Genomic DNA, 55952 nt, shown 5'->3' with positions numbered 1-55952 from the left:
CACCGCACAACTCATCAACGGAACCGTCGTCTGGGACACCAGCTCAACAGACCCACCAGACCAACCCCTACCGCCCCACCGCGCCAACCACCTCATCCACCGCCTCGTCCAGCAATGGCTCGTCCCGCGACGCGATGAGCAGCTGTAGGTCACGTGGCGGGCGAGGGTCCGTCGACGTTGATGGTGACCGGGCCGGTGCCCGAGCGGGTGACGATCTCCTCAGACGTGGTCGACCCGGTGTTGCCCTCGCGGTGCACGACGTGCCGGGGGATGTGCAGGAAGTCGCCGGGACCGGCATCGACGGATCGGCCGCCGTCCGGGCCGAACTCGACGCGCACGTTGCCCGCAATGACGTACACGGACGTGTCGTGGTCGCCGTGGTGGTGCCAGCCGGACGTCTCACCCGCCTGGGTGCGCACCAGCCCCGACCAGAGCCCGTCGACCGCGATCGCCTGCTCGCGCAGCTTGCCCGGTGTGGGGTCGGCCACGACGCGGTCGGCCGGGTGAACGCACGTCACGTCGTGGTCGCTCATGGTCTGCCTCTCTGCGCACCCTCACTGCCCCACCCTCGCCCCGCTGTGTCGAGGCTAGGACGCCGCCCCCGCCGGCGGAAGGGCATAGACCTCGAGCAGGGTCGCGGCCACGCTGTGCCACTGCCTGGCGGTGGCACTCGCGCGGGCTGCGGCGCCGAGGCGCTGCCGCAGCGGCAGATCGCCCAGCAGCTCGGCGAGCACCTCGGCCAGCCGGTCGACGTCGCCAGGCTCGATGACGCGCCCGGTGACGCCGTCCTCCACCAGGCCGGCGAGCCCACCGGTGCGTGCGACGACGACGGGTGCGCCGGCAGCCTGAGCCTCCAACGCCGCCAGGCCGAAGGGTTCGTAGCGGCTCGGCACCACGACGGCGTCAGCTGCCGCGAACAGCGCGGCGAGGTCGCTGGAGCCCAGCCGGCCGGGGCGCACCAACCGGTCGGCGACTGCGAGCTCCCTCGCCAGATCGACGAGCACCGGCTCGTACGAGCCGCGGCCGGCCAGCACCACCCGCGTCCCGGGTCGGGCGGCGAGCAGGGTGGGCAGCGCGCGGAGCAGCGTCGAGAACCCCTTCTCCCACTCCAGCCGGCCGGCGCCGACGACGAGGTGGGGTGCACCGGCCGCCCAGCGTCGCCGTGCCGTCGCGGCCGTTGTCGGGTCGACCTGCCAGCGGTTGACGTCGACGCCACCGGGGACGACGTGGACGGCGCTCGGCCGGGCCCCGTGCGCCATCGCCTCCTCGCGCATCGCGGTCGAGCAGACGACGACGCGGTCGGCGCAGCCGACGGCCGCGCGCTCGGCGGCGTGGACCGCGCGGTGCAGCGGATCGTCGAGCCGACCGGACCGGCGTCCGAGCTCGGTGGCGTGCAGCGTGAGCACGAAGGGCACGCGGCGCGCCGACGCGATCGCCCTCGCCGCCTCGGCCGTCATCCAGTCGTGCGCGTGGACGACGTCGACGTCGGGCAGCGTCTTGGCGACCTGCGCCATGCGTTGCTGGGTGCCGGTCACGGCCGCGACGAGGTCACCACCCCGCGTCGTCGTTGCGGCCCGGACCCGGCACACGGCCACGCCGTGGCACCGTTCCTGCGTGGGCGCCGCCGGCCGCGCGCCGTCGACGACGTCGTCCGCGGGCGCGATCACGTGCACCTCGTGGCCGATGGCGACCTGCGCTCGGGTGAGCTCGTCGACGTGCCGGCCCAGACCGCCGTGCAGCACCGGCGGGTACTCGGACGTGACGTGCAGGACCCGCACTACAGCCTCCGCCCGACCAGGCCGCCCCCGACGAGGGCGCGCGCGTCGAGCGAGCCGAACGGTGCGTCGACGGCGCGCTGCCGGGCCGTCTCGGCCGCGACCGCCGGGTCCTCGCGCTCGATCAGCTCGGCCAGCCGGTGGAAGGCCAACCGGTGCTCGTCGGCGCGACGCCAGGCGTACTCGGCGGCCTGGTCGCGCGTCACCATGAAGGCCCAGTCGCTGGAGAGGGCCAGCAGCGCCTGCCGCACGAGCTGGTCGAGGTCTGCGCGACGCGTGCCGAACCCGCCCCGATCGCGTTCACGGGCGAGCAGGTCGAGCAGCCGCCGCTGCACCCAGAAGCCCTCGTCCACCAGCGGTCGCACGGCCTCACCGGCCCACACGCGAAAGTCCTTGCCGGCGCCCCACGACCCGGCCGGCAGGTCGACGCGGCCGCGCACCGCCCCGCGTTCGAGGGCCCCGCGCAGCGTGGTCACCTCGACGCCGGCCTGGGGCAGCAGCCGCAGCACCCGGGCCAGGAAGGCGGGCCCCTCGTGCCACCAGTGCCCGAACAGCTCGGTGTCGTAGGCGGCGACGACGAGCCCTCGCTGCCCGTCCCGGGCGGCGAGCTCGATCAGCCGGTCGCGCACGCGTCGCACGAAGTCCTGGGCGTCCCGCTCCACCGCCGCAGCCGCGCGCGCCGGGTCGTACGGCTGCTTGTCCGCGCCCCCGACGCCCGGCCCGGTCACCCGGAAGGGACGCGTGCCCGACGGGTGGTCCAGGGCGTGGAAGTCCCGGTAGTCGGCGCCGCTGGGGTAGCCGGTGCGCGAGCTCCAGATCCGATCGGTGACCGACAGGTCGCGAGCGAACACCGCCACGTCGCTGTCACCCACGAGCCACGCCCCCGCCGTCGGGACGCCGGCGGCGCAGAGGGTCTCCTCGTCGACCACGAAGTGCGTGACGCCGGCAGCGGCGAACGTCTGCTCCAGGCCGGGGGAGTACCCGCACTCCGGAGCCCACACACCGGCCGGGCGCTGGCCGCGGCGCCCGCGTGCGTCGTCCAGGCCGACGTGCAGGGCGGTGCGGGTGACCTCCGGCTCGAGGAGGGGGAGGAACGGGTGCGTCGCCGGCCCACCCATCAGCTCGACGACGCCGGAGTCGGCAAGGGATCGCAGCACGGGCGCGGAGCCGTTGCGCCACAGGGTGTCCAGCTCACCGACCGCTGTGGTGGCCGCCCGGAACTCCACGCTCGAGAGGTCGCGAAGATGGCGCTCGGGTCGGCTCGCGAGCTCCTCGGCGCGCAGCTGCCACAGGCCCAACCACGACCGAAAACCGTTGAGGCAGTAGGCGTCGTCGAGCTGCGCGGCGAGCACAGGGGTGACGCCGAGAGTCAGCACGTCGCGCCGGCCCTCGGCGGCCAGCTCCGTCAGCACCCGGGTGAGCGGCAGGTAGGACCCCGCCCACGCCTGGTACAGCCACTCCTCGCCGACCGGCCAGACGCCGTGGTGCGCCACCCAGGGCAGGTGCGTGTGCAGCACGAGCGCGAAGCTGCCGACCGGACGGTGCGTGCTCACCGAGGCACCGCCAGCACGAGCAGGTCGAGTGCGCCGTCCGCGTCGGCGGGCCGCACCTCGAAGTCGTCGGGCGTCACCGACACGACGGCCTGGGCGAGGCCAGGCGCCCACGACTGCGGCTCCTTCGCCAGCTGTGCGCTCACGAACCCACCGAACCGCTCGTCGAGCTCTCGCAGTCGCGGCCCCGCGTGCACACCCCCGAGGCTCACGACGTCCAGGTGCCTGCCGACGAGGGCGCCGAGCTCCTCGGCGTCGTACTCGCGCACGTGGAACGGGTTCGTCGGTGGTTCCCCGCGTGCCAGTCCTGGGGAGAACGTCTCGCGGTTCGGGGTCGTGAGCGCGAGCAGGCCACCGGGTCGCAGCACGCGCACCGTCTCGGCCAGCAGCTGGTCGGGCGACCAGATGTGCTCGATGACCTGCAGGCTGAGGACGACGTCCACGGCGGCGTCCGCCACTGGCAGCGCCACCAGGTTGGTGCGGAGGAAGGTCGCCCCGCGATGGCGACGCCGGGCGCGGTCCAGGGCCGGCGCGTCGTAGTCGGCGCCCAGCACCGCGGCCGCGACCTCACCCACGGCCGCGCAGCCGTAGCCCTCACCGCAGCCGGCGTCGAGCACCACGCGGTCACGACAGCGAGGGGCCAGCGCCCCGTAGGCCACCTCGTGGCGGGCGAACCAGTAGGTCTCGTGCCAGATGCCGGGCGCCGTGCGCTCACCGGTGAGGACGGGGGCCGCAGGGTCGGCCGTGTCGCTGATCGCTCGTTCACCCTCTCCACGCACCGCGGCTGTGCCGGCGTGAATCTACCGGCCCGGCCAGTGTGACCGGCCTCACCGGCGCCTGGCTTGCCCTGACGTTACCCGCCGGTAACATCGACGGCGAGATCGGGCGCCGCCAGTCCGGTGGTGCTGCTGTCCGCGCCGCCTGGCAGGCTGGGTCCGGGTTGCCGTCTAGTCCAGGAGGTCTCAGCCGACCATGAACGTCGTCGTGTGTGTGAAGTACGTGCCGGACGCCCAGGCCGACCGGACCTTCGAAGAGGGCGACCACACCACCGACCGCGTGGGGGTCGACGGCCGGCTGTCCGAGCTCGACGAGTACGCCGTCGAGGAGGCGCTGAAGATCGTCGAGGCCGGCGAGGGTGAGGTGACGGTGCTCACCGTGGGTCCGGAGCAGGCGGCCGAGGCGATCAAGAAGTCCCTGCAGATGGGCGCGCACGCCGGCGTGCACGTGCAGGACGACGCGATCGCCGGCTCGGACGCCGTGGGCACCTCGCTGGTGCTGGCCAAGGCGGTCGAGAAGCTGCGTGAGGCCGGTCAGGTCGACCTCGTGCTCACCGGTATGGCCTCGACCGACGGCACGATGAGCGTCGTGCCCGCGATGCTCGCCGAGCGCCTCGGCCTGCCGCAGGTCACCTACGCCAGCGAGCTCACCGTCGAGGGTGACGGCGTGACCATCCGCCGCGACGGCGACGCCTCGACCCAGACCATCTCGGCCTCGCTGCCTGCGGTCGTGAGCGTCACCGACCAGATCAACGAGCCGCGGTACCCGTCGTTCAAGGGCATCATGGCGGCCAAGAAGAAGCCGGTGCAGACCTGGTCGCTGGCCGACCTCGGCGTGGACGCCGGTGACGTCGGCCTCGCCGCGGCCTGGACCACCGTCGAGGCCGTTGCCGCGCGGCCGCCGCGTGAGAAGGGCCAGGTCGTCACCGACGAGGGCGACGGCGGTAGCCAGCTCGCCGAGTTCCTGGTCTCCCGCAAGTTCGTCTGAGCCCGCCGACCACCCGCCGATCAGGCAAGGAGCACATCCATGAGCGACGTCCTCGTGCTCGTCGACCACGTCGACGGTGCCGTTCGCAAGACCACCACCGAGCTGCTCACCATCGCCCGCCAGCTCGGCGAGCCGGCTGCCGTGTTCGTGGGCAGCGGCTTCGACGCCGCGCGCGAGACCCTCGCGCAGTACGGCGCCGCGAAGGTCTACCGCATCGAGTCGTCCGACGTCACCGACTACCTGGTGGCGCCGACGGCCGAGGCGCTGGCCCAGCTCGTCGAGCGCACCAGCCCCGCTGCGGTGCTCATCGCCGCGAGCGCCGAGGGCAAGGAGATCGCGGCTCGCCTGGCCATCAAGACCGGGTCGGGCCTGATCACCGACGCCGTGGGAGTCGATGCCGACCTCACCACTACCCAGTCGGTGTTCGCCGGCTCCTACACCGTCAAGGCCAAGGTCACCACGGGCACGCCGATCATCACGGTCAAGCCGAACTCGGCCACGCCCGAGGCCGCTCCGGCGGCCGCGGCCGACGAGGTGTTCGAGCCGACCGTGTCGGACGCCGCGAAGGCAGCGCGGATCACCGAGACCAAGCCGCGGGAGAAGTCCGGTCGCCCCGAGCTCACCGAGGCCGCCATCGTCGTGTCCGGTGGCCGCGGCACCAACGGCGACTTCGGCCCGGTCGAGGCCTTCGCCGACGCCCTGGGCGCGGCCGTCGGAGCCTCACGCGCTGCGGTCGACGCCGGCTGGTACCCGCACGCCAACCAGGTCGGTCAGACCGGCAAGACCGTGTCGCCGCAGCTCTACGTCGCCAACGGCATCTCCGGTGCGATCCAGCACCGCGCGGGCATGCAGACGTCCAAGACGATCGTCGCGGTCAACAAGGACGAGGAGGCGCCGATCTTCGAGCTCGTCGACTTCGGCGTCGTCGGCGACCTGTTCGCCGTGCTTCCCCAGGCCACCGAGGCGATCGAGAAGGCCAAGGGCTGACCCGGCTTAGACTTCCTGGGTGACGAGCCAGCCCCCGAGCGACCCTACGCGTCCGGCGGACGTCTACCTCGACCACGCGGCGACCACGCCGATGCTCCCCGAGGCCATCGAGGCGATGGTCGAGGAGCTCGGCGTGGTCGGCAACCCGTCGTCACTGCACACGGCCGGCCGCCGGGCGCGGCGCGTCGTGGAGGAGTCCCGCGAGCAGCTGGCGGCCGCGCTCGGCGCCGGGCCGAGCGAGGTCGTGTTCACCAGCGGCGGCACGGAGGCTGACAACCTCGCGGTGATCGGTGCCTACCGCGCGCGACGCGCTGACGACCCTCGCCGCCGTCGGGTGCTGGTGAGCGCCGTCGAGCACCACGCCGTGCTCGACAGCGCGCAGTGGATCGCCGACCACGAGGACGCCGAGCTCGAGCTGCTGCCGGTCGACGGGCTCGGGCGCCTCGACCTCGACGCCGCCCGCGCGTGCATCGAGCGCGACCCCGGCCGGGTGGCCGTGCTCAGCGTGATGTGGGCCAACAACGAGGTGGGCACCGTCCAGCCCGTGCGCGAGGTCGCCGAGCTCGCCCACGAGCACGGCATCCCCGTGCACACCGACGCCGTGCAGGCCGTGGGTCAGGTGCCGCTCGACTTCGCCGCCAGTGGCGTCGACCTCATGACCGTCACCGGCCACAAGCTGGGCGGCCCCGTCGGGGTGGGCGCGCTGCTCGCCGTCCGGGCTGCGCCACTGACCCCGCTGCTGCACGGCGGTGGCCAGGAACGGCAGGTGCGCAGTGGCACCCTCGACGAGCCGGCGATCCGGGCCTTCGCCGTCGCGGCCGCCGTCGCCGTCCAGCGGCTCCCGCGCACCGTGGCCCGGCTCACCGCGCTGCGCTCGGCGCTGGTGTCCGGTGTGCGCGCAGCCGTGCCCGACGTCGTCGTCAACGGCGATCCCGACCCGGCGGGACGGCTGCCCGGCCTGGCCCACCTGTCGTTCGCCGGCTGCGACGGCGACTCCCTGCTCTACCTGCTGGACGCCGCGGGAGTGCAGTGCTCGACCGGCTCCGCGTGCTCCGCCGGCGTGCCGCAGCCGAGCCACGTGCTGGTGGCCATGGGCCTCGACGAGCCGCTGGTGCGCGGCGCGCTGCGCCTCTCGCTGGGCCACACCAGCACCGAGCGGGACGTCGAGGCTGCGGTGGGCGCGCTGCCCGCCGCCGTCGCGCGGGCTCGTGGAGCGGCCCTGCCGGTGCCGACCGGTGAGGGCGTGGCCTGATGCGGGTGCTGGCCGCGATGAGTGGTGGGGTCGACTCGGCCGTCGCCGCAGCCCGCGCCGTCGACGCCGGTCACGAGGTCGTGGGCGTCCACCTCGCGCTCTCCCGCCAGCGGGCGACGCTGCGCACCGGTGCGCGCGGCTGCTGCACGGTCGAGGACGCGCACGACGCCCGCCGCGCGGCCGACGTGCTGGGCATCCCGTTCTACGTGTGGGACCTGTCGGAGCAGTTCACCGAGGCCGTCGTCGACGACTTCGTCGCCGAGTACGCGGCGGGCCGCACCCCCAACCCGTGCCTGCGCTGCAACGAGAAGATCAAGTTCTCGGCGCTGCTCGACAAGGCCGTGGGTCTGGGTTTCGACGCGCTGTGCACCGGGCACTACGCGCGGGTCGAGCGGGCCGACGACGGCACGCCGTCGCTGCACCGCGCAGCCGACCCCGACAAGGACCAGTCGTACGTGCTCGGCGTGCTCACCGCCGAGCAGCTGACCCGGGCGGTGTTTCCGCTCGGTGACTCGCTGAAGTCCGCGGTGCGCGGCGAGGCGTCGCGCCGGGGGCTGGCCGTGGCCGACAAGCCCGACAGCCACGACATCTGCTTCATCGCCGACGGCGACACCCGCGGCTGGCTCGAGCAGCGGCTGGGAGCGCAGCCGGGACGCATCGAGGACGAGGACGGCGTCGAGATCGGCACCCACGACGGCGCGTACGGGTTCACGATCGGCCAGCGCAAGGGCCTGCGGATCGGGCGACCGGCTCCCGATGGCCGGCCACGCTACGTGCTCGACATTCGGCCGAAAGAGGGAACGGTCGTGGTCGGGCCGGCCGAGAGCCTGGACGTCACGCGGCTGGTCGGTGCGCGGCCCCGCTGGTGCGGACCCGCGCCGGTAGGGTCCGTCGAGGTCTCGGCGCAGGTCCGCGCCCACGGTGAGGCCGTGCCTGCGGTCGCCGTGCTGGGTGACGGCGACGCGCTCGAGGTGACGCTGCGCGTGCCCTTGCGGGGTGTCGCGCCCGGGCAGGCCGTCGTGCTCTACTCCGGCACCCGCGTGATGGGCTCGGCCACCATCACGAACGCTTCACGCTGAGTCACAGGGACTTCACAGGTACGCCAAATGGTGGTTGGCTGCCGACCACGTGAAGGCGACGTGCCCCGCTTGCGACAAGCCGTGGGGCAAGGGGGCACGTCCTGACCAGACAGGACGTCTACATGTCCCGAAGGATTGGCTCACGCTCGACCTGGGCAGCAGCCGCAGGCTTGAGTGCCCTGGCCCTGGCCCTGAGCGGCGTCACCGCCGTCAGCGCCTCGGCCGCCAGCTCGGTACCCGCCGCAACCAAGGCCGGCACCGCGAACGGCAAGAAGGGCGACATCCGCGAACCGTCGGCGGAGATGCTCAAGCGAACGCCGACGAAGAAGGAGATCGCCGCCCTGAAGGCGGCCATGCCGAAGGCTTCCCGGCGGGCGGCCATGCGCACGTTCGCGGCCGCCGCCAGCAAGACGCCGCCGGTCGGCACCCAGCGCGTGTACTACGTGCTGGACGACTACAACGGCCGGTACATCGCGCAGACGTTCACTCTGCGCGCGGTCGGGCAGCACATCGAGGCCTGGGTGCAGGACAACCTGGACTACCCGGCCGGCGACTGCCGTAACGACGGCAACGTCAACGTCGTCACCGACGCGCAGGTGCAGTCACTGGTCGACGAGTTCGACACCAACATGCTGCCCAAGGAGTCGCAGTTCTTCTCCGTCGCGCCCGACCGCGATGGCAGCAACTCACCCTTGAACACCGCAGACGACCCCGACACTGCGGAGAACGAGGCCTCCCAGCCGTTCGTCGGCGACGGTGACAAGACGCTCGCGCTGATCTCCAACGTCCGCGACGCCAACTACTACGCGCCGAGCACCCCGGACGGCGCGACGTACATCGCGGGCTTCTTCTCGCCCACGTTCAACTACTTCTACGACCGCAACACCATGACGATCGACAGCTACGACTGGGCGCAGCGCACCGGCGCGAACCCCCAGCCGGGCACCGACGGTTGCGGCAACGCCCTCACCCCGCGCCCGCGGCTGTACGAGGGCACGTTCGCCCACGAGTACCAGCACCTGCTGGAGTCCTACGCGTCGCCGGGTGAGACCTCGTGGATGAACGAGGGCCTGTCGGACTACGCGCAGACGATCGTCGGGTACGTCGACACGACGATTCCCTACGGCCAGACCGGCGCCGACAGCCACCTCAACTGCTTCTACGGCTTCTCGGGCACCAGCTCCTTCCCGTACTGCGGTGCGGAGAACTCGCTGACGGAGTGGGGTGACCAGGGCAGTCCCTCGATCCTCAGCGACTACGGCGCTGCCTACTCGATGATCACCTACATCGAGAACCGCTTCGGCCGTGACGCCATCACGTTCTTGCACAACGACGCTGACCGCAACGGCCTCGACTCGCTGCAGGCGCTGCTCGACAGCAAGAAGACGCACCTGTCGGTGAGCCAGTTCATCAACCAGTGGGCGGCCATGCTCGCCGTCGACGCCTTCCAGGACGACGGCGCGCGCCTGGTCCTGAACGGCCACTACGCGAACCACGGGTGGTACGGCAACGACGACGACGACCGTGGCAAGAGCAAGGGCCACGACGAGGGCCACGAGAAGGGCCACGGCGAGCACCACTCGACGACGAACGCCTACCAGGCGAGCCAGCTCTACGCCGGCATCGACTGGGCCTGGCCGGGCTCGTACGACTCGCCGGGCGCTCCGCCCAACGGCTCGGACTACGTGCAGCCGACCCGCGGCACCAAGGTGCTGAGCGCTCGCGACCTGCGCAGCCTGTACTTCAAGGGTGACGCCACCTACGCCCCCGACCCGCTCGGCTGGACGGTGGACGCCAACGCCCGCGAGGGCAACGCGGCCCTCTACTCCGGGAGCGGCAACGAGCTCGACCGGGCCGCGGTGACCAGCGTGACCGTACCGGCCGACAACCCGACGCTGACCTTCTCGACGAAGTTCAACATCGAGCAGAGCTGGGACTTCGCGACGGTGCAGGTCTCCACCGACGGTGGCAAGACCTACACCTCGCTCGCCAACGCTGACACCACGAGCGACCACGACCCCGATGCGGCGAGCAACATCGTCGCCCAGCTCCCGGGCTTCACCGGTCTGCAGACCGAGTGGAAGTCGGAGTCGTTCGACCTGTCGAAGTACGCGGGTCAGACGATCCTGCTGTCGTTCCGCTACCTGACCGATGCGGCGTCAGAAGGCAACAACGGCGACCCGGCCGGCTGGTGGGTCGACGACGTCACGGTCGGCGGCACCACGGTCTCCGACGGCTCGTCGGTGGCTGACTTCAAGTCCGCGACGCAGGTCTACCCGACCCCCGTCAGCGGCTGGAGCCTGCAGCTCGTCGGCTGGGACGACCACAAGAAGGTCTACCTCGGCCAGGTCAAGCTGCGGCACGGTGCGGCGTACCTCTGGTCGCACCAGCTGCGCAAGCTGCTCGGCAACGCCAAGCAGGTGGGCGTCATCGTGACGGTTGACGACCCGAGCGAGTCCGCCACCAAGAACGCGCTGTACACCCTCAAGGTGAACGGCGTGACCCAGCCCGGCGGTCGCTGAACCGCTCGCTGACGCGGCAGGGCCCGAGACCTTCGCGGTCTCGGGCCCTGCCCGCGTGCGGGGTGAGGCACCCGACCGGCGGAGCGCCCCCGTAGGGTCAGGGCCATGCCAGCTCCCGCCGCCATCGCGACCGGCATCGGCTCGTGGCCCGGTACGGACGTCGGTGAGGCGCTCGCCGTCATCCGCGGCGAGCTCGAGCAGCTGCCGCACCTACCGGAGCTGCCGGCTCGAGGCCAGGGCGCCGACCTCATCGGCCGCGCGGCCGCTCGGCTGGTCGGGCTGGCGGTCGACCTGCAGCCGTCGGGCTGGCGACTCGTCGACCGCCCGGGCCGCGACCTCGCGCGGGCTCAGGCCTTCTGGCGTGAGGATCTCGAGCGCCTCGCCGAGGCGTTCGACGGCTACGCCGGCCGGCTGAAGGTGCAGCTGGCTGGCCCGTGGACCCTGGCCGCCTCACTGCAGTTGCCGCGCGGGGAGCGCGCGCTCACGGACGCCGGAGCGGTGCGTGACCTCGTCCAGTCCAGCCGCGAATCGGGAGCGGCCCTCGTGGCCGAGGTGGCCCGGCTCGTGCCGGGAGCCGATGTCGTGCTGCAGCTCGACGAGCCGTCGCTGCCTGCGGTGCTCGACGGTCGGCTCCCGACCGTGTCGGGCTACGGCCGGGTGCCCGCGATCGGCGCCCCGGAGGTCCGCGAGGGTCTGGCCGCGGTGCTGGAGGCCGCCCGCGACGCTGGTGCGTCGACCGTCGTGCACTGCTGTGCCGAGGACGTGCCGATCGCGCTGCTGCGCGACAGCGGGGCGGGCGCGGTGTCGCTGGACGTCACCCTGCTCGACGCGTCCGGCTGGGAGTCCGTCGCTGCGGCCGTCGAGGCAGGAGTGGGGCTCTGGGCGGGTGCTCTACCGACGGTGGGCGACGTGCCGGCGACTCGCCAGGTGGCCGACGTCCTGACCGCACGCTGGCGTGACGTCGGCCTGCCGGTGCGAGACCTGGCCGCCGTGGTGGTCACCCCCACGTGCGGGCTCGCCGGTGCCTCGCCGGCCGGTGCTCGCGCCGCCGTGCGACGGTGCACCGAGGTGGCCGCGGAGCTCACCGAGCGCGCCCTCGCCTGACGGGTGGCTGTCGGTGCCACCCGGCACAATGACGTGCGTGAGCGAGACCACCGCGCGGCACCCGACGAAGCAGACCACGGCCGCGAGCAGCGACGAGCACCTCCCGGACGACGTCCGGCACCGCTGGGCCGAGCTGGCCGAGCAGATCGAGGGGCACCGCTTCGCCTACTACGTCCGCGAGGCGCCGACGGTCAGCGACGGCGAGTTCGACGCCCTGCTGCGCGAGCTCGAGCAGCTCGAGGACGCCCATCCCGGCCTGCGCACGCCCGACAGCCCCACCCAGGTGGTCGGTGGGACCTTCTCGACTGAGTTCACCGCGGTCGACCACCTCGAGCGGATGCTGAGCCTCGACAACGTCTTCAGCATCGAGGAGCTCCGCGCGTGGTGCGACCGCGTCGTGCGCGACGCCGGCAGCTCGGCAGGCAGGGCCATCGCGTGGCTGTGCGAGCTGAAGATCGACGGCCTGGCCATCGACCTGGTCTACGAGCGTGGCCGCCTGGTGCGCGCCGCCACCCGCGGCGACGGGCGTACCGGCGAGGACGTCACCTTGAACGTGCGCACGCTGCGCGGCGTCCCGAGCCAGCTCGAGGGCGACGACGTGCCCGAGCTCGTCGAGGTGCGCGGCGAGGTGTACTTCCCGACCGCCGACTTCGCTGAGCTCAACGCGGCGCTGGTCGAGGCCGGCCGGGCGCCGTTCGCCAACCCGCGCAACGCGGCGTCGGGCTCGCTGCGACAGAAGGACCCCAAGGTCACGGCGTCGCGCCCGCTGCGCCTGATCGTGCACGGCATCGGTGCTCGTCGCGGGTTCGAGCAGCACGGCATCGAGCTGTCCACGCAGTCCCAGGCGTACGAGCTGCTCGCGCGGTGGGGCCTGCCGGTCAGCCCGCGCACGCGCGTGGTATCGGAGGTCGAGGAGGTGCTCGCCTACGTCGCGCACCACGGCGAGCACCGGCACGACGTCGAGCACGAGATCGACGGCGTCGTCGTGAAGGTCGACGCGCTCTCGGTGCAACGCCGGCTCGGCTCGACCAGCCGCGCGCCCCGGTGGGCCATCGCGTACAAGTACCCCCCCGAAGAGGTCAACACCACGCTGCTCGACATCCGGGTCAACGTGGGGCGCACCGGCCGCGTCACGCCGTACGCGGTGATGGAGCCGGTGCTCGTCTCCGGATCCACGGTCGAGATGGCGACGCTGCACAACGCCGACGAGGTACGCCGCAAGGGCGTGCTGATCGGCGACACCGTCGTGCTGCGCAAGGCCGGCGACGTCATCCCCGAGGTGCTCGGTCCGGTCGTGGCGCTGCGGCCGGATGACGCCCGCGAGTTCGTCATGCCGACGCACTGCCCGAGCTGCGGCACCGAGCTGCGCCCGCAGCGCGAGGGCGACGTCGACATCCGCTGCCCCAACTCCAGGTCGTGCCCGGCCCAGCTGCGCGAGCGGCTGTTCCACGTCGCCTCCCGCGGTGCCTTCGACATCGAGGCCATGGGCTGGGAGGCCGCGCAGGCACTGCTCGACGCCGGCGTGGTGCACGACGAGGGCGACGTGTTCGGGCTCACCGCCGACGACCTGCGCCAGGTGCCGCTCTACACCCGCAAGGACGGCGAGCTCACGGCGAACGGCGCCAAGCTGCTCGCGAACCTCGAGCAGGCGAGGTCCCAGCCGCTGTGGCGCGTGCTCGTGGCGCTGTCCATCCGCCACGTCGGCCCCACGGCCGCCCGAGCCCTCGCGACCGAGCTGGGCAGCATCGAGGCGATCCGCTCCGCCACGCAGGAGCAGCTCGCCGCCGTCGAGGGCGTCGGCCCCGTCATCGCCGAGGCGGTCCGCGAGTGGTTCGAGGTCGACTGGCACCGCGACGTGGTCGAGAAGTGGGCGCGGGCCGGCGTGCGCATGGCCGACGAGCGCGACGCGTCCGTGCCGCGCACGCTCGAGGGCCTCACCATCGTCGTGACCGGTTCGCTCGAGGGCTTCAGCCGTGACGAGGCCAAGGAGGCGATCCTGGCTCGCGGCGGCAAGGCCTCAGGGAGCGTGTCGAAGAAGACGTCGTTCGTCGTCGTGGGGGAGAGCCCGGGCAGCAAGCACGACAAGGCCGTGCAGCTCGGCGTGCCCGTGCTCGACGAGGCCGGCTTCCGACAGCTGCTCGAGCAGGGGCCACCGCCGAGCGTCGACTGATCGGGCGACGCACCGCTCGAACTGCTCAGGTGAGCCCAGGCCGTGCCGACCTGCACGGTGACGCCTGGTCGACGGCGTGCGGAGGCGGCATCGAGCCCGCATCGAGACCGCATCCAGACGGCCTCGAGACGGCATCGAGACGGCATCGAGACGGCATCCAGACGGCATCGGGGAGACGGCGTGGGCGCAGGCGGCGACGCGCGCAACAGCGTGCGCTCGGCCGACCGGCCGCACCAGCTGGCGGCCTACGTGGCGACCGTGGTCGTCGCCGGGCTGGCGGTGCTCGTCGGCGCAGCGGCCGGCCTGCGCCCGGGCGACCTGTGGGCCATGCCGCACGGCCAGCAGCTCGCCCTGGCCACCTGCTTCGTCCTGGTGGTGCTGGGCGAGCTGCGGCCGGTGATCGGCTCGCACGTGCACGACCCCATGGGGGTCGCGCTCTCGGCCACGTTCGTGTTCCCCGTGCTGCTGCACTTCGGGCTGCTGCCGGCCGCCGTGCTGCACGCCGTGGCCACCGTGGTCGCCGGAACGGTCGAGCGCAGGGCCTGGTGGCGCACCCTCTTCAACGTCGGCCAGTACACCCTGAGCGTCACCGCGGGCTGGGCGGTGCTCGCGGCCCTCGGCATCCATCCCTCGCTCGCCACCCCGTGGACGCCGACGACGCTGCTGGACCTCCTGCTCGTCGGGGTGGTGGCGTTGTCGTGCTTCGCGGTCAACGACGCGCTCGTCGCCGTCGCGGTCAGCCTGGTCTCGGGCCAGTCGCCGTGGACGGCCCTGCTGTCGGACCTGCGCTTCCAGTCGATGGTGTCGTCGGCGCAGTTCGGCCTCGGGCCGCTCGTCGTGGTCCTGATGGAGCACGCCCCGGCCTACGTCGTCCTGACCATCGTGCCGATGTACGCGATCTACCGCAGCGCCGCCGCCAGCCGGCGCAGCGAGCACCAGGCCCTGCACGACGACCTCACCGGGCTCGCCAACCGCGCGATGCTGGTGCTGCAGGCCGAGAAGGCCATCGAGGAGGCCCTGCGCACCGGTGAGCCGTGCGCGCTCTACCTGCTCGACCTCGACCGGTTCAAGGAGGTCAACGACGTCCTCGGGCACCCGGTCGGAGACCAGGTGCTGCGCAGCGTCGCCACCCGGCTCGAGGGCGCCCTGCGGCCCGACGACCTGGTGGCGCGCCTCGGCGGTGACGAGTTCGCCGTCCTGGCCCGACGGGTGCCCGACGCCGCCAGCGCCGTGGTCATCGGCGAGCGGCTGCGCACGGCCCTGGACGCCGAGCTCGTGATCGACGGCCAGCTGATCGACCTCGAAGGCAGCATCGGCGTCGCGATGGTGCCCGACCACGCCAGCGAGTACGAGGTGCTGTTCTCGCGCGCCGACGTCGCGATGTACCTCGCGAAGGCCGACCGCGCCGGCGTCCAGGTGTACGACCCGCGCCGCGACGCGAACTCGGCGTCGCGCATCGGCCTGATCAGCGGCCTGCGGCACGCCATCGAGCACGGTGAGATCGAGCTGCACTACCAGCCCAAGGCGCGCCTCGGTGACCAGTCGGTGTGCGGCGTCGAGGCGCTGGTGCGGTGGAACCACCCGGTGCGCGGCGTGGTGCCACCGGACGACTTCATCCCCGTGGCCGAGCAGTCCGGCCTCATGCACCGCCTCACCGAGGTCGTGCTCGACCTCGCGCTGGCCCAGGTGCGGATGTGGCAGGACGCCGGCATGGACGTCCCCGTCGCCGTCAACGTGTCGTTCCGCGACCTGCTCGACATGACCCTGGCGGCGCGCCTGGCTGACCTGCTGACCCGGCACGGCGTCGCGCCGTCGCTGCTCACGCTCGAGATCACCGAGCGCGTGCTCACGGCCGACATGGAGCGGGCCCGCCTCACCCTGCAGTCGCTGCGCGACCTCGGCGTGCGGCTCTCGCTCGACGACTTCGGCACCGGCTGGTCGTCGCTGCGGCTGCTGCGCGAGCTGCCCCTGGCCGAGATCAAGATCGACCGCAGCTTCGTCAGCCGGGCGGCCGTCGTCGAGGAGGACGCCGTGGTGGTGCAAGCCACCACGCGCCTCGCCCACGGCCTCGGCCTGCACGTGGTCGCCGAGGGGATCGAGACGGCCGTCACGTGGAACGCCATCGCCGACATGGCGTGCGACAGCGCCCAGGGCTGGCACATCGCCCGGCCGATGCCGGCGCGCACGGCGACGACCTGGCTCGCCGAGCGACTGCTCGACGGACGGCTCGCGGACGAGGCGCCGGCGGCCCACCCCTAGACTTGCCGGCATGTCCGAACCCTCCAGCCATGCCTCCGCAAGCCCCGGCAGCGACGGCCTGAGCCGCGCGGACGTCGCGCACCTGGCCGGTCTGGCCCGCATCGAGGCCACCGACGCCGAGCTCGACCGCCTCGCCGGCCAGCTCGGCGTGATCCTGGAGTCGGTGGCCCGCGTCGGCGAGGTCGCGGCGGACGACGTGCCGCCGATGTCGCACCCGCTGCCGCTCACCAACGTCACGCGGCCAGACGTTCCGGTGCCCGGGCTGACGCCCGAGCAGGCCCTGAGCGGTGCCCCTGAGTCCGAGCAGCAGCGCTTCCGCGTCCCGCGCATCCTGGAGGAGGACTGATGGCCGCCCCGATCGCCGAGCCCAGCGACCTGACCCGCCGATCGGCGGCCGAGCTGGCGCAGGCGCTGCAGTCGGGCGAGGTGTCGGCCGTGGAGGTGACGCAGGCCCACCTCGACCGCATCCGCGCGGTCGACGGCGCGGTGCACGCGTTCCTGCACGTCGCCGACGAGCAGGCGCTCGCGGCGGCTCGCGCCGTCGATGAGCGGCGGGCGGCCGGTGAGCCGGTGCACGCGCTCGCCGGCGTGCCGGTCGCGGTGAAGGACGTCGTCGCCACGAAGGGCCTGCCGACCACCGCGGGGTCGCGCCTGCTCGAGGGCTGGGTGCCGCCGTACGACGCCACGCTCGTCGAGCGACTCAAGGGCGCCGGCATGGTGGTGCTCGGCAAGACGAACATGGACGAGTTCGCGATGGGCAGCTCCACCGAGCACTCGGCCTTCGGCCCCACCCACAACCCGTGGGACCTCGAGCGCATCCCCGGCGGGTCGGGTGGGGGCTCGGCTGCCGCGGTCGCGGCGTTCGAGGCGCCCCTGGCGATCGGCACCGACACGGGCGGTTCGATCCGTCAGCCGGCGGCCGTCACGGGCACGGTGGGTGTGAAACCCACCTACGGCGGCGTGTCGCGTTACGGCCTCATCGCGTTGGCCAGCAGCCTCGACCAGGCCGGCCCGTGCACCCGCACTGTGCTGGACGCCGCGCTGCTGCACGAGGTCATCGGCGGCCACGACCCGCGCGACTCCACCAGCATCGACGGCCCGGTGCCCGCGGTCGTCGAGGCGGCGCGGCGCGCCGACGTGCGCGGCCTGAGGATCGGCGTCGTCCGCGAGCTCGGTGGCGAGGGCTACCAGGCGGGGGTGCGAACGCGCTTCGACGAGGCGGTCGAGCTGCTCACCGGCGCCGGCGCCGAGGTGGTCGAGGTGACGTGCCCGCACTTCGAGTACGCCCTGGCGGCGTACTACCTCATCCTGCCGAGCGAGGCGAGCAGCAACCTCGCCAAGTTCGACGCCATGCGCTACGGCTTGCGGGTGCTGCCCGAGGGCGTCGACGCGCCGACCGCCGAGCAGGTCATGGCGGCCACGCGCGACGCGGGCTTCGGCGACGAGGCCAAGCGCCGCATCATCCTCGGCACCTACGCGCTGTCGAGCGGCTACTACGACGCCTACTACGGCCAGGCGCAGAAGGTGCGCACGCTCATCGCCCGCGACTTCGAGGCGGCGTTCGCTCAGGCCGACGTCCTGATCTCGCCGACGGCGCCGACGACGGCGTTCCGCCTGGGCGAGAAGCTCGACGACCCGCTCGCCATGTACCTCAACGACATCGCGACGATCCCGGCGAACCTCGCGGGCGTGCCGGGGATGTCGTTGCCGGCCGGCCTGGCCGACGAGGACGGCCTGCCCGTGGGCGTGCAGCTGCTCGCGCCCGCGACGCACGACCACCGGCTGTACGCGGTCGGTGCCGCGCTCGAGCAGATGCTGCTCGAGCGATGGGGCGGCCCGCTGCTGTCGAAGGCCCCTGAGCTGGAGGTGCTCGCGTGACCACCACGTCCGCCACGAGCTCGTCGTCCGACGAGCTGTTGCTGCCCTACGACGAGGCGGTGCAGCGCTTCGACCCGGTGCTCGGGCTCGAGGTGCACGTCGAGCTGTCGACGGCCACCAAGATGTTCTGCGGCTGCGGCACGGCGTTCGGCGCCGAGCCGAACACCCAGGTGTGCCCGGTGTGCCTCGGCCTGCCCGGCGCCCTGCCGGTGGTCAACGAGGCCGCTGTCGAGTCGGCGATCCGGATCGGCCTGGCCCTGCACTGCGACATCACCCCGTGGGGGCGGTTCGCGCGCAAGAACTACTTCTACCCGGACATGCCGAAGAACTTCCAGACCTCGCAGTACGACGAGCCGATCGCCACCAACGGCTACCTCGACGTCGAGCTGGACGACGGTACGACCTACCGCGTCGCCATCGAGCGCGCCCACATGGAGGAGGACACCGGCAAGTCCCTGCACGTCGGCGGCTCCACCGGACGCATCCACGGCGCGGAGTACTCGCTGGTCGACTACAACCGCGCGGGCATCCCGCTCATCGAGATCGTCACCAAGCCGCTGACCGGTGCGGGGGAGCGGGCGCCGGAGGTGGCGCGCGCGTACGTCGCGACGCTGCGCGACCTGCTGCGCGCGCTCGGCGTCTCCGACGTCCGCATGGAGCAGGGGTCGCTGCGCTGCGACGCGAACGTGTCGCTGCGCGAGCGGCGCGACGACGACCAGGACGCCGTGCCGCTCGGCACCCGCACCGAGACCAAGAACGTCAACTCCCTGCGCAGCGTCGAGCGGGCGGTGCGGTACGAGATCTGCCGCCAGGGCGCCCGGCTGGTGGCTGGCGACGTGATCGTGCAAGAGACTCGGCACTGGCACGAGGACTCCGGCCTCACGACGTCCGGACGCGTGAAGTCCGACGCCGAGGACTACCGGTACTTCCCCGAGCCCGACCTGGTGCCCGTGGCTCCGGACGCCGCCTGGGTGGAGCACCTGCGCACCACGCTGCCGGAGCCGCCGGCGCAGCGCCGCCGCCGGCTGCAGCAGGACTGGGGCTTCACCGACCTGGAGATGCGCGACCTGGTGAACGCCGGCGCCACCGAGCTGGTCGAGGACACCGTCGCCGCCGGCGCCTCACCGGCCGCCGCGCGCAAGTGGTGGTCGGGAGAGCTGGCCCGCCGGGCCAACGCGGAGGGCCAGGAGCTGGCCTCGCTGCCGGTCACGGCCGAGCAGGTCGCCCAGCTGGCGGGGCTGGTGGAGTCCGGCCGGATCAACGACACCATCGCGCGCCAGGTGCTCGACGGCGTGCTCGCCGGCGAGGGCTCGCCGGAGGAGGTCGTCACGGCCCGCGGTCTCGAGGTGGTCTCCGACGACGGTGCCCTCGGTGCCGCCATCGACCGCGCGATCGAGGCCAACCCCGACGTCGCCGAGAAGATCCGTGGCGGCAAGGTCGCCGCGGCCGGGGCGCTGATCGGTGCGGTGATGAAGGAGATGCGCGGTCAGGCCGACGCCGGGCGGGTGCGTGAGCTGGTGCTCGAGCGCCTCACCTGATGCGCTGGTCGGGTCAGACCCGCAGCCGGCTCGCCTTCTGCCCGTACATGCGCTCGTCCGCGAGGTGCATGAGCGGGCCGAAGGCGTCGGCGTCGGTGGGGTAGACGCTCCAGCCGATCGACGCCGACACCGACACCAGGCGACCGGCCAGCTCGACCGGCTCGGCGACGGCGTCCCGCAGCGACGCGGCCACCTGCTCGGCCTGGGCTGCCGCGTCGTGCGCGTCCAGTCCGGGTAGCGCGACGAGGAACTCGTCACCACCCAGGCGGGCCAGCAGGTCGCCGCGGCGAAGGCTGGCGCGCAAGCGCTCGGCGACGCGCACGAGCAGCTCGTCACCGGCGGCGTGGCCGAGCTCGTCGTTCACCGGCTTGAAGCCGTTGAGGTCGAGGAACAGCAGCGCGAGCCCGCGTTCGGTGAGCTGAGCGTCCCAGAGCGCCGCCTCGACCTCGCTCTCCAGTCGACGGCGGTTCATCAAGCCGGTGAGCGGATCGGTGTACGCCAGCTGCTCGATGCGGGTCAGGTAGCTGCGGGCTCGGTCGCGCTCGTGCACCAACGCGCGCTGCGCCTCGACCTGGGCGGTGACGTCGTTCTGCACGCCGATGTACTGCACGACCCGACCTTCGGCGTCCACGACCGGTGCCAGGTAGATCTCGTTCCACCACGGGATGCGCTGCTCGCCGCGGTAGTTCAGGAGGGTCTCGCGGCACTCCTCGCCGCGCGAAACGGCGGCCCGGATGCGAGCCACGGCGTCGCGGTCGGTGTCGGGACCCTGCAGGAACCGGCAGTTGCGGCCGACCAGCCGCTCCAGGGGCAGGCCGGCGAGCTCGGCGAACGCCGTGTTGGCGTACACGAGCGGCTGGTCGGGCCGGCGGACGTCGGCGATGGTGATGCCGCTGTTGGTGGCCGCGAGCGCCCGGTGCAGCACCGCCTCGCCCTCGACGGCCAGGGTGAGGGCCGCACCGGCCGTCGCCGGCTCCCCGGCCGCCGTGCACTCGTCCGCGCACTCGTCCGCGCACTCGTCCGCGGGCCGGGACTCGGTGCCGTGCGGACGCGGCGGCGTCACCTCGGGCGCCACCCGCGACAGCAGCCGCTGCGCCGCCTCGACCACGGTCGCGCGGTCGTAGGTGAGCGCGTACTCGAACTCGCGCTGCAGGTCCGGCCCGGTGGAGCCGAGGTCGGTAGCCAGCAGGGCGGCGCAGAAGTGCGGGCTGACGACCACGAGGTCCCACTCGCCGCGCACCGGGTCGTCGGGGGCGAGGGCCGCGCCGCGCAGGCCGGGCAGCGGCTCGACGGCGAGCCCCTCGCCGAGGGCGCAGACGAACCCCGTGCGGTCGACCAGGTCGCGATAGCGCTGGGCCGTGGCTGCCGTGAAGTTCACGGCCTCCTGGAACGTCGCAGCGACCACGCAGGTCTCTCCGACGCGCATCGCCTCGCGCTCCAAGTGCTTGCTCAGCTCGACGAGCAGTGCCTTCGGGGCCCGCCGGCGCGGCACCCCGGGCGGCAGGGCCGCGAACGGCGAACCGTCGGTGGCTGTGCCGCGGCGCACGACCGTCAGGTCGAGGCTGCCGGTCGCGTGATCCGTCGCCGGGCCGGGCGCCGGGCGGCCGAAGTGCCAGCCCTGGCCCAGCGTCGCGCCCAGGGCCAGAGCGACCCGCAGGTGACGCTCGTCCTCGATGCCTTCCGCGAGGATGCGCGCACCGGTGCGCTCGGCGTGGGCGTTCACCGCGTTCATGATCTCGGCGACGTCCGGGCCGGGCCGGTCCTGCACGAGGCGCAGGTCGAGCTTGACCACGTCGGGGCGCAGCAGCGGCATGAAGGCCAGGGACGCCGACTCCGCACCGACGTCGTCGAGGGCCACCCCCCAGCCGAGGTCGCGCACCCGCTGCACTGTGCGCAGCAGCTCGGCCGGGCGCTTGGCCAGCGCGCGCTCGGTGATCTCCAGCACCACGCGCAACCGTCCGGGTGCGGCGTCGGCGATCGCGAGCAGGTCGTCGAGCGGCGCGGCGTCGAGCACCTCCGGCTCGACGTTCACGAACAGCGTGAGCGGTTCGAGCAGGCCGTGCTCGATGGCCCCGCGGAAGGCGGCGGCTCGGCACGCCTCGTCCAGCTCGGGCAGGCACCCCTCGGCGCGCGCGGCGTCGAACAGCGCCACCGGGCTCTCGAGGGGCCCGTGCGGGCCGCGCGCGAGCGCCTCGTAGGCGACGACTCGGCCGGACTCCAGCTCGATGATGGGTTGGAACACGCTGCGGACGGCGGCATCCGCCAGGACGTCGTGGATCGTCAGAGGCACGGGTGCTCTATCGGCAGGTCTGCGGGCGCAGTCAAGGGCGAACCGCAGGGGTGATCCGCACGGGCCAGCTGCCACGGCCACCGGCGGCGAGTGCGGCGCACCGGCCGCTCAGGGCGGGCGTCCGGGCTGCCGATAGAGCAGCCGTGAGAGCAGGGGAGACGGTCTCACCGCGGCTGCGCGGCCCGGTGATGATGACGTCCGGCGTGCTGGCGGCGACTGCCGTGTCGGTGCTGGCGCGCGTGCATCCCGCCACGGCGGTGGCCGTGGCCGCGTTGTTCTCGGGACTGCTCGCGGTGGTCACCGGCCTGGTGGTGCTCGTCACGTCCTGGCGCCGCGGTGACGCGATGCGGCTGTCGGCGCGCTTCCTCGCGATGGCCATGGTGACGTGGGGCGTGGGTCAGCTCGTCATCGGTGGTGAGGCCTCCCTGGGTGACCCGGTGTTCCCGACCCTCGGTGACGTGCTCGGCACGGTGTCGGCACCGCTCGGCGTCACGGGCCTGCTGCTCGCGCTGCGCCCGCGCTCGGTGCGCACCCACTGGGCGCGGATGACGCTCGACTCGCTCCTGCTCGGCTGCGCGACGCTGCTGATGCTCTGGCGCGTCGCCTACCGCCCGGCGCTGCTCTCCGGCGGTCTGTCGGCCGGGGACGCACTGGCCCTGCTGATCGCGCTGATCGAGACCAGCATCCTCGCGCTGCTGGTGCTGGGCTGGCTGCGCGAGTTCGACCGCGGGCTGCTGCTGACGATGCTCGGTTTCGCGGTCTACGCCGCGGCCGACGGCTACACGCTGCGGTCGGTGGCCCAGGGCCACCTGTGGCCGTGGGCGGCCGCGGCGTTGTGGTGCATCGCCTGGCCGGCCATCGGTGAAGGGGTGCTGCGGCTGCAACCCGCGCGGCACGCGGACGACGGCCGGGCCTCGGAGGCGCGCGTCGCGCTCACCACCACCGTCGTGACCTTCATCGTGCTGGTCGTCGCCGTTGCCGCGTTCGCGGGCGACCCGGTGACTGACAGCGTCACGATCGCCGTCGCCGTCGCCATGATCGCGGTCTTCTCCGCGCGCGAGGCCTGGACCGGCGTCCAGCGCGGCCGCCTGATGCGCTCGCTGACCCGGCAGGCGATGCAGGACCCCCTGACCGGGCTGGGTAACCGGCGAGCGCTGGGCTGGCGGCTCGAGGAGTTGGCGGACACACCCGAGGGTGCCGTGCTGACCCTCGACCTGGACGGCTTCAAGGAGGTCAACGACGTCCTCGGGCACTCCCGCGGTGACGACCTGCTCGTGGCCGTGGCCGACTGCGTGCACGCCGCCCTGGAGCCGGACTGCCGTGCCTTCCGGGTGGGCGGTGACGAGTTCGTCGTCGTCGTGCCGGGCGGTGGTGGTCGTGACCGTGCGCTGGCCCACACCCTGCTGGAGGCCGTGCGCGCGGCGGCCCTCGCCCTTCCCGGGGCGGCAGCGGTGCGGGTGTCGACGAGCATCGGTGTCGCGCGCTGGTCGGGGGGCGCTACGGCCGCGGCGGTCGTGGAGAGCGGTGTCGCGTTGCACGCGGCCAAGCAGTCCGGGCGCGATCGGGTCGAGCGCTACGACGGCCCCGTCGCGGCGCAGCACCGCCGCTCCCTCGACGTCGAACGCCGGCTGCGGGTGGCGGTGCGCACTGGCGACGTGGACGTGCACTACCAACCGGTGCTGCGGCTGGAGTCCGAGGCATCCGAGGCATCCGAGGCATCCGAGGCAGTGGTCGGCTTCGAGGCCCTGGCCCGGTGGGTCGACCCGCTGCTGGGCCGGGTCACGCCCGACGAGTTCATCCCGGCCGCCGAGCGCTGCGGTCTCATCGCCGAGCTCGGAACCCACGTGCTGCGCCGCTCGCTCGCCGACCTCGCAGCGCTCGACGCGAGTGTGGCCGGGGCGCGCGTCGCAGTGAACGTCTCGCCGGTGCAGCTGCGCTCGCCGACCTTCGCGGCCGACGTGGCCGACCTGCTGGCCGAGGCGGGGGTGCCGGCGACCCGGCTCGTCATCGAGGTCACCGAGTCCGCCTTCGTGGGTGAGGACGCCGGTGAGCTGGGCCAGCTGCAGCAGCTGCGCGCGCTCGGCGTCTGGGTCGCGATCGACGACTTCGGCAGCGGCTACTCGGCCCTGGCCTACCTCAGCCGACTGCCCGCCTCGACGCTCAAGCTCGACCAGGGGCTCACCGCGAACCTGACGACTGACCCCCGGGCGCTCGCGGTCATGCGCTCGATCATCGACCTCGGTCGCGCCCTGCCGCTCGACGTCGTCGTGGAGGGCATCGAGACCACCGAGGTGCGCGACGTGGTCCGTGAGCTCGGTGCCCGCTACGCGCAGGGCTGGCTGTACGCCGCCGCCGTCCCGCTCGACCAGGTCGCCGGCGTGGTGGCCGACCTCGAGCGCCGACGTCTCCCGGTGATCCGCGGCTAGCTCGCTCGTGCGTCAGCGCAGGCGCAGCCGCAGCATGCGGTCGTCGTCGCGGGTCGGGGTGCCGCGGGAGCGGTTGCTCGTGATGACGACCAGGGCGCCGTCGGGCTCGAAGGTCGCTGCGCGCAGCCGGCCGTAGCGGCCCTGCAGCAGCGCCTCGGGCCGCCCGGCCGACCCGTCGGCGCGTAACGGCACCCGCCACAGCCGCTCGCCGCGCAGCGCCGCCAGCCAGACGGCGCCGCGCCCGACGGCGATCCCGCTCGGGGAGGCGTCGTCAGTGGGCCACACCACCAAGGGGCGGGTGAAGCCGCGGGCGACGTCGGCGTCGGTGCCCAGGCCCTCCACCACCGGCCAGCCGTAGTTGCGGCCCGGTTCGATCCGGTTGAGCTCGTCCCAGGTGTTCTGGCCGAACTCGCTGGCGTACATCCGGCCGGCCGAGTCCCAGCCGATGCCCTGGACGTTGCGGTGGCCGAACGACCACACCGGCGAGCCCGAGAACGGGTTGCCCGGCGCCGGGTGGCCGTCGCGGGTGATCCGCAGGATCTTGCCGCCGAGCGAACGGCGGTCCTGAGCGTTCGGGCGCTCCCCGGCATCGCCGGTGGTGACGTAGAGCATGCCGTCCGGCCCGAAGGCGAGCCGGCCGCCGTTGTGGTTGCCCGCCCTCGGGATGCCGGTGAGCAGGGGAGTGAGCGGGCCGAGCCGGCCGTCGCGGTACGGCATCGACACGACCCGGTTGTCGGTGTCGGACGTCAGGTACGCGTACAGCGTGTGCTGGTCGCCGGGGGCGAAGGCGAGTCCGAGCAGACCGCCCTCACCCTCGGGGCGCACGCCCGCGACCCGGCCGTCCTGGCCGGTGGCCGGCACGGGGAGGGTCCGGCCGTCCGGTGTCACGCGTACGACGCGAGCCTCGTCGCGCAGTGACACGAGGTACGAGCCGTCGTCGAGCCGGGCCAGACCCCAGGGGACGGCGAGCCCACGGGCGACGACGGTCACGGCGGCGACCTGGCTGGCCGGGCGCTGCGTCGCGACGGCCCCGTTCGCGCTGGTGCTCGAGGTGGTGCTCGAGGTGGTGCTCGACGTGGTGCTCGACGTGGTGCTCGACGCGGGGGAGCCGCCAGGGGCGCCGTGGCCCGAGCAGGCAGCCAGCGCCACGAGCGCCAGCCCGACCGCGGCCGTCTGGCCACACACCCCGAGTCGGCGCATGCTCCAGTCTCACCCCGACCAACGCGCGGCGCACCCCTTCGAGCCGCGTCCGACCCGGTCAGTGCCCTGGCCTACGGTGAGCCCATGGCTGAGCCCTGGGTCGTCACGCTGCCCGAGCAGGACCTCGTCGACGCGGTGGGCCGCCCGCCGGATGGCGTCCGGCTGCGCCTGTGGGACCTCACCGCGCCGCTCGAGGACCCCGACGACGTCACGGTGGTCGTGCCGCCGTACATGGGTGTCGGCGACTGGGGTGCGCAGCTGGCCGGACTGCCCCGACTGCAGCTCGTGCAGACCCTCACCGCCGGCTACGAGACGCTGCTGCCGCTGCTGCCCGAGGGCGTGGCGCTCGCGAACGCGGTGGGCGTGCACGACACGTCGACGGCCGAGCTCGCCGTGGGTCTGGCGATCGCGGCGCTGCGCGGACTGCCGGACTTCGTGCGCGCTGCGGACGACGGCCGGTGGGCGCCGCAACGCAGGCGGGCGCTCGCCGACCGTCACGTCCTCGTGCTCGGCGCCGGAGGCGTCGGCCGCGCGGTGGTCGAGCGGCTGCTGCCCTTCGAGACGCACGTCACCGTCGTCGCTCGCTCGGCCCGGCCGAGCGGGCCGGCCGGACTGCCGGTGCACGGCATCGACGAGCTCGTCCGCCTGCTCCCCGAGCACGATGTCGTCGTGCTCACCGTGCCGCTCGACGACTCCACGCAGGGCCTGGTCGGCGCCGACTTCCTGGCGGCCCTGCCCGACGGCGCGCTCGTCGTGAACGTCGCCCGCGGTGGCGTGGTCGACACCGACGCCCTGCTCGCCGAGCTGCGGTCGGGGCGGCTGCTCGCCGCGCTCGACGTCACGGACCCCGAGCCGCTGCCGCCGGGCCACCCGCTCTGGACGGCGCCGGGTGTGCTCATCAGCCCGCACGTCGGGGGAGCGACGTCCGCCTTTCACCCCCGGGCGGTCGAGATGCTCACCGATCTGCTGGAAAGGCTCTCGACGGGCCGCCCCCCACGCGGCATCGTGGTGCCCGGCCGGGAGCCGTTCACCGGCGACCGATGAGTTCTCCTGGGACGGACAGTCATGACAGGTATGGACACCACCACCACGTCGGTCATCGTCGCCATCGGCACCCGCAAGGGACTCTGGCTCGCCCGCAGTGACGACCGGCGCACCTGGACGCTCGACGGCCCGCACCTGCTCATGACAGAGGTGCCCTCCGTCGCCATCGACACGCGGGGCGGCACGCTGCACCTGCTGGCCGGCGCCCGCTCGGAGCACTGGGGCCCCACGGTGCAGCACAGCGACGACCTCGGCCGCACGTGGACCGAGGCGGACGGCGGCGCGATCGTCTTCCCCGAGGGTGCCGACACCGCGCTCGAGCGGGTCTGGCAGCTGCACCCCGACACCGCTGAGCGGCCCGGCGTGGTCTGGGCCGGCTGCGAGCCGACGTCCCTGTGGCGCAGCGACGACGGCGGGTGCACCTTCTCGCTGGTGCAGGGCCTGTGGGACCACCCCCACCGTCCGCAGTGGTATCCCGGCTTCGGGGGTGCCGCGGTGCACACCGTGGTGCCGCACCCCACCGACGACCAGCGCGTCACCGTGGCCATGAGCACCGGCGGCGTCTACTGCACCGAGGACGGCGGCTCGACGTGGAACCCGCGCAACCGGGGCATCCACGTGAAGTTCATGCCCGATCCCTACCCGGAGTTCGGCCAGTGCGTGCACAAGGTGGCCGCGGCCGGGCCGGACGGCGCCCGGTGGTACGCCCAGAACCACCACGGCGTCTACCGCAGCGACGACGCCGGAGCGAGCTGGCAGTCCATCGCTGACGGGCTGCCCGCCGACTTCGGGTTCGTCGCCCTCGGTCATCCGCGTAACGCCGACACCGCCTGGGTCGTGCCGCTCACCGCCGACGCGCAGCGCGTGCCACCGGACGGCCGGCTGCGCGTCCACCGCACCACCGACGGTGGCGCCACGTGGACCCCGAACGCGTCCGGCCTGCCCGACGACTGCTGGGTCACGCCGCTGCGCGACGCGGCGTGCGTAGACGCCCTCGACCCCGTGGGCGTCTACGTCGGCACGCGCGCCGGCGCGGTCTACGCCAGCGCCGACGAGGGCCGCACGTTCACGACCATCGCCGAGAACCTGCCCGACGTGCTCTGCGTGCGCGCCGCCGTCGTCCCGGCGTGAGGAGCGACACCGTGGTCGTCGACGTCCAGCTGCCCGGCGTGCTGCGCGAGCACGCCGGGGGGCAGGACGTCGTGCGCCTCGAGCTCGCCGACGACGCCACCGTGGCCGGTGCGCTCGCGGCCCTGGCGCGGCAGTGGCCGGCGCTGGGCCGCCGCTTGCGCGATGACACCGGGGCCGTGCGCCGACACGTCAACCTGTTCGTCGACGGTGACGACGTGCGCTCGCTCGATCGCGCCGGCACGGCGTTGCACGACGGCGCGGTGCTCCACGTGCTGCCGTCGGTGGCTGGTGGGTGAGCACCGTCACCGCTCAGGTGATGGGATGCCCGTCCACCTGGCGGGACGCCGGTCCTAGACTCCCGTCATGAGCACCCCGGACATCAAGCCGCGCAGCCGCGACGTCACCGACGGTCTGGAGAAGGCTGCCGCCCGCGGCATGCTGCGGGCGGTCGGCCTGGGCGACGAGGACTTCGCCAAGCCGCAGATCGGCGTCGCGAGCAGCTGGAACGAGATCACGCCGTGCAACCTGCCGCTCGACCGGTTGGCCAAGGCCGTCAAGGACGGCGTGCACAGCGCGGGCGGGTACCCGCTCGAGTTCGGCACGATCTCGGTGTCGGACGGCATCTCCATGGGCCACGAGGGCATGCACTACTCGCTGGTCTCGCGGGAGGTCATCGCCGACAGCGTCGAGACCGTGATGCAGGCCGAGCGCCTCGACGGTTCGGTGCTGCTCGCCGGCTGCGACAAGTCACTGCCGGGCATGCTCATGGCCGCGGCCCGGCTCGACCTGGCGAGCGTGTTCCTCTACGCCGGCTCGATCCTGCCGGGCATCGCCAAGCTGTCGGACGGCAGCGAGCGTGAGGTCACGATCATCGACGCCTTCGAGGCCGTGGGTGCGTGCGCACGCGGGCTCATCCCGCGCGAGGACGTCGATGCGATCGAGCGCGCGATCTGCCCCGGTGAGGGCGCGTGCGGCGGCATGTACACCGCGAACACCATGGCCAGTGCGGCCGAGGCGCTCGGGATGTCGCTGCCCGGCAGCGCGGCGCCGCCAGCCACCGACCGCCGCCGTGACGGCTACGCCCGGCGCTCGGGAGCAGCGGTGGTCGAGCTGCTCCGGCAGGGCATCACGGCTCGCCAGATCCTCACGCGCGAGGCGTTCGAGAACGCCATCGCCGTCGTCATGGCGTTCGGCGGCTCCACCAACGCCGTGCTGCACCTGCTGGCCATCGCCCACGAGGCCGACGTCGAGCTCTCGCTCGAGGACTTCCGCCGGATCGGCGCGAAGGTGCCGCACCTGGCCGACGTCAAGCCGTTCGGCAGCTTCGTCATGAAGGACGTCGACCACGTCGGTGGCGTCCCGGTGGTCATGAAGGCGCTGCTCGACGCCGGCCTGCTGCACGGCGACGTCCTCACCGTCACCGGCCGCACGATGGCCGAGAACCTCGCTGACATCGCCCCGCCGGACGTCGACGGCAAGGTGCTGCGCGCCATGAACGCGCCGATCCACCGCACCGGCGGGATCACCATCTTGCACGGCTCGCTCGCCCCCGAGGGCGCGGTGGTCAAGAGCGCCGGCTTCGACGAGGACGTCTTCGAGGGCACGGCCCGGGTGTTCGACGGCGAGCGCGCGGCCATGGACGCCGTCGAGGACGGCACGCTCGGCCCCGGTGACGTCTGCGTCATCCGCTACGAGGGCCCCAAGGGCGGCCCGGGGATGCGCGAGATGCTCGCCGTCACGGGCGCCATCAAGGGCGCCGGGCTCGGCAAGGACGTGCTGCTGCTCACCGACGGCCGGTTCAGCGGCGGCACGACCGGTCTGTGCGTCGGCCACGTCGCGCCCGAGGCGGTCGACGGCGGCCCCATCGCCTTCGTCCAGGACGGCGACCCCATCCGCCTCGACGTCGCCGCGGGACGGCTCGACCTGCTGGTCGACGACGGCGAGCTCGAGCAGCGCCGGCAGGGCTGGACGGCGCCGCCACCCAAGCACGAGCGGGGAGTGCTCGCCAAGTACTACCGCCTGGTCGGCTCGGCGGCCCAAGGCGCCGTCTGCGACTGAGCCCTTCCGCCAGCCAGACCACTCTGCGCCACCCAGGCCGCTCTCGGGAGCGGCCTGGATGGCGGAGACGTCCGCAGTACGGAATCTGTGTATCGAATACCGAGACAAGAGGTTGGCTCAGTTGACGCGACAGCACCCGGCGGAGAAGGTGAGACCGTGCGTTCGTCGCTCGTACTCGAACAGCGCGCTGTCTAGCCGGTCCACCGGCTCCGGACCGCGCGCAACCCCTCGCTGTGCCCACCACGGGCCGAGGGGTTTTTTCGTTGTCGGGCCAGGATCTTCCGCACGGCACCACCACCAGCACCACCACCAGCACCACCACCAGGAACTCGAGCAGAACGGGTGAGGACGTGAGCGCAGCAGGCGAGGCCGGCAGCGGCACCGAGCGTCCCGCGAGCCCGGCGGACGTCGCCGGAACGCTCTCGCGGGGACGCACGACGATGACGGGGGCGCAGAGCCTCGTCCGCTCCCTCGAGCACGCGGGCGTAGAGCTCGTCTTCGGCATTCCGGGAGGCGCGATCCTGCCGGCGTACGACCCGCTGCTCGACTCCGAGACCGTGCGGCACGTGCTCGTGCGTCACGAGCAGGGCGCCGGGCACGCCGCGCAGGGCTACGCCGCCGCGACCGGACGCGTGGGCGTCTGCATGGCGACGTCGGGCCCGGGCGCCACGAACCTCGTGACGCCGATCGCCGACGCCTACATGGACTCGGTGCCGATGGTCGCGATCACCGGCCAGGTGTCGTCGTCCGCGATCGGCACGGACGCGTTCCAGGAGGCCGACATTCGCGGCATCACCATGCCGATCACGAAGCACAACTACCTCGTCACCGACCCTGCGGAGATCCCGCAGGCCATCGCCGAGGCCTTCCACATCGCCGGCACCGGCCGACCGGGCCCGGTGCTGGTCGACATCAGCAAGGACGCCCTGCAGGCCACGACGCAGTTCCACTGGCCCGAGCGCGTCGAGCTGGCGGGCTACCGCCCGGTGACGCGCCCGCACGGCAAGCAGGTGCGCGAGGCGGCGCGCCTGATCACCGAAGCCCGCCGTCCGGTGCTGTACGTCGGCGGCGGTGTGATCCGAGCGCGCGCGAGCGCCGAGCTGCGGCGGCTCGTCGACGACACAAACATCCCGGTGGTCACGACGCTCATGGCCCGCGGGGCGCTGCCCGACAGCCACCCGGCGAACCTCGGCATGCCGGGCATGCACGGCACCGTCGCGGCCGTCACCGCGCTGCAGCGCTCCGACCTGATCATCAGCCTGGGCGCGCGGTTCGACGACCGCGTCACCGGCCAGCTGTCGACGTTCGCGCCGCACGCCAAGGTGATCCACGCCGACATCGACCCGGCCGAGATCAGCAAGAACCGCGTGGCCGACGTCCCCATCGTCGGCGACGCGCGCGAGGTGATCCGCGAGCTGGTGGCGGCGCTGTCGAGCGAGCGGCAGGCCGGCCGCGTCGGTGACTACGAGGGCTGGTGGCGCGAGGTCGACGGCTGGCGCGAGACCTACCCTCTCGGCTACACCGAACCGGACGACGGCACGCTGGCCCCGCAGTACGTCATCCAGCGCCTCGGCGAGCTGAGTGGCCCCGACACGATCTTCACCTCGGGTGTGGGCCAGCACCAGATGTGGGCGGCGCAGTTCATCTCCTACGAGCAGCCCGGCACGTGGCTCAACTCCGGCGGCCTCGGCACGATGGGGTACGCCGTCCCGGCCGCCATGGGCGCCAAGGCCGGGCAGCCCGACCGCACCGTGTGGGCCATCGACGGTGACGGCTGCTTCCAGATGACCAACCAGGAGCTGGCCACCTGCACGATCAACAACATCCCCATCAAGGTGGCGGTGATCAACAACTCCAGCCTCGGCATGGTCCGGCAGTGGCAGACGCTGTTCTACGGCGAGCGCTACAGCAACACCGACCTGCACACCGGTGCGGCGCGGCGGATCCCGGACTTCGTCAAGCTGGCCGACGCGTACGGCTGCGCGGGCCTGCGCTGCGACCGGCCCGAGGACGTCGACGCCACGATCGAGCAGGCGATGGCGATCAACGACCGACCGGTGGTGGTCGACTTCGTCGTCCACCGCGACGCGATGGTGTGGCCCATGGTGCCCGCCGGCGTCAGCAACGACAAGATCCAGGTGGCGCGGGGCATGAGCCCGACGTGGGACAGGGAGGAGTGAGATGTCGAAGCACACGCTCTCGGTGCTGGTGGAGGACCGCCCAGGCGTCCTGGCCCGCATCGCAGGTCTGTTCTCGCGCCGGGGCTTCAACATCGAGTCCCTGGCGGTGGGCCCCACCGAGCACGACGACATCTCGCGCATGACCGTCGTCGTCGACGTCGAGGACCTGCCACTCGAGCAGGTCACCAAGCAGCTCAACAAGCTGGTCGAGGTGATCAAGGTCGTCGAGCTCGAACCGGCTGCGTCGGTGCAGCGCGAGCTGCTGCTCGTCAAGGTGCGGGCCGACTTGCAGACCCGCTCGCACGTGCTCGAGACCGTGCAGCTGTTCCGCGCCAAGGTGGTCGACGTGTCGACCGACGCCGTGACCATCGAGGCCACCGGCAACGCCGAGAAGCTCGCGGCGCTGCTGCGGGTGCTCGAGCCGTTCGGCGTCCGCGAGCTCGTGCAGTCGGGCCTGGTCGCCGTCGGCCGGGGTCCGCGAAGCATGAGCGACCGCGCCCTACGCACCGCCTAGCACCGCCTCGCACCGCCTCGCACCGACTAGCACTGGCTTGTCCCCAGAACCCTTGTAACGCAACGAACCGAAGGAGCGCCCACCGTGGCCGAGATGTACTACGACGACGACGCCGACCTGGCTGCCATCGCGGACCGCAAGGTCGCGGTGATCGGCTACGGAAGCCAGGGCCACGCCCACGCGCTCAACCTGCGCGACAGCGGGGTCGACGTGCGCGTCGGCCTGCCCGAGGGCAGTCGCAGCCGGGCCAAGGCCGAGGCCGAGGGTCTGCGGGTCGTCGACCCGGCGACGGCGGCGTCCGAGGCCCAGGTGATCGTGATCCTCACGCCCGACCACGTGCAGCGGCACGTCTACACCGAGGCGATCGAGCCGCACCTGTCCGAGGGCAAGGCCCTGCTGTTCGGTCACGGGTTCAACATCCGCTTCGGCTACATCACCCCGCCGGACGGCGTGGACGTCGTCATGGTGGCCCCCAAGGGCCCGGGTCACCTGGTGCGCCGCGAGTACAGCGACGGGCGGGGCGTCCCGGTGCTCGTGGCCGTCGAGAAGGACGCCAGCGGCTCGGCGTGGCCGCTGACGCTCGCGTACGCCAAGGCGATCGGCGGCCTTCGGGCCGGGGGCATCAAGACCACCTTCACCGAGGAGACCGAGACCGACCTGTTCGGCGAGCAGGCCGTGCTGTGCGGCGGGGTGTCCCGTCTGGTGCAGTCGGGCTTCGAGGTGCTCACCGAGGCCGGGTACCAGCCGGAGGTCGCGTACTTCGAGTGCCTGCACGAGCTGAAGCTCATCGTCGACCTGATGTACGAGGGCGGGATCGCCAAGCAGCGCTGGAGCGTCTCCGACACCGCCGAGTACGGCGACTACGTGTCGGGCCCGCGCGTGATCGACGACTCGGTGAAGGCGCGCATGCAGGACGTCCTCGCCGACATCAAGGACGGCACGTTCGCGGCTCGCTTCATCGCCGACCAGGACGCCGGAGCCCCCGAGTTCGCCCGGCTGCGTGCCGAGGGAGAGCAGCACCCGATCGAGAACACCGGCCGCCAGCTGCGTGGCCTCATGGCCTGGGTCAAGAGCACCGACGACGACTACACGGAGGGCACTGCCGCACGCTGACCCGCCGGCAGGCCGTTCGTCTCAGGTTCCGGGAACCACGTGCCGATACGTGGACGTCCGAGTATCCTGAGCAGGACACGAGCGCGGAGCCCATCCTTCGACACCGCGCGGACGGCACGACGATCCACCGGCGGTGACCCCGCCTCGAGGTCTCGGGCCGCAGGGCAGCCGATCGGCGCCCCCACGATCACGCTCGTCACGAAGGAACGCATCATGAGCGAGGCCGAGGAGTACGCCCGCCGGGCGCTGCAGGAGTCGATGGACCTGCGCGACCAGGGTCACAGCGACGACTGAGCCGCCAGCGGCAGCAGTCCACCGAACGGGCCGTCCCCACAGGGGGCGGCCCGTTCGAACGTCTCCGGACATTTTGGCCACTCGCTGGAGTCAATCTGGGCGATTCGCCAGCCGATGGGACCACGAAGGCCCTATGTTCCCCACGCGTAGTCGTTTCGGCGGGGGACGAGGGTCCACCGCGGGCGCCACCAGCGGTGGGCTGCCAACGGGCTCGGGGCTACGTCTGAGGAGAGTTCGGTGTCGACCACCACAGGCACGAGGCGCAGCCGACAGCTGCGCCTGGTCGTCGCCTCCAGCGCGCTCACGGCAGTCGCTGCCGCCGCGCTGAGCGCGACCCCGGCTGTCGCCGCGACGGCCACCGCCGCCTCGAACCCGCACGCCCAGCAGGGGCGGCAGTCGTTGCGCGAGGCGGCCCAGGAGGCCGCGGCGACGGCCCGTCAGCGCGCGGCTGGGTCGGTGAGCCCGTCGCTGCTGGATCCCCGGGCGAAGGGGAGCGGTCCGGCGTCGGAGCGCCCGCAGGCGCTGCCCACGCGCGGCCCGGTGCAGGTGATGCTGGAGCTCGACGACGCTCCCGCCATCAGCGTCTACCGCAGCACCCTGCCCCGCGGCGGCGCCGCCGCCCGGAGCGCGGCGATCCGTCAGGCCCGTGAGGTCAAGGCCACGCAGAAGACGGTGGAGCGCGCCTTCGGCCGCTCCGCCACCAAGGCACGCACGCTGTACCGCACCCACGCCGCCTACTCCGGTGTCGCGGTCAGCACCGACGCCTCCCGGCTGCCGGCGCTGGCCGCCCTGCCGGGCGTCAAGGCGATCCACCGGCTGACGCCGAAGTCGTTCAGGAACAGCACGACCGTGCCCCTGATCGGGGCGGGCTCGGTGTGGTCGGGGACGGCCAAGAACACCGGCGCCGGCGTGCGGATCGCCATCATCGACACCGGTGTCGACTACACCCACAAGAACTTCGGCGGTGCCGGCACGACCGCCGCCTACACGACGGCCCAGGCGCACGAGGCGGACGCCGTCCACTGGCCGCAGGGCGCGGTGGTCGGCGGGTACGACTTCGCGGGCGACGGCTACTACCCGAACCCGACGCTCGACTCCGGCGACCCGAACCCGGACTACCAGCCGAACCCGTCACCGGACGCGAACCCGCTGGACTGCAACGGCCACGGCTCCCACGTGGCGGGCAGCGCGGCGGGGCGCGGTGTCACGAGCACCAACCAGACCTACGCCGGGCCCTGGGTCGCAGGCCTGAAGCCGAGCGACTTCCGCATCGGCCCCGGCGTCGCGCCGCAGGCGTCGATCTACGCGCTCAAGGTCTTCGGCTGCGAGGGTTCCACCAACGTCGTCGCCGAGGCGCTCGACTGGGCGGCCGACCCGAACGGCGACGGTGACGTCTCCGACCACCTGGACGTCGTCAACATGTCGCTCGGCGGCGACTTCGCCTCGCCGGACGACCCCGACGCCGTCGCGAGCAACAACCTGTCCGCCATCGGCACGATCGTGGTAGCGGCCGCGGGCAACGCCGGCGACGTCTCGGACGTCGCCGGCTCGCCGGGCAACGCGGCCCGCGTCATCGGCGTCGCGGCGTCCGACGACCCCGTCGACGTCCTCGACGGGCTGAAGATCGACGCCCCGGCGGCGCTGGAGACCACGGCCAACGCCGAGGGCGCCGTCGACAACGTCTTCGCGGCTACGGAGTCCTCGGACTACGACTGGGCCGGCCAGCCCGGGGTGACGAACGTGGCCGTCGCGAAGATCGACGACTGGACCAAGGAGCCCGGCGCAGGCAACAACACCGACGGCTGCGACTCGATCTCGCAGGACCTCACCGGCAAGGTGCTCCTGACGTTCTGGCACGACGCCGACTTCCGTTGCGGGTCGGCCACGCGGGCCGCGAACGCCGAGGCCGCCGGCGCGATCGGCGTCCTGTACGGCGTCGACGTCGCCCGCTTCTCCGCCGGCTTCCTCGGCAGCAAGACGCTGCCGGCCATGGGCATCACGTCCAAGGGCACGAAGGCCATCGCCGCCGCGCTGGACGCGGGCACCGAGGTGCGCGTCACGATGACCCACGCGGCCCACAACACCGTGCAGCTGAGCACGCCGTCGGCCACCAACCAGGTCGCGGGCTTCAGCTCGCGCGGTTTCGGCAGTGCGCACAACCTCAAGCCGGACGTGTCGGCGCCGGGTGTGTCGGTGTTCTCGACCGACGTCGGCACGGGCTTCAACGGCGTGTCCGAGAGCGGTACCTCGATGGCGACACCCCACGTGGCCGGCGTCGCGGCGCTGGTGCGCAAGGCGCACCCGACGTGGTCGGTCGAGCAGATCAAGGCCGCGATCATGAACACCGCTGGGGCCGACGTCAAGCTCGGCAGCCGCGTGGTCGGGCCCGCCCGGGCCGGTGCCGGGCGGGCGCAGGTCGACCGCGCGGTCGTGACGCCGACCCTGGCGTACGTGAAGGACGACCCAGGCGTCGTCAGCCTGTCGTGGGGTGACGTTGCCGTCACGCGCAACACCGCGCTCAGCAAGACGCTGCGCGTGGTCAACGCGGGCACGACCTCGCGGTCGTACACCATGGCCTACAAGGGCGTCGTCACGACCCCGGGCGTGAAGGTCTCGTTCTCACCGAGCACCTTCAGCCTGGCCGCGGGGCGCAGCGCCGACGTCCGCGTCACCGTCAGCATCACCGCTGCGGCCCTGCAGCACACTCTCGACCCCACCATGGACGCCGAGGGCGGTCTGCGCAGCTACTTCAGCGACTTCAGCGGCCGCGTGGAGGTGACCACCTCGGGCGTCACCGGCACCTCGCGCGTGCCGCTCTACGTGGCGCCGCACCCGGCGTCGACGATGAAGACGCGCGCGGCGGTGGGAGTGTCCGGTTCGACCGTGCAGACGGGCACCCTGACCTCGTCCGGCTCCTTCGTCTACCAGGGTGGCGACCTGGGCGACCCGACCAACTACGCCAGCGCGGTCAGCGCCTTCGAGCTGCAGGGCACGAGCCCGCGCCGCCCGGACTGTTCAGCCAAGGTCGTCATCGCCTGCACGCCGTTCGCGGACGACCGGGCGGGTGACCTGCGCTACGCGGGCTTCGCGTCCGACGCCCTGACGGTCGACAAGCCCTTCGATCCGGCAGCCGCCAACAGCACCATGGCCTACTTCGGGATCAGTGCGTGGGGACCGTGGCGCACTCCCGCCTCGTACGCCGAGTTCGACGTCTACCTCGACACCGACCCGGCCACCCCCGGCCCGGAGCTCCTGGCCTACAACACCCGGCTCAACCCCACGAGCGACACCATGTGGAGCGTGCTGGTCGACCTGAGCAACGGCTGCCTCGTCGAGGTGTCGGACACGGCGGACAGCGACGCGGACGGATGCCCCGACCTGGTGGATGGTGCCGGCCTGCAGCTGCTCAACGGGCTGCCCGGCCAGTACGACACCGGCCTGTTCCGCAGCGACTCGCTCTTCCTGCCGGTCTCGCTCCCGGCCATCGGCAAGTACCTGCCTGGTGGGCGCTCCGGTGGCTCGCCCACCGGTACCCCGTCGTCGCACCGCATCAAGTACTGGGTGCAGGCGGGCACCGTGGAGTCCGGCGACACCGATCGCATCGGCGCGCCGTCCGCGCCGCTGTCGGTCGACGTCGTCTCGCCGGCGCTGTCGGCCGTCGGTGACGGCGGCTACTCGGTGCTCAGCAGCGACGCGCCGTTCGCGGACGCCGCACTCCACGTGCGCCGCGACCTGCGCACCATGGCGGCCGACAAGCCGCTCGGTCTGCTGACGCTGCACCACCTCAACACCAACGGGGCCAGGGCGCAGGTCACGGCCGTGCGCACCGCCTCGTCGGTGAAGCAGACCGTCAACGACGACAACTACCGCTACGGGGGTCACCCCGTCTTCACGGCGACCGTCTCGCCGTCGTCGGCCACCGGCACCGTGACGTTCAAGATCGGGGCCAGGCGGCTCGGCACGGTGCCGGTCAGCAGTGGCAAGGCGGTGTTCCGGGCGAGTGGGCTCAGCCGTGGCACGCACTACGTGCGCGCCTACTACAACGGATCGTCGAGCGTCATGCCCAGCTACTCGGGCCTGGTGCGGGTCTACGTGCGGGCGCTCACGACCAGCGTCCGGCTCACGGCCAACGACTACAGCTACCGCTACGGGGGGCGCCCGACGGTGACGGCGACGGTGGCGTCGTCCGCGACCGGTCGGGTGACCTTCAAGAACGGCAGCAGGGTCCTGGCCACTGCGACCGTCGTGCGCGGCAAGGCGACCGCGAAGCTGCCGGTGCTCAGCCGGGGCAGGCACTCGGTGCGGGCGTACTACAGCGGCAACGCCGGGTACGCGCCCAGCTACTCGTCACTCATCTACGTGACGGTTCGCTGAGCGAACCCGCCCGCGCCTGGTAGCGCAGCACGAAGCCCCCGGTCACCCGACCGGGGGCTTCGTGCTGTGCCCGAACCCGCGACGAGCGCAGCGTCAGGCGACCGCATCCCGAGACCTCACGCCCGCCATCTGGGACGAGTAGGTACCGTGGCGGTCATGTCGAACGTCGCTGATGCCGCTCGCACCGTCTCGCTCGCCGTCGTCGCCGGTGACGGCATCGGCCCGGAGGTGGTGGCCGAGGGGCTGCGGGTGCTCGACGCCGTCGGTGCGGCGAGCGGCGTCAGCTTCGAGCGCACGGAGTACGACCTGGGGGCGCGCCGCTGGCACGCCACGGGGGAGACGCTGCCGGACTCGGTGCTCGCGGAGATCCGCGAGCACGACGCGATCCTGCTCGGTGCGATCGGTGATCCGGGCGTGCCGAGCGGTGTGCTCGAGCGCGGCCTGCTGCTGCGACTGCGGTTCGAGCTCGACCAGTACGTCAACCTGCGACCAGGACGGCTGTTCCCCGGCGTCGCGACTCCGCTCGCTGCCCCGGGCGACATCGACTTCGTGGTGGTCCGGGAGGGCACCGAGGGGCCGTACACCGGCAACGGCGGGGCCCTGCGGGTCGGCACCCCGCACGAGGTCGCCACGGAGGTGAGCGTCAACACCGCCTTCGGCGTCGAGCGGGTCGTGCGGTACGCCTTCGAGGCGGCGAAGGCGCGGCCCCGGCGGCGACTGACGCTGGTGCACAAGCACAACGTGCTCACCTACGCCGGCCACCTGTGGCGGCGCACGGTGGAGCGGGTGGGGCAGGAGTACCCCGAGGTGTCCACCGACTACCTGCACGTCGACGCCGCGACGATCTTCCTGGTCACCGACCCCGCACGCTTCGACGTGGTGGTCACCGACAACCTCTTCGGCGACATCGTCACCGATCTCGCGGCGGCCGTCACCGGCGGGATCGGCCTGGCGGCGAGCGGCAACGTCAACCCCGACCGCACGGCTCCCAGCATGTTCGAGCCGGTGCACGGCTCGGCCCCAGACATCGCCGGACAGGGCCTGGCCGACCCCACGGCCACGGTGCTGTCGGTCGCGCTGCTGCTCGCTCACCTCGGGTTCACCGCCCAGGCACGCGCCGTCGAGCAGGCCGTGGCCGACGACCTGGCCTCGCGTGACGGTGCCGCACGCAGCACCCGCGAGATCGGCGAGTCGCTCGCGGTGCGCGTCGCGGCCTCAGGCGGGCTCGGCTAGCCGCCCGTCGACGCAGACGCGGTTGCGACCGCCGGCCTTCGCCGCGTACAACGCGACGTCGGCGCGCTTCATGAGCGGCTCGAGCCGCAGGTCGCTGCCGCAGCCGGCGGCCACCCCCGCCGACATGGTGAGGGGCAGGCCGTCGATGGGGGCGGCCGCGACGTCCTCGACCAGCCGCTCGGCGACGACCACCGCCGAGGGCAGGTCCTGTCCGGGCAGCAGGATGAGGAACTCCTCGCCGCCGATCCGGTAGACCAGGTCGAACGTGCGCAGCGTCTTGCGCATCCGGTACGCCGCCTCGCGTAGCACGATGTCGCCCCGGTCGTGGCCGAAGCGGTCGTTGACCGTCTTGAAGTGGTCGAGGTCGCAGAGCACGACCGACACCCAGCCGCCGAGCACGGCCGCCTGGGCGGCCGCCTCGGCGAACCGGCCGGCCAGCGCCTTGCGGTTGAACAGACCGGTCAGCGGGTCGACCGCGGCCTCGCCCCGCGACTGCAGCTCAGCGCCGAGCAGGGTCATCGAGATCGCGGCCAGGCCGGTGAGCAGGGCGGCGTAGGCAGCCAGCGAGACCCACCAGGGCGCTGCAGGCGCCGGGGGCAGCGCGAGCGCGCCGAGCATCGCGACCCCGCCCACCACGGCGCAGGAGGCGAGGCCGGCGGCCACGACCGCGACCCGGAACCGCGCGGCGAGCATGAGGGTCGGCACCGACAGGAACGGCAGGAAGGGGCTGTGCACGCCGCCGGTGATGAGCGACACCAGACCGAGCATCAGGATGATCGTGCCCATGCTGGCGGCCGAGCCCCGCTCGAGCGTGATGGTGCGCTCCGGCACCTTCTCGAGGGCCACGAGGGGGGCGATCGCGCCGACCACGAGCACGGTGATCCACCAGCCGTACACGGGCGTGGAGATGAGCACCGCCAGACCCATCGACACGCCCTGCACCCGGCGCGCCGAACGCACGCGCTCGTTCATGTCGATGAAGCGAGCACGCTCCATCTCGGTGCGGCACAGCCAGCGCCGTGCGGTGTCGGTGTCGCCCTGCGCGACGTCCCCTGCGAGTCCCACCCTGTCGTTGTCGGCGTCCGTCGCGCGGTCCTTGAGCACGCACGGACGCTCCCGCACCGGGTGCGGTAGCGTCCGAACATGCTCGACTTCGCGCTCACCCCGTCCTCGTCCCGACTGCCCGACGACGAGCGGGCCGCCGTCCTGGCCGCCCCTGGCTTCGGCAAGCACTTCACCGACCACATGGCACTGGCCACGTGGACGGATGGCCGCGGCTGGCACGACGCGCAGGTGCGCCCGTACGGCCCCCTGCAGCTCGACCCGTCCTCCGCAGTGCTGCACTACGCGCAGGAGATCTTCGAGGGGCTCAAGGCCTACCGGCACGACGACGGCTCGGTCTGGGCCTTCCGGCCGGACCAGAACGCCGCGCGGTTCCAGCGCTCGGCGCGGCGCCTGGCGCTGCCCGAGCTGCCGGCGGAGGACTTCGTCGAGGCGGTGCGCGCGCTGGTCGCCACCGACGTCGACTGGGTGCCGGCGCCGGGGTCGGGGGAGGCGAGCCTGTACCTGCGGCCGTTCATGTTCGCGTCCGAGGCGTTCCTCGGGGTGCGTCCGGCGTCCGAGGTGACGTTCTGCGTCATCGCCTCGCCGGCGGGTCCGTACTTCGCGGGCGGCGTGAAGCCGGTGTCGATCTGGCTGTCGCAGGAGTACAGCCGGGCCGCGCCCGGCGGGACTGGCGCGGCGAAGTGCGGCGGCAACTACGCCGCCAGCCTCGCCGCGCAGGTCGAGGCGTCCGAGCACGGGTGCGACCAGGTGTGCTTCCTCGACGCGATCGAGCACCGCTGGGTCGAGGAGCTCGGTGGCATGAACCTCTACTTCGTCCTGGACGACGGCAGCGTGGTCACGCCTGAGCTCACCGGAACGATCCTCGAGGGCGTCACGCGCGACTCGATCATCACGCTGCTCGACGACATGGGGCACAAGGTCGTCGAGCGCCGGATCGACGTCGACGAGTGGCGCGAGGGTGCAGCGTCCGGAGCGATCCGCGAGGTCTTCGCCTGCGGCACGGCCGCCGTGGTGACGCCCGTGGGCCGGCTGGTGTGGCCGGACGGCGAGGCTGTCGTCGCGGGTGGTGGCACGGGTGAGGTGACGGCGGCGGTGCGCAGCGCGCTGCTCGACGTCCAGTACGGCCGCGTGCCCGACACGCACGGCTGGCTGCACCGCTTGGCGTGACGCGCCGCCGTCCGTGGAAAGGCTCGGAACCAGACCATTGACGGTTCGGGTGAGCACGGAGCATGATCACGTGCCCTAGCGACCGGTACATGTCTGGTCCGGTCCCCGTTCACCAGGATGGGCCATGGCTGCAGAGAACGTGCTCGACCACGACGACCTGGACGACGACGCGCGGGCCCTCGCCGCGCTGGGCTACAAGCAGGAGCTCCATCGAGGGATGACCGGCTTCTCCAACTTCGCCGTGTCGTTCTCGATCATCTCGATCCTCGCAGGGTGCATCACCACCTACTACCTGGCCATGGACGCGGGTGGCCCGATGGCCATCACGCTCGGCTGGCCGCTCGTTGGCGTGTTCGTGCTGTGCGTCGCGCTCGCGATGGCGGAGGTGTGCTCCGCGTACCCGACGGCCGGAGGGCTCTACTGGTGGGCCGGACGGCTCGCCCGGCGGGGCAACCGGGTCTGGGCGTGGTACGTCGGCTGGTTCAACTTCCTGGGTGAGGTGGCCGTCACCGCGGCCATCGACTTCGGCGCGGCCATCACCTGGATGGCACTGCTCAACCTGGTGTTCGGCCTGGAGGTCACGACCACCTCGACGTTCGTCGCCTACGCAGTGATCCTGCTGCTGCACGGCCTGCTCAACACCTTCGGGGTCAACCTGGTCAAGGTGCTCTCCGACGTGAGCGCCTGGTGGCACCTCGTCGGGGTCCTGGTCATCGTGGTCGTGCTCGCGGTCGTCCCTGACCAGCACCAGTCTTTGTCGTGGACGTTCACCGAGTTCCGCAACAACACCGGCTGGACCAGTGGCATCTACGCGTTCCTCATCGGCCTGCTCATGGCGCAGTACACCTACACGGGGTACGACGCCTCTGCGCACGTGGCGGAGGAGACCATCAGCGCCGCCCGCGAGGCGCCTAAGGGCATCGTGCGCAGCGTGTGGGTCTCGATCCTCGCAGGCTGGGTGCTCCTGATCGCGGTCACCGCCTCGATCCAGGACTACGCGGCTCAGCGCCAGAGCCCGACCGGCCTGCCGCCGGCGCAGATCTTCATCGACGCGGCCGGCCAGACCACGGGCGAGTTCCTGCTGCTCATCTGCGCCGTCGCGCAGTTCTTCTGCGGCATGGCGTCGGTGACCGCGAACTCCCGCATGTCGTTCGCGTTCAGCCGAGACAACGCGTTGCCGGGCTCGCGGTGGTGGTCGAAGGTCAACCCGCGCACGGGCACTCCGACCAACTCGATCTGGCTGTGCGTCGTCTGCTCGCTGATCCTGGCGTCGCCGGCGCTCAAGAGCATCGTCGCCTACGGCGCCGTCACCTCGATCGCGGTCATCGGGCTCTACATCGCCTACGTCGTGCCGGTGCTGCTGCGCCGGCTCAACCCCACCTTCGCGCCGGGCCCATGGAACCTGGGTCGCTGGAGCCCGCTCATCGGGTGGATCGCGGTCGTGTGGGTGGCGTTCATCGTCGTCCTGTTCATGCTGCCGGCGTACTCGCCGGGCACCTGGGGTGACGCATCGTTCAACTACGCGCCGGTCGCGGTGGCGCTCGTCATCGTCTTCGCGACGGTCACGTGGTTCATCGGTGGACGCAAGCACTTCCTGCGTGACGTGCCGGCCGGCCACGACACCAAGGCGCCGTCGGAGATCTTCGGCGCGTGAGCACCAGGGAGAACGCCGTGCCAGAGGTCGTCGTGACGAAGGACGCCGAACCGTCGGCTCACCGGCTGCCGCAGGCCGTCCTGCGGCCGGTGCGCGACGGCAACGCGTTCGAGGCCACGGTGGAGCAGCTGGCCACCAGCGTGCGGCTCGGCGTGTTCGTCGCGGGTCAGCAGCTGCCCCCCGAGCGCGAGCTCGCCGAGACCCTCGGGGTCAGCCGCACGACGCTGCGCGAGGCGATCGCCGCCCTGCGCGAGGCCGGAATGGTGCAGACCCGGCGCGGGCGCGGTGGGGGCACGGTGGTCACCTACCGTGCCCCCGCGCAGGGGGAGGCGTCCGGTCGGGACCTGGCCATGACGCCGGAGCAGATGCGCGACGCGCTCGACTTCCGTCGGGTCGTCGAGCCGGGGGCGGCGGCGCTGGCGGCGTCACGGCAGCTCAGCGCCGAGCAGCGCTCCTGGCTCGTCGCGTGCCGCCAGGAGGTCGAGCGCGCCGGGGACGTGGCTCACCACCGGCAGGCGGACTCCCGGCTGCACCTGGCCATCGCGACCCTGTCCGGCTCGGACCTCCTGGTCTCGGCCGTCACCCAGGTGCAGGGGATGCTGCACGACATGCTCGGCGCCATCCCGGTCCTCGCGCCGAACATCGGGCACTCGAACGAGCAGCACCGGGCCGTGGTCGACGCCGTGCTCGGCGGCGACCCGGACGGCGCGAGCCTGTCCATGCAGGAGCACTGCGACGCGACGTCCGCGCTGCTGCGCGGGCTGATCGCCTGAGAGGAGCGCGATGACGAGCCCCCTGAGCCTCGACGACCTGCGCCGGATGATCGACGACGGCAGCGTCGACACGGTGGTCGTGGCCTTCACCGACATGCAGGGACGTCTGCAGGGCAAGCGGATCCACGCGCGGTTCTTCCTCGACCGCGTGCTCGAGCACGGCACGGAGGGCTGCAACTACCTCATGGCCGTCGACGTCGACATGAACACCGTCGACGGGTACGCGATCAGCTCGTGGAACACCGGGTACGGCGACATGGAGTTCGTCCTCGACCTGTCGACGCTGCGGCTGACCCCGTGGCTGCCCGGCTCGGCCATGGTGCAGTGCGACCTCAGGTGGATCGACGGCGGTGAGGTGGAGCAGTCACCCCGACAGGTGCTCAAGCGTCAGGCCGACCGTGCGGCCGAGCTGGGCTTCACGGCCTTCGCCGGCACCGAGCTCGAGTTCATCGTCTTCGACGACACCTACGAGAGCGCCTGGGACAACGCCTACCGCGGTCTGACGCCGGCCAACCGGTACAACGTCGACTACTCGATCCTCGGGGGCACGCGGGTCGAGCCGCTGCTCCGCGACATCCGCAACGGCATGGACGCGGCCGGGCTCACCGTCGAGTCGGCCAAGGGGGAGTGCAACCTCGGCCAGCACGAGATCGCGTTCCTGTTCGACGAGGTGGTGCGCACGGCCGACCAGCACAGCGTGTACAAGAACGGCGCCAAGGAGATTGCGGCTCTGCACGGCAAGTCCCTCACCTTCATGGCGAAGTTCGACGCGCGGGAGGGCAACTCGTGCCACATCCACATGAGCCTGCGGGGCAGCGATGGCGCCATCGTGTTCGACGAGGGCTCCGGTGCCACGCCGCTGTTCGAGCACTTCGTCGCGGGAGTGCTGGCTTCGCTGAGCGAGCTGACGCTGCTGTACGCACCGAACATCAACTCCTACAAGCGGTTCGCCGAGGGCTCGTTCGCCCCGACGGCCGTGGCCTGGGGGCGCGACAACCGGACATGCGCGCTGCGCGTCGTGGGGCACGGTGCGGGACTGCGGCTGGAGAACCGCCTGCCGGGCGGTGACCTCAACCCCTACCTGGGGCTCGCCGCGATGCTGGCCGGAGGTTTGCACGGCATCGAGCAGCGGCTCGAGCTCGAACCGCCGTGCACCGGCAACGCCTACACGGCGGGCAAGCCACGCGTTCCCGGCAACCTGCGAGCAGCGCGCGACCTCTTCGCTGCCTCGGCACTGGCCCGCGAGGCGTTCGGTGACGCCGTGGTCGACCACTACGTCAACGCGGCGGACGTCGAGCTGGCGGCGTTCGAGTCGGCGGTGACCGACTGGGAGCGGTTCAGGGGGTTCGAGAGACTGTGAGCGTGAGCCACGGCGACGACCCCCGCACCCACGACGTCATCGATCCCTCGACCGAGCAGGTCGTCGACACGGTCGAGCTCGCCGATGTCGAGCAGACCGACCGGGCGATCGAGCGCGCCGCCGCAGCGCAACGGCAGTGGGCGCGGCTCGCGCCTGCAGACCGGGGGCGTCTGCTGCGGCGGTTCGCCGACGTCGTCGACAGCCACATCGAGGATCTGGCCCGTCTGGAGGTGCGCGGGGCCGGTCACACCATCGGCAACGCGCGCTGGGAGGCCGGCAACGTCCGCGACGTGCTGGCGTACTACTCCGCCGCGCCCGAGCGGCTGTTCGGTCGGCAGATCCCCGTCGCCGACGGCATCGACGTCACGTTCAAGGAACCGCTGGGCGTCGTCGGTGTCATCGTGCCGTGGAACTTCCCGATGCCGATCGCCGGGTGGGGGTTCGCGCCCGCCCTCGCTGCCGGCAACGCCGTGGTGCTGAAGCCGGCGGAGCTCACGCCGCTCACCGCGATGATGCTCGGGCGGCTGGCGGTCGAGGCCGGCTTGCCCGAGCACCTGCTCTCGGTGGTGCCGGGCCGCGGCTCCGTGGTCGGGGAGCGGTTCGTCACCCACCCACTGGTGCGCAAGATCTGCTTCACCGGCTCGACCGCGGTCGGGCAGCGGATCATGCGTGGCGCCGCTGACCAGGTCAAGCGGGTCACGCTCGAGCTCGGCGGCAAGAGCGCCAACATCGTCTTCGCCGACAGCGACCTCGAGCGCGCCGCCGCGACCGCGCCGTACGCGGTGTTCGACAACGCGGGTCAGGACTGCTGCGCGCGCAGCCGGATCCTGGTGCAGCGCAGTGTGCACGACCGGTTCCTCGAGCTCTTGGAGTCGGCCGTGCAGAAGGTGCGGGTCGGTGACCCAGGGGCCGATGACGCCGAGATGGGACCGCTCATCAGTGACGGCCAGCGGCGGACGGTGCGGTCCTTCGTCGAGGACGCCGAGCAGCCGGTCGACGTCCTGTTCCGCGGCAGCGCCCCCGAGGGCGCGGGCTTCTGGTACCCGCCCACCGTCGTCCGGCCGCGCTCGGTGGCCGACCCGGTCTGGCGCGAGGAGGTGTTCGGCCCGGTCGTGGCGGTGCTGCCCTTCGACGACGAGGCCGAGGCGATCGCGATGGCGAACGACACGGCGTACGGTCTGTCGGGCTCGATCTGGACCCGCGACGTCGGGCGCGCGCTGCGCGTCTCGCGCGGGGTGGAGGCCGGCAACCTGTCGGTGAACTCGCACTCGTCGGTGCGTTACTCGACGCCGTTCGGCGGGTTCAAGCAGTCCGGGCTCGGGCGCGAGCTCGGCCCGGACGCGCTGGACTCGTTCACCGAGGTCAAGAACGTCTACATCGCCACGGGCGACTGAGAGGGGATCGCGATGTCAGGTCGGCTGGACGACCGCGTGTGCGTCGTCACGGGCGGGTGCAGCGGCATCGGGCTGGCGACCGTACGCCGGTTCGCGAGCGAGGGCGGCCGCGTCGTGGTGGGGGACGTCGACGACGCGCGCGGTCCGCAGGTGGCCGCCGAGGTCGGTGGACTGTACGTCCACTGCGACGTCACCGACGCCGAGCAGGTCGAGGCGATGTTCCGCACCGCCAAGGACCAGCTCGGCAGCGTCGACGTCGCCTTCAACAACGCGGGCATCTCCCCGCCGGACGACGACTCGATCCTCGAGACGGGCATCGAGGCCTGGCGGCGGGTGCAAGAGGTCAACCTCACGAGCGTCTACCTGTGCTGCAAGGCCGCGCTGCCGTACATGCTCGAGCAGGGGAAGGGCTCGATCATCAACACGGCGTCGTTCGTCGCGGTCATGGGCGCCGCGACCTCCCAGATCTCCTACACCGCCAGCAAGGGTGGAGTCCTCGCCATGTCGCGTGAGCTCGGGGTGCAGTTCGCGCGCCAGGGGGTGCGGGTCAACGCGCTGTGCCCCGGGCCGGTGAACACCCCGCTGCTTCAGGAGCTCTTCGCGGCCGACCCCGAGCGCGCGGCCCGACGGCTGGTGCACGTGCCGCTCGGGCGGTTCGCCGAGCCCGACGAGATCGCCGCCGCGGTGGCGTTCCTCGCCAGTGACGACTCGAGCTTCATCACGGCGTCGCAGTTCCTCGTGGACGGCGGCATCAGCGGCGCGTACGTCACGCCGCTGTGAGACCGCGCCCGCTGGTCGGCGTCACGACCTACAACGAGCCGGCGTCGTGGGGGGTGTGGCGCGAGGTGCAAGCGGCTCTGGTGCCGCAGGCGTACGTCGACGCCCTGCGTGCGGCCGGTGCCCGTGTCGTCCTGCTGCCTCCTGAGCGCGACCCGTCGGCGGAGGAGATCGCCGACCTGGTGGGTCGGCTGGACGCCCTGGTGGTGGCCGGCGGCGCCGACGTCGACCCGGTCCGGTACGGCGAGCAGCCGCACGCGGTGCTGCAGCCGCCGCGTCGCGACCGCGACGACCTCGAGCTCGCACTCGTGCAGGCGGCGGTGGCGGCGGACCTGCCGCTGCTCGGCGTGTGCCGTGGCATGCAGGTCATGGCCGTGGCCGCCGGCGGCGCCCTGGAGCAGCACCTGCCGGACGTCGTCGGGCACGCCGGCCACTGCCCGGCCCCGGGTGAGTACGCCTCGCACGGCGTCCGCACCGCTGACGGGTCGCGGTTGCGCGAGGTGCTGGGGGAGCGGGTCGACGTCCCGACCTACCACCACCAGGGCGTGATCAGCCATCCCGGCTACGCCGCCACGGCGTGGGCCGACGACGGGGTGGTGGAGGCGATCGAGATGCCGGCTGCGCGGTTCCGGATCGGGGTGCAGTGGCACCCGGAGGTGGGCACCGATCTGCGGCTGTTCGACGCACTCGTGATGGCCGCATCGTGAGACGGCGTAGCCATTACGTGAGATCGGTGCGATGGTGAGCGCGCTATGTACACCAGGTGGATCATTACGTGAGGCGCGCCGACGGACCGCTGGGTCCGACGACGCGCCAGACCTCCCGTGCTCGGGGGGTCTTTTTCGTTGTCAGACTTGATGGACCGGCACGCACCACGCGAGGCGAGAGGGCAGGACGACCGTGACGCACAGCAGCGACTTCCACGTCTACGACACGACGTTGCGCGACGGCGCCCAGCAGGAGGGCCTGGCGCTCTCCGTGCACGACAAGCTCGCCATCGCCCAGCACCTGGACGACCTGGGGGTCGGCTTCATCGAGGGCGGGTGGCCGGGGGCGATCCCCAAGGACACCGAGTTCTTCGCCCTCGCCGCACAGCAGCTGACCCTGCGCAATGCCGTGCTCGCCGCGTTCGGCGCGACCCGCCGTCCGGGCACCACGGCCGCTGCCGATCCTCAGGTCGTGGCCCTGCTGGAGTCTCAGGCTCCCGTCGTGACGCTCGTGGCCAAGAGCCACTCGCGCCACGTCGACCTGGCGCTGCGCACCACGCCTGCCGAGAACCTCGACATGGTGCGCGACACCGTCGACCTGCTCGTGCGTGAAGGGCGGCGCGTCGTTCTGGACGCCGAGCACTTCTTCGACGGCTTCCTCGACGACCCCAAGTACGCCGTCGAGGTCGTGCGCGTCGCAGCCGAAGCCGGCGCCGAGGTGGTGACGCTCTGCGACACCAACGGGGGGATGCTGCCGCCCCAGGTCGCGGACGTCGTCCACGAGGTGATCGGCACCACGGGCGCGCGGCTGGGCATCCACTGCCACAACGACACCGGGTGCGCGGTGGCCAACACGCTGGCCGCCGTCGAGGCCGGGGCGACGCATGTGCAGGGCACGCTCAACGGGTACGGCGAGCGCACCGGCAACGCCGACCTGGTCACCGTCGTCGCCAACCTGGTCATCAAGCAAGGACGCGAGGTGCTCGACCCGGTGCGGCTGCGGGAGGCGACCCGGATCGCCCACGCCGTCAGCGAGATCACCAACGTGGTGCCGTACTCGCGCCAGCCCTACGTCGGCGCGAGTGCGTTCGCGCACAAGGCCGGCCTGCACGCCAGCGCGCTGCGCATCGACCCCGACCTCTACCAGCACACCGACCCGGTGGCCGTCGGCAACGACATGCGCACGCTCGTGTCCGAGATGGCCGGCCGAGCCTCGATCGAGCTCAAGGGGCGCGAGCTCGGGTACGACCTGTCGGGTCGCGACGACCTGCTCGCGCGCGTCACCGACCGGGTGAAGGCCCTCGAGGCTCGCGGCTACACCTTCGACGCCGCCGACGCGTCGTTCGAGCTGATCCTGCGCGAGGAGGTCGAAGGTGCGCGGCCGCACTACTTCGACGTCGAGAGCTGGCGCGTCATCACCGACGCGCGGGGCGAGGAGACGGCGACGTCGGAGGCCACGGTGAAGGTCGTGGCTGGTGGGCGCCGGGTCGTCGCCACGGGCGAGGGCAACGGCCCGGTGAACGCGCTCGACCACGCGCTGCGGGAGGCGCTCTCAAGCGCGTACCCCGAGCTGATGCGGCTGCAGCTGATCGACTTCCGCGTCCGCATCCTCGACGCCGCGCACGGGTCGGACGCCGTCACTCGCGTGCTCATCGAGACCAGCGACGGGGCGACGTCGTGGGAGACGGTCGGCGTCGCCGCCAACATCGTCGAAGCTTCGTGGGAGGCGCTCGTCGACTCCATCTCCTACGGCCTCATGCGCCAGGGCATCGACCCCCGCTGACCTACGCTCCTGTCGCCTCGCTCACCCTCGCACAGCCCGACCCGCAACGGGGAGCCGCGGTTCACCGGCCCGTCTGTCGCCCGAGTGCTCGCAAAGCCGCCATGGCCAGGACGTCGGTGGCGCTGATGAGCTTGGGGCCCGGTCGTGTGGGAGCGATGAGCGGAGTCTCCGTGCAGGCAAGCAGGATGCCGTCGGCATCGGCCAGCCACCCGGCCGCGGCGACGTCGTCCATGTCGGCGCGCAGTGCTTCAGTATCTGCTCCGCCCTTGACGGCGTCGATCATGCACTCGATGCGGTCCTGGATCTCGGGCGGGGGGTAGATGGGCTCGATCCGGTTCAGGAAGTGCGGCTCATAGATCTGCGTCTGGACGGTGGCCCGGGTGGCGATGACGGCCGGCCTGGACACATGTGCGGCCACCAACGCGTTGGTGACCTCGACCAGAAGGTTCAGGAAGGGCACCGTGACCGAGGACGCGACGTCGTCGTAGAACGCGTGGGTGGTCGTGGACGGCATCACGATGATGTCGCAACCCACTTGCTCGAGCTCACGGGCGGCTTGCTGCAACGCGGGCACCGGTGAGACGCCGCAGCCGGCGAGGAAGTCCCGCCGACTGGGGATGGCGGGCTCCGCAACGAGCACCACCGAGACGTGATCACCGTCCTGCTGGGCGGGTGTCAGTTCGATGAGCCGGCGGTAGAAGTGGGCGCCGGCCAACGGGCCGAGACCGGCGAGCACGCCGAGCCTGCTGGCCGTCATGACGCCACCACCTGTGCTGAGCCACGCGGCCGCTGCAGGTGCCTGCCGATCGGTGCAGCCAGAGGCGGACGTGCCCGATGCCACTCGGTGACGCTCTGATAGTGAGCAGCAATAGCCAATGTCTGGCGGTCCGCTCCGGCGGCGCCGATGATCTGCAGCCCCATCGGGAGGCCGTCGGCCGATAACCCCATCGGTACCGAAACAGCTGGGAACCCCAAGACGTTCCAGATCGAGGTGTGATTATGCGTGCTGAGCTGCCACTCGATCGTCGCCTCCTCCAGAAGCGGAGCCAGGCATGTCCTCGTGGGGCTGAGCACCGCGGCGTAGGGAGACAGGGCCTGGGCCATCGCTTGCTGGCCCCACGCGATCGCGCGCCGGGCCAGCGCGAAGTCCGCCCCGCTGTGCATGGCGCCGACTTCCAAGAGCTGCCGTGTCGGGGGTCGGACCGTATCGAGCGCTGCACCGAACGTGGCGAATGCCTCGGTGGTCCAGAGGACCCGCGAGGCGACGCGCAGAGCTTCGTACCCGGGCAGGGTGACGTCATCCACCGTTGCGCCAAGCGACTCGAACGTCGCTATTGCGGCACGGAACGCCGTACGGACCGCCGGGTCGATGTCGGGGGACTCATATCGCTCCCGCTCAGCTGCGATGCGCACGCCTACCAGCCCGACGGTGTCACCGGTGCGAGGCTGCGCCTGTCCGAGGATGGCCTCCATGATCACGGCGCAGTCGATGGCTGTCTGCGCGATGGGACCGACACAGTCCATGTCCGGGGACAGCATCAGGCACCCGGCCGTCGACACCTTGCCGTGGGTGGGCTTGAACCCGGTCACGCCGCACAGTGCGGCTGGGGTCCGGATGCTCCCGGCCGTGTCAGAGCCCAGCGCTGCCGGGAACAACCTCGCCGCCACGCCACTGGCCGAGCCGGAACTCGACCCTCCGGTCCAGTGGTCCGGCTCCCAAGGGTTGCGCGGGACGGCTTCGCCCCCGTCTCGATCCGGCATTCCGCACGCGAGCTCCATGGTCGTCGTCTTGCCCAACACGACCGCTCCCGCCGCGCGTAGCCGGTGCACGACTGGTGCGTCGCCGGGCGGGAGGGTCGCAGCGCCCACGCGTGAGTTCGCGGTGGTCGGCGCCTCGCGGGTGGACAGGACGTCCTTGACCGCTACTGGGATGCCGTGCAAGGCACCTCGGGTGCGCCCGGCGCGGCGCAGTGCGTCTGCCTCGCGCGCGCACGCCAGAGCGTGGTCGTCGAAGCGCTGGGCGTAGACGTTCAGACTGCTCAGCCGACCGGCTGCATCGAGCAGGTCCTGAACGAGCTCCTCGCAGGTGAATGCGCCCTCAGCCAAGAGCTGCGCCAGCTGGAGGACCTCGGAGTGCTCCGGGGTGCGCAGGTCGGTGTCTCGAACCTCCACCCCGCGCCGCTCGGACCTTTTCGAGCGGGTCAGGTCAGGAGAACGGTCGAGGTGGAGCGCGTCGAGCGACTGGGTCAGCCGATCGCGAAGCTCGGCGTTCACGCCGGTTTCGGACGCGCCTGCGTCCGCCACGCCTCGCCTGTCCTCGGGCGCCATCGGCATCCGCCTCCTCCCGTTGTGTCAGCAGTGTCCCGCCGGAAAATTTGACTGTCAACTGTGCCTTCCTCTATTGACAGGCTAATCTGCATGGCGCCAGGATGCCGCCATGTCGCAGAGCGGAAGCAGTAGCGAGCCGGGACGTCCTGAGCTCGTCTCGATGTCGATCGCTCGCCGGTTGGTGGAGGCGATCCGCGCGGGGAGCTACCCGGCTGGAAGCCGGCTCCCGGTGGAGGTGGAGCTCGCCCGCGAGTTCGGTGCGAGTCGCGTGTCGGTGCGTGAGGCGCTGAGTGCCTTGCAGTTCGCCGGGTACGTCGAGTCGCGTCGCGGTAGCGGCACGATCGTGCTCTCAGCCACGCCGAGCAATCCAGGCGAGAGCCGCGTCGTACGGCGGATGCCGGTCGACCATCTGCAGCTGCTCGAGGCCAGGCTCGTGCTCGAGCCGCAGACCATCGCGTTGGGCGCCTGCGATCCAGACCCCACGGCTCTGCGCCTCGCCCGTCAGCTCATCGACGGGATGGCGCTCTCGGTCTCGGCGCCGGAGATCGACGTCGACACGGACCTGCGCGTCCACACGGCCTTGGTGGAGACCTGCCGCAACACCTATCTCGTCGGAGAATGTCGCGGCCTGTTGAAGGCAGCGAGTGACTCCTACTTCCAGAACGCGCGGAGCACCGCCTGGCAGGACGGGGAGCTGCTGGCCAGCTGGGTGCGCGAGCACCGAGCCGTGTGGGAGCACATCGCCGCCGGCGATGCAGAGTCGGCCATGAGAGCCAGCCGCGAGCACCTTCTCTCAGTCGTCTACCGCTTCGCCGATGACGACACCCTCGCCACCGCTGATCGAGCTCGGATGGCGACCATCCACGCGCGCTTCTCGAAGTTCGACCTGACCTCGGACCTCCGGGCCAACGAAAGGCCGCAGTCGTGAACCTCTTCTTCACCCGAAGTGCAGGCGAACCGAGCCCCGCGATCGATCATGACCTGTCTGGGAACGGCGCCAGGTCACTTGCTCTGGACATCCGTGGGGTGACCAAGCACTTCTCGCACGGCGGCGCGAGGACCCTCGCGCTCGACAACGTCGACCTCCAGGTCGAAGCGGGCGAGTTCATCTGCCTGTTGGGCCCCTCCGGCTGCGGCAAGTCCACGTTGCTGAACATCGTGGCCGGCTTCATGAAGGCGGACGCCGGAACGGTCCGGTCCCACGGGCGAGTGGTCACGCGACCCGGTGTCGATCGATGCGTGTTGTTCCAGCAGCCCACCTTGTACTCGTGGCTGACCACGCGTGAGAACGTGATGTTCGGCCCGAAGATGACCGGTGTCGACAAGGGGACGGCGCGTCAGCGTGCCTCTGAGCTGCTCGAGCGCGTTGGTCTGGGCGCGTTCCAGGACCACTATCCCCACCAGCTCTCCGGCGGAATGCGGCACCGAGTCGCGTACGCGCGCGCCTTGATCAACAAGCCGGACATCCTGCTCCTCGACGAGCCGTTCGCGGCTCTCGACGCCATCACTCGGGTGTCGATGCAGGACTTCCTGCTGGACCTGTGGCAGCAGGAGAAGACCACGATCCTGTTCGTGACCCACGATGTCGAAGAGGCATCCCTTCTCGCCGACCGGGTGTGTGTCATGTCCGCACGCCCAGGGCGCATCCACGACATCTCGCGCGTCGACATCCCCCGCCCGCGTACCCAGGCAACTGTCGAGACGGACGAGTTCATCCGCACGCGCCGAGCGCTGCGAGAGACGCTCGAGAAGGCACTGGTGCACCCATGAGCGACATCGTCCAGAACGCGCCCGTCGACCTCAGCGCCGCACCGCCGACCGTGCCGGGCGCGAAGGGCTGGGGCGGAGGCCAGCGCCTGGTGAGCCTGGCGAGAATGCGCTACCTGTCCGTGCTCAGCGTCATAGCAGCCCTGATCATCTGGCACCTCGTGGCGGCCCTGGTGGTGCGCGACCCGGTGTTCCTCCCGACGCCCTGGGCCACCGTCCAAGCACTCGTCGAGTACTGGAACAAGCCCTACCCCTCACAGGGCAAGTCCCTCTCGTACGACATCTTCATCAGTCTGCGCCGCATCCTCATCGGCTTCGGGATCGGTACGACCATCGGTGTCCTGCTCGGCGGTCTGATGGCAGCGCTTCGGCCCATCCGCTCGATCGTCGACCCGTTCATCGAGCTGACCCGGCCGCTTCCACCGCTGGCATTCATCCCGCTGCTCCTGGTGTGGTTCGGCTTGGACGAGACGCCGAAGATCGTCCTGATCACGATCGGTGTCATCCCGATCATCACGGTCTCGACTGCCGCAGCCATCCTGGACGTTCGGGAGGAGCTGCTGAACGCGGCCCGGTGCCTGGGGGCGTCGGAGTTCCAGACCGTCCTGTACGTCCAGGTGCGTGCAGCCCTGCCTCAGATCATCACCGGCATGCGTCTGGCGATGGGCGTGTCGTGGACCAGCATCGTGGCGGCCGAGTACGTGGCCGCCACGTCAGGACTCGGGTTCCTGATCATCCAGGCCGGACAGTTCCTGCGCACCGACCTCATCTTCGCCGGCGTTCTCATCATCGCCGTCCTCGGTATCTCCCTCGATGCGCTGCTTCGCCTGCTGAAGTCGCGTATCGACCCCGCTGCGCGCCCCGCGCAGTAGGACTGATCGCACCCTGAAGGAGCTCAGCATGAACAGAGGGACAGTCACCGCAGGGGTCACGGCAGCGATTGCTGTGGGGCTGCTGGCCAGCGCTTGCGGCAACGCCGCAGGCAGTACCGCGGGGGGCGCGGCTGGGGGTAGCGGCAACCTGCTCGTCAGCTATTTCTCCAACGGCTACTACTCAGGGGTCGTCGCAACGCAACCCTCCTTGCAGAAGAAGATCCCGGGCAAGGTGCGGTTCCTTCAGGTGCAGAGTGGCCCGGCGACGCTCGCGGGTTTGAAGTCGGGCAGCTACAACCTGACCACCCAGACCGGCAACCCGCCCATCCTCGGCGCGATCGCGATCAAGACAGATCTTGCGGTCGTGTGGGTCGAGGCGTTCGACAACGCCGCCTTGGTCGTCCAGAAGGACATCAAGAGTCCTGCGGACCTGGCCGGCAAGAAGCTCGGGTACCTCCAAGGATCCTCGGAGGACTTCTCCTTCCAGAGCTGGCTGAAGCTGAACGGCCTGGCCGGCAAGGTCACCCTCATCAACCTCGACCGGCAGGCCATGACCGCCGCGTTCAAGAC

42 protein-coding genes (1 of these 42 cut by a window edge) are annotated in these 55952 nt (G+C 71.9%); 33 read left to right on the top strand and 9 right to left on the bottom strand.

Features of this window, described 5'->3' with window-relative positions; genetic code table 11:
* Window positions 1-149 precede the first annotated feature (149 nt).
* Genes ASD06_RS00825 through ASD06_RS00810 form a run of 4 tightly spaced genes read right to left on the bottom strand, consistent with a single transcriptional unit; the run spans window position 150 to window position 4104 of the window.
* Window positions 150-533: a cupin domain-containing protein gene (locus ASD06_RS00825; protein ID WP_056671951.1), complete on the bottom strand. Its 384-nt coding sequence runs from the start codon at window positions 531-533 to the stop codon at window positions 150-152.
* Between the two features lie 54 nt (window positions 534-587).
* The gene (locus ASD06_RS00820) at window positions 588-1778 is read right to left on the bottom strand and encodes a glycosyltransferase family 4 protein (protein WP_056671949.1); all 1191 of its coding nucleotides are present in this window, start codon (window positions 1776-1778) and stop codon (window positions 588-590) included.
* Window positions 1778-3328, bottom strand: coding sequence for a glycoside hydrolase family 57 protein (locus ASD06_RS00815; RefSeq protein WP_056671946.1), 1551 nt, complete (start codon window positions 3326-3328; stop codon window positions 1778-1780). Before ASD06_RS00815 ends, ASD06_RS00820 begins: the two co-directional genes overlap by 1 nt.
* Complete coding sequence (locus tag ASD06_RS00810) at window positions 3325-4104, bottom strand: bifunctional 2-polyprenyl-6-hydroxyphenol methylase/3-demethylubiquinol 3-O-methyltransferase UbiG (protein ID WP_082537558.1); 780 nt, start codon at window positions 4102-4104, stop codon at window positions 3325-3327. Before ASD06_RS00810 ends, ASD06_RS00815 begins: the two co-directional genes overlap by 4 nt.
* Window positions 4105-4297: 193 nt before the next feature.
* On the opposite strand from ASD06_RS00810, the gene ASD06_RS00805 reads away from it, so the two are divergent.
* The 11 genes from ASD06_RS00805 (at window position 4298) to gatB (ending at window position 19878) form a co-directional block, all read left to right on the top strand.
* Window positions 4298-5089 (top strand): electron transfer flavoprotein subunit beta/FixA family protein, encoded by a 792-nt coding sequence (locus tag ASD06_RS00805; RefSeq protein WP_056671943.1) that lies wholly within the window; start codon window positions 4298-4300, stop codon window positions 5087-5089.
* A 39-nt stretch (window positions 5090-5128) separates the two neighbouring features.
* A complete protein-coding gene (locus ASD06_RS00800; protein WP_056671941.1) occupies window positions 5129-6076 on the top strand; it encodes an electron transfer flavoprotein subunit alpha/FixB family protein in 948 nt (315 codons plus the stop codon).
* 19 nt (window positions 6077-6095) lie between these two features.
* Window positions 6096-7328: a cysteine desulfurase family protein gene (locus tag ASD06_RS00795; RefSeq protein ID WP_235502158.1), complete on the top strand. Its 1233-nt coding sequence runs from the start codon at window positions 6096-6098 to the stop codon at window positions 7326-7328.
* Window positions 7328-8407 carry a tRNA 2-thiouridine(34) synthase MnmA gene (mnmA, locus tag ASD06_RS00790; RefSeq protein ID WP_056671938.1) on the top strand — a complete coding sequence of 360 codons (1080 nt, stop codon included), beginning with the start codon at window positions 7328-7330 and terminating at the stop codon, window positions 8405-8407. Before ASD06_RS00795 ends, mnmA begins: the two co-directional genes overlap by 1 nt.
* 170 nt (window positions 8408-8577) lie before the next feature.
* The gene (locus ASD06_RS00780) at window positions 8578-10929 is read left to right on the top strand and encodes an immune inhibitor A domain-containing protein (protein WP_162248019.1); all 2352 of its coding nucleotides are present in this window, start codon (window positions 8578-8580) and stop codon (window positions 10927-10929) included.
* A gap of 105 nt (window positions 10930-11034) precedes the next feature.
* The gene (locus tag ASD06_RS00775; protein WP_056671929.1) at window positions 11035-12033 is read left to right on the top strand and encodes a methionine synthase; all 999 of its coding nucleotides are present in this window, start codon (window positions 11035-11037) and stop codon (window positions 12031-12033) included.
* 28 nt (window positions 12034-12061) lie between these two features.
* Complete coding sequence (gene ligA, locus ASD06_RS00770) at window positions 12062-14203, top strand: NAD-dependent DNA ligase LigA (RefSeq protein ID WP_056671926.1); 2142 nt, start codon at window positions 12062-12064, stop codon at window positions 14201-14203.
* Window positions 14204-14383: 180 nt separating this feature from the next.
* The gene (locus tag ASD06_RS00765; RefSeq protein ID WP_056671923.1) at window positions 14384-16462 is read left to right on the top strand and encodes a bifunctional diguanylate cyclase/phosphodiesterase; all 2079 of its coding nucleotides are present in this window, start codon (window positions 14384-14386) and stop codon (window positions 16460-16462) included.
* Window positions 16463-16472: 10 nt separating this feature from the next.
* Window positions 16473-16808, top strand: a complete 336-nt coding sequence (gene gatC / locus ASD06_RS00760) for an Asp-tRNA(Asn)/Glu-tRNA(Gln) amidotransferase subunit GatC (protein ID WP_056671920.1) — start codon at window positions 16473-16475, stop codon at window positions 16806-16808.
* Window positions 16808-18340 (top strand): Asp-tRNA(Asn)/Glu-tRNA(Gln) amidotransferase subunit GatA, encoded by a 1533-nt coding sequence (gatA, locus tag ASD06_RS00755; RefSeq protein WP_056671917.1) that lies wholly within the window; start codon window positions 16808-16810, stop codon window positions 18338-18340. Before gatC ends, gatA begins: the two co-directional genes overlap by 1 nt.
* Window positions 18337-19878, top strand: coding sequence for an Asp-tRNA(Asn)/Glu-tRNA(Gln) amidotransferase subunit GatB (gene gatB / locus ASD06_RS00750; protein ID WP_056671914.1), 1542 nt, complete (start codon window positions 18337-18339; stop codon window positions 19876-19878). Before gatA ends, gatB begins: the two co-directional genes overlap by 4 nt.
* 13 nt (window positions 19879-19891) lie before the next feature.
* On the opposite strand, the gene ASD06_RS00745 is transcribed toward gatB, so the two are convergent.
* Complete coding sequence (locus ASD06_RS00745) at window positions 19892-22168, bottom strand: diguanylate cyclase domain-containing protein (protein ID WP_056671911.1); 2277 nt, start codon at window positions 22166-22168, stop codon at window positions 19892-19894.
* Window positions 22169-22311: 143 nt separating this feature from the next.
* Between ASD06_RS00745 and ASD06_RS00740 the strand changes: the two genes are divergently transcribed.
* Complete coding sequence (locus ASD06_RS00740) at window positions 22312-24594, top strand: bifunctional diguanylate cyclase/phosphodiesterase (RefSeq protein ID WP_157371422.1); 2283 nt, start codon at window positions 22312-22314, stop codon at window positions 24592-24594.
* A 12-nt stretch (window positions 24595-24606) separates the two neighbouring features.
* Here ASD06_RS00740 and ASD06_RS00735 read toward each other — a convergent pair whose 3' ends face one another.
* Window positions 24607-25794 (bottom strand): sorbosone dehydrogenase family protein, encoded by a 1188-nt coding sequence (locus ASD06_RS00735; RefSeq protein ID WP_056671905.1) that lies wholly within the window; start codon window positions 25792-25794, stop codon window positions 24607-24609.
* An 84-nt stretch (window positions 25795-25878) separates the two neighbouring features.
* Here ASD06_RS00735 and ASD06_RS00730 point away from each other — a divergent pair, with 84 nt between their 5' ends.
* The 9 genes from ASD06_RS00730 (at window position 25879) to ASD06_RS00685 (ending at window position 39735) form a co-directional block, all read left to right on the top strand.
* Window positions 25879-26838 (top strand): 2-hydroxyacid dehydrogenase, encoded by a 960-nt coding sequence (locus ASD06_RS00730; protein WP_056671902.1) that lies wholly within the window; start codon window positions 25879-25881, stop codon window positions 26836-26838.
* 30 nt (window positions 26839-26868) lie between these two features.
* Complete coding sequence (locus ASD06_RS00725; RefSeq protein ID WP_200941771.1) at window positions 26869-27969, top strand: hypothetical protein; 1101 nt, start codon at window positions 26869-26871, stop codon at window positions 27967-27969.
* Window positions 27966-28265 carry a ubiquitin-like small modifier protein 1 gene (locus ASD06_RS00720; protein WP_200941770.1) on the top strand — a complete coding sequence of 100 codons (300 nt, stop codon included), beginning with the start codon at window positions 27966-27968 and terminating at the stop codon, window positions 28263-28265. The genes ASD06_RS00725 and ASD06_RS00720 overlap by 4 nt, the downstream gene beginning before the upstream one ends.
* 67 nt (window positions 28266-28332) lie before the next feature.
* Window positions 28333-30027, top strand: coding sequence for a dihydroxy-acid dehydratase (ilvD, locus tag ASD06_RS00715; RefSeq protein WP_056671897.1), 1695 nt, complete (start codon window positions 28333-28335; stop codon window positions 30025-30027).
* 440 nt (window positions 30028-30467) lie between these two features.
* Window positions 30468-32207 carry an acetolactate synthase large subunit gene (locus ASD06_RS00710; RefSeq protein WP_056672869.1) on the top strand — a complete coding sequence of 580 codons (1740 nt, stop codon included), beginning with the start codon at window positions 30468-30470 and terminating at the stop codon, window positions 32205-32207.
* Window position 32208: 1 nt separating this feature from the next.
* Window positions 32209-32721, top strand: a complete 513-nt coding sequence (ilvN, locus tag ASD06_RS00705) for an acetolactate synthase small subunit (protein WP_056671894.1) — start codon at window positions 32209-32211, stop codon at window positions 32719-32721.
* An 84-nt stretch (window positions 32722-32805) separates the two neighbouring features.
* A complete protein-coding gene (ilvC, locus tag ASD06_RS00700) occupies window positions 32806-33834 on the top strand; it encodes a ketol-acid reductoisomerase (RefSeq protein WP_056671891.1) in 1029 nt (342 codons plus the stop codon).
* 531 nt (window positions 33835-34365) lie between these two features.
* Window positions 34366-38502, top strand: coding sequence for a S8 family serine peptidase (locus ASD06_RS00690; RefSeq protein ID WP_056671885.1), 4137 nt, complete (start codon window positions 34366-34368; stop codon window positions 38500-38502).
* A gap of 156 nt (window positions 38503-38658) precedes the next feature.
* Window positions 38659-39735: a 3-isopropylmalate dehydrogenase gene (locus tag ASD06_RS00685; RefSeq protein WP_056672868.1), complete on the top strand. Its 1077-nt coding sequence runs from the start codon at window positions 38659-38661 to the stop codon at window positions 39733-39735.
* On the opposite strand, the gene ASD06_RS00680 is transcribed toward ASD06_RS00685, so the two are convergent.
* Window positions 39718-40839, bottom strand: coding sequence for a diguanylate cyclase (locus tag ASD06_RS00680; protein ID WP_157371421.1), 1122 nt, complete (start codon window positions 40837-40839; stop codon window positions 39718-39720). The genes ASD06_RS00685 and ASD06_RS00680 overlap by 18 nt on opposite strands.
* A gap of 39 nt (window positions 40840-40878) precedes the next feature.
* On the opposite strand from ASD06_RS00680, the gene ASD06_RS00675 reads away from it, so the two are divergent.
* The 8 genes from ASD06_RS00675 (at window position 40879) to cimA (ending at window position 50415) form a co-directional block, all read left to right on the top strand.
* A complete protein-coding gene (locus tag ASD06_RS00675) occupies window positions 40879-41967 on the top strand; it encodes a branched-chain amino acid aminotransferase (protein ID WP_056671879.1) in 1089 nt (362 codons plus the stop codon).
* Between the two features lie 124 nt (window positions 41968-42091).
* The gene (locus ASD06_RS00670; protein WP_056671876.1) at window positions 42092-43621 is read left to right on the top strand and encodes an amino acid permease; all 1530 of its coding nucleotides are present in this window, start codon (window positions 42092-42094) and stop codon (window positions 43619-43621) included.
* A gap of 32 nt (window positions 43622-43653) precedes the next feature.
* Window positions 43654-44394 carry an FCD domain-containing protein gene (locus ASD06_RS00665; RefSeq protein ID WP_082537628.1) on the top strand — a complete coding sequence of 247 codons (741 nt, stop codon included), beginning with the start codon at window positions 43654-43656 and terminating at the stop codon, window positions 44392-44394.
* A gap of 10 nt (window positions 44395-44404) precedes the next feature.
* Window positions 44405-45754, top strand: coding sequence for a glutamine synthetase family protein (locus tag ASD06_RS00660; protein ID WP_056671873.1), 1350 nt, complete (start codon window positions 44405-44407; stop codon window positions 45752-45754).
* A gap of 2 nt (window positions 45755-45756) precedes the next feature.
* Window positions 45757-47148 (top strand): aldehyde dehydrogenase, encoded by a 1392-nt coding sequence (locus ASD06_RS00655; RefSeq protein ID WP_056672862.1) that lies wholly within the window; start codon window positions 45757-45759, stop codon window positions 47146-47148.
* A 12-nt stretch (window positions 47149-47160) separates the two neighbouring features.
* Window positions 47161-47928: a 3-oxoacyl-ACP reductase gene (locus ASD06_RS00650; protein WP_056671870.1), complete on the top strand. Its 768-nt coding sequence runs from the start codon at window positions 47161-47163 to the stop codon at window positions 47926-47928.
* On the top strand, window positions 47925-48632 hold the full coding sequence (locus tag ASD06_RS00645) for a gamma-glutamyl-gamma-aminobutyrate hydrolase family protein (protein WP_056671867.1): 708 nt from the start codon (window positions 47925-47927) through the stop codon (window positions 48630-48632). Before ASD06_RS00650 ends, ASD06_RS00645 begins: the two co-directional genes overlap by 4 nt.
* A gap of 193 nt (window positions 48633-48825) precedes the next feature.
* Window positions 48826-50415, top strand: a complete 1590-nt coding sequence (gene cimA, locus ASD06_RS00640) for a citramalate synthase (RefSeq protein ID WP_056671864.1) — start codon at window positions 48826-48828, stop codon at window positions 50413-50415.
* A 61-nt stretch (window positions 50416-50476) separates the two neighbouring features.
* Here cimA and ASD06_RS00635 read toward each other — a convergent pair whose 3' ends face one another.
* Both ASD06_RS00635 and ASD06_RS00630 read right to left on the bottom strand, forming a co-directional pair.
* Window positions 50477-51151 (bottom strand): aspartate/glutamate racemase family protein, encoded by a 675-nt coding sequence (locus tag ASD06_RS00635; RefSeq protein WP_200941768.1) that lies wholly within the window; start codon window positions 51149-51151, stop codon window positions 50477-50479.
* Between the two features lie 17 nt (window positions 51152-51168).
* Window positions 51169-52749: an amidase gene (locus ASD06_RS00630; protein WP_056671858.1), complete on the bottom strand. Its 1581-nt coding sequence runs from the start codon at window positions 52747-52749 to the stop codon at window positions 51169-51171.
* Between the two features lie 103 nt (window positions 52750-52852).
* Here ASD06_RS00630 and ASD06_RS00625 point away from each other — a divergent pair, with 103 nt between their 5' ends.
* From ASD06_RS00625 to ASD06_RS00610, 4 genes are all read left to right on the top strand, one after another.
* Window positions 52853-53671 (top strand): FadR/GntR family transcriptional regulator, encoded by an 819-nt coding sequence (locus ASD06_RS00625; protein ID WP_056671855.1) that lies wholly within the window; start codon window positions 52853-52855, stop codon window positions 53669-53671.
* Window positions 53668-54513, top strand: coding sequence for an ABC transporter ATP-binding protein (locus tag ASD06_RS00620; RefSeq protein ID WP_200941767.1), 846 nt, complete (start codon window positions 53668-53670; stop codon window positions 54511-54513). The genes ASD06_RS00625 and ASD06_RS00620 overlap by 4 nt, the downstream gene beginning before the upstream one ends.
* Complete coding sequence (locus tag ASD06_RS00615; RefSeq protein ID WP_056671852.1) at window positions 54510-55382, top strand: ABC transporter permease; 873 nt, start codon at window positions 54510-54512, stop codon at window positions 55380-55382. Before ASD06_RS00620 ends, ASD06_RS00615 begins: the two co-directional genes overlap by 4 nt.
* A gap of 73 nt (window positions 55383-55455) precedes the next feature.
* Window positions 55456-55952: the 5' portion of an ABC transporter substrate-binding protein gene (locus tag ASD06_RS00610; RefSeq protein ID WP_162248018.1), read on the top strand. 511 nt of this gene lie beyond the right edge of the window; the window shows 497 of its 1008 coding nt (coding positions 1-497); it begins with the start codon at window positions 55456-55458; the stop codon falls past the right edge of the window.

Source organism: Angustibacter sp. Root456, from assembly GCF_001426435.1.
Lineage (GTDB): Bacteria > Actinomycetota > Actinomycetes > Actinomycetales > Angustibacteraceae > Angustibacter.
Note: the sequence above shows the minus strand (reverse complement) of the source record. Positions and strands in the feature narration are given on the sequence as shown.

Bases quoted from the DNA above. Each gene is read 5' to 3' on its own strand.
- ASD06_RS00685 (WP_056672868.1), top strand. From the start codon at position 38,659: ATGTCGAACGTCGCTGATGCCGCTCGCACCGTCTCGCTCGCCGTCGTC.
- ASD06_RS00650 (WP_056671870.1), top strand. From the start codon at position 47,161: ATGTCAGGTCGGCTGGACGACCGCGTGTGCGTCGTCACGGGCGGGTGC.
- ASD06_RS00675 (WP_056671879.1), top strand. From the start codon at position 40,879: ATGCTCGACTTCGCGCTCACCCCGTCCTCGTCCCGACTGCCCGACGAC.
- ASD06_RS00710 (WP_056672869.1), top strand. From the start codon at position 30,468: ATGACGGGGGCGCAGAGCCTCGTCCGCTCCCTCGAGCACGCGGGCGTA.
- ligA (WP_056671926.1), top strand. From the start codon at position 12,062: ATGACGTGCGTGAGCGAGACCACCGCGCGGCACCCGACGAAGCAGACC.
- ASD06_RS00730 (WP_056671902.1), top strand. From the start codon at position 25,879: ATGGCTGAGCCCTGGGTCGTCACGCTGCCCGAGCAGGACCTCGTCGAC.
- ASD06_RS00630 (WP_056671858.1), bottom strand. From the start codon at position 52,749: ATGCCGATGGCGCCCGAGGACAGGCGAGGCGTGGCGGACGCAGGCGCG.
- ASD06_RS00735 (WP_056671905.1), bottom strand. From the start codon at position 25,794: ATGCGCCGACTCGGGGTGTGTGGCCAGACGGCCGCGGTCGGGCTGGCG.
- gatC (WP_056671920.1), top strand. From the start codon at position 16,473: ATGTCCGAACCCTCCAGCCATGCCTCCGCAAGCCCCGGCAGCGACGGC.
- ASD06_RS00615 (WP_056671852.1), top strand. From the start codon at position 54,510: ATGAGCGACATCGTCCAGAACGCGCCCGTCGACCTCAGCGCCGCACCG.
- ASD06_RS00670 (WP_056671876.1), top strand. From the start codon at position 42,092: ATGGCTGCAGAGAACGTGCTCGACCACGACGACCTGGACGACGACGCG.
- ASD06_RS00775 (WP_056671929.1), top strand. From the start codon at position 11,035: ATGCCAGCTCCCGCCGCCATCGCGACCGGCATCGGCTCGTGGCCCGGT.
- ASD06_RS00800 (WP_056671941.1), top strand. From the start codon at position 5,129: ATGAGCGACGTCCTCGTGCTCGTCGACCACGTCGACGGTGCCGTTCGC.
- ASD06_RS00625 (WP_056671855.1), top strand. From the start codon at position 52,853: ATGTCGCAGAGCGGAAGCAGTAGCGAGCCGGGACGTCCTGAGCTCGTC.
- ilvN (WP_056671894.1), top strand. From the start codon at position 32,209: ATGTCGAAGCACACGCTCTCGGTGCTGGTGGAGGACCGCCCAGGCGTC.
- ilvD (WP_056671897.1), top strand. From the start codon at position 28,333: ATGAGCACCCCGGACATCAAGCCGCGCAGCCGCGACGTCACCGACGGT.
- ASD06_RS00725 (WP_200941771.1), top strand. From the start codon at position 26,869: ATGGACACCACCACCACGTCGGTCATCGTCGCCATCGGCACCCGCAAG.
- gatA (WP_056671917.1), top strand. From the start codon at position 16,808: ATGGCCGCCCCGATCGCCGAGCCCAGCGACCTGACCCGCCGATCGGCG.
- ASD06_RS00825 (WP_056671951.1), bottom strand. From the start codon at position 533: ATGAGCGACCACGACGTGACGTGCGTTCACCCGGCCGACCGCGTCGTG.
- mnmA (WP_056671938.1), top strand. From the start codon at position 7,328: ATGCGGGTGCTGGCCGCGATGAGTGGTGGGGTCGACTCGGCCGTCGCC.
- ASD06_RS00660 (WP_056671873.1), top strand. From the start codon at position 44,405: ATGACGAGCCCCCTGAGCCTCGACGACCTGCGCCGGATGATCGACGAC.
- ASD06_RS00805 (WP_056671943.1), top strand. From the start codon at position 4,298: ATGAACGTCGTCGTGTGTGTGAAGTACGTGCCGGACGCCCAGGCCGAC.